This window comes from Pontibacter sp. FD36 (genome assembly GCF_015686655.1).
Classification (GTDB): domain Bacteria; phylum Bacteroidota; class Bacteroidia; order Cytophagales; family Hymenobacteraceae; genus Pontibacter.
The window spans coordinates 57,672-115,342 of the sequence record NZ_JADPMP010000012.1; the positions used below are offsets into that span (position 1 = coordinate 57,672).

A 57,671-nucleotide genomic window follows, 5' to 3' on the forward strand; every position below is an offset into this window, starting at 1 on the left:
GTGTGGCTTTCGTGGTGGCAGCCCTGCAGAAGAATTCCGCTTTCAATGCCATAACAATGCTGGGAGTTTGGCTGCTGCTGACCATTATTATACCTGCGCTGCTAAACGTGTACATCGCCGTGAAGCAGCCAATGCCGCAGGCTTTGGAGCTCACCATCAAACAGCGGGAAGTCGTGCACGGCGGCTGGGACAAACCTAAGCGCGAAACCATGGACAAGTTCTTTGCCCTATACCCGCAGTGGACCGACACAACGGAAATTCAGGGACGCTTCGCCTGGCGCTGGTACTATGCCTTTCACCATCTGGGCGATGTGGCCGTGGCGGACTTGGCACTTGACTACCAGGAAGGATTACAGGCGCGCCATCAGCTGGTGGAACAATTGAATGTGTGGTCGGTACCGGTTAACGTGCAGACCATCTTCAATGCCATGGCTGGGTCTGATTTACCATCCTACGTGAGCTTCTTACAAAGCGCCACCCAGTACCACGATTCGCTCCGGGAGTTTTACTATCCCTTTCTGTTCAACCAGGTCAATTTCACAAATGCCGATTATGTGAACGAGCCACGGCACAGCTTTACCAGTTCACCTGATTTTGCGACGGTGCATGCAGGGCTGTATAAGCTCGCGCTGAGTGTGCTGCTGGTTTTTGCGGTAGGTATGCTGTTGTTTAGAAGGATAAAGGCGAGCGTCAAATAATCAAAGCTTTTTCATTACGCACTACTAGTTAAACATGAAATCCCCGCTGTTTTGCAGTGGGGATTTGTTTTTATGGGTTTGGTAGTTTAATTGAATTAGCGGATTTCAAATGCGTTTAGCAGGCTCTACCTTTTTCTGTCAAACCACTTGATCAAGCTCACATACACCACTGCCTGCGGATAAGTGATCAGGAAACCGTACGTGAAACGAGAGGCCCAATCCGCATAAAAGTTGATGCTGTCCTGGGTGGCGATAAAACTGTTGACCAGGCAAAGTGGCGTAGCGACCAGGGCCACAAATCGCAGCGTAGGTTTTAAGTTCTTTATGAAAAAGTAATTACTTAATCTGGGCTTCAACAAAGGCAGCAAATTCTTCATCTCACTCGGTATTATAAATAAGTTACGTACCGCACTTCTAGAGCTGCAGTAGCAATTCGTAGTCGGATCAGGCATACCTTATTTTGACTTAAACTAAGGCAATGCAATTTACAAAAAAACAAGTTGATCAGGCACGTTTTGACTGATAATGAACACCTAACGCCCCGAAACAAAAAGCCCCGCTAAGGATAGCAGGGCTCAGATTTAAGTTCTTATATAGTAGCTATACCCTGTAGCAAATTGCATTGATGTTCATGCCAGCCCCTACTGAAGCAAACAGAATAATGTCCCCTTTGTTCAGCTGATGCTTCTCGTCCTGACCCCTGCTTACGATGTCGTAAAGCGTGGGCACGGTGGCTACAGAGCTGTTGCCGAGGTAATGGATGCTCATCGGCATAATGTCCTCCGGGATGTCGCGTTTGTCATAGAGTTTATAAAGCGCCTGGATCATGCCTTCGTCCATTTTCTCGTTGGCCTGGTGGATGAACACTTTTTTCAGGTCTTTGATGTCAACACCGCACATATCCAGGCATTCCTTCATGGCTTCTGGTACCAGCTTAATGGCGTACTCGTATACCTTGCGGCCCTTCATTTTGATGTAGCGCACACGCGGATCACCGTCCGGCATGTAGGACTTGTTCATGTTGATATAATAGGCCTCCTCCACACTGTGGCTGCGGGCGCAACTGGCGAGTATGCCACTGCCATCTTCGGGCACTTCCTGGTACTCTATTACTGAGGCACCCGCCCCGTCGCTGAAGATCATGCTATCGCGGTCGTACAGGTCAATCACGCGGGAGAGGGTCTCGGCACCGATCACGAGCGCTTTCTTAGCCATACCTGCCTTAAAAAACGCCTCGGCCTGAATCACGCCCTGCACCCAGCCCGGACAGCCAAACAGGATATCGTAGGCCACACAGTCTGGACTCTTGATCTTCAGGTTATGCTTTACACGACTAGCCAGCGCAGGCACGGCATCAGACTGAATCGTACCCTCGATCACGTTGCCGAAGTTGTGCGCCACAATGATCATGTCCAGGGTTTCCGGGTCGATGCCGCTGTCCCGGATGGCCTCTTCAGCGGCCAGGGTGGCAATATCAGAAGTAGTGAGGTGGGAGGCCACATAGCGGCGCTCTGCTATACCTGTGATCTTCTGAAATTTCTCGACGACCACATGCGGGCAAACACCGATCGGTACGTTTTGGTCTGTGTAAAAATTGTGAGAGGTAAAATCCTGGTTGGTTTTTACTTCTGTCGGGATATAACTGCCCGTGCCAGTGATAACGGATCGCCACATATTGGTAGGTTGAAAGGTGAAGGAATATCATCCGGGTGCAAGACCCTATAGCAACACAATATATTGATCCTCACTATATATGACAAGGAAAATTTTACAAAAGTGTTTGAACATTAATTCTCCTGTATACCCTGCCAGGGATAGCGCAATTTATCCGTTGATTTCTACTACAAATAGCTTTCGATAACCTTTGTTAATTCTTCCATAAACAGGTGCATGTGGTAGCCATCGGCCAGCGCATGGTGCAGGCCAATGCTGATCGGCAGGTATACTTGGTCGCCGCGCATCTCCAGTTTGCCATAGCCGATTTTCGGTACACCCGGGTCTTCCTGACCTATTGAGAAGGCATGCTCCATACCTCTGAAAGTAAACCAGGGCAGGGTAGTCATGTGCAGCAGGTCTATACCTTGGTGGCCGTTGAAAAGCTTTTTGCTCTTTTTTACCTCAGCGATGATGGTAGCCCCGTTGGCACAGAAATCGGCCAGATTTTCAATGAAAGGAAAATGCGTGAAAGCGATCTGTTTGTCGTCTTTGAGAATGGTAGTGGACAGATCGAGTCCGCTAAATTTTACCACCTGCCCGTTTTCGATGCGGAGCAGGAAGTTTTCCGTGGCGCGTGCAGCCTGTGTGGTGGCGTGCATATAGGCCAGCGAAATAGAGAGTCCGTGTTGTTTGCAATAGCGGTGAAGTGGCGTAATGTCCACCTCCGTGTGCACATTGAAAAAAGGCTGGGTGAAGGTGCTGAAAAAGCGGAAACTCTCTTCGCGTTCCCATCCCTCAATAGGTATGATTTCTTTGCTGTAGCGGTTTTGCATGTATAAATAGGACAGACTTTGAGTAGCCTGACGTTGATAAACGAAAACACAAAGATAGGGGCTTACCTGCATTTCTAATTTTTTCCAGGTGTGAAATGCAAAAAGTATATGCTTTGTTATGAATATTCTTTTATATTTATAGCATAATACTTCTGATAACCTACTTTGCCTATGAACGAACTTATACAAGCTACCTTTTCCAGTGTCAATATCATACCGACGGCCTTACTGGTCTTTGTCATGCTGTATTGGCTTGCCGTCATCTTCGGCTTGCTGGACCTCGATTTCTTTGATATTGAAGTAGAGCCCGACGTGAATGCCGATGATGTGTCAGCCGTCAGCTGGCTCAACAGTGTACTTGCCTTCTTTAACCTGGGCAAGGTGCCATTCATGGTGTTCCTCACTTTCTTCGCACTGCCGTTCTGGGTAATCTCCATCTTAGCGAACTACTACTTCAACGACGGCTATAGCTTGTTAGGATGGCTATACCTGATCCCTTCGTTCGTGGCCGCTTTGTTCGTGGCTAAGTTCCTGACCATGCCTTTCGTGCGAGTGTTCGCCGCTATGGAAAAAGAGCATGAATCAGCGGCAGCTATCATCGGGCAGGTCTGTACGGTGATGTTGCCTGCCAATGGCACCGACATGGGACAGGCCGCTGTGAAAACAACGGGCGCACCGCTCTTGCTGAATGTCAGAACGACTATGGGCTCCGCTGTGCAGAAAGGAGAAACTGCACTCGTGCTCGAATACAATGCTGAAAACAAATTTTACCTTATAGAACCTTACCAAACCATTTAATTCGCATGTTAGAATCTTTATCCCTGTCTATCGTCATTATGCTGGCGGTATTCGCTATTGGCTTAATAGTCTTTGTTATCAAAATGTACCAGAAAGCCATACAAGGCGAGGCCCTGGTACGTACCGGTCTGGGCGATACGAAAGTGTCCTTCTCTGGCATTTTTGTGGTGCCTGTTATCCACAAACTGGAAGTGATGGATATCACGCTCAAAACCATCGTCATCTCCAGAACAGCCTCTGAAGGCCTTATCTGCAAGGATAACATGCGTGCCGATATCAAAGTGAACTTCTTTTTGCGCGTAAACAAAACACCGGAAGACGTGATTCAGGTGGCGCAGTCCATCGGTTGTAAGCGTGCTTCAGACCACTCCGCCCTCGAGAGCCTTTTCGATGCCAAGTTCTCCGAAGCATTGAAAACGGTAGGTAAGCACTTCGACTTTGTGGAGCTGTATAACAGCCGCGACGACTTCAAGCGCCAGATCATCCAGACCATTGGCACCGACCTGAACGGGTATGTACTGGATGACTGCGCGATCGACTACCTGGAGCAAACACCGCTGATGCACCTGAATGAAAATAACATCCTCGACGCAGAGGGTATCAAAAAGATCATCGACCTGACGGCTAAGCAGAAAGTGCAGGCCAACCTGATCGAGCGCGAGAAGCAGAAGACCATCAAGAAGCAGGACGTAGAAGCACAGGAGACCATCCTGGAGCTCGAAAAGCAATTGGCTGAGAACGAGGAAAAGCAGAAGCGTGAAATATCGAACATCAAATCGCGTGAGTTTGCCGAGATGGAGAAAGTGCGCCACGAAGAGCGCCTGAAGGCAGAGAAAGCCCGCATCGCCACGGACGAGGAAGTGAAGATCGCAGAGCAGAACAAAGATCGCCAGATCCTTGTAGCTGAGCGCAGCAAGCAGCGTACGGATGCTATCGAGACGGAGCGTGTGGAGCAGGCCCGTTTACTGGAAGAAAACGAAAAACAGCGTATCGTGGCACTGGCGCAGATCGAGAAAGAAAAAGCGATCGAAGAAGAGCGTAAGAATATACAGGGCATCATCCGCGAGCGTGTGACCGTGGAGAAAGCCGTAGTGGAGGAAGAAGAGAAGATCAAGGACACCAAGGCATTTGCAGAGGCTGAGCGTACGAAAGCGGTAGCAATTAAAAATGCCGAGCGTGAAGCAGAAGAGTCATTGGTGAAAGAGATCAAGAGTGCCGAAGCGGCCCGTCAGGCGGCAGAATTCCGTGCCAAGCAAATGCTGATCGATGCGGAGGCAGAGCAGGTGTCTTCTAACAACCGGGCACAGGCCATCAAAACCATGGCAGAAGCCGAAGCAGCACAGGCGGCAGCTATCGGACTGTCAGAAGCACAAGTGATGGAGGCCAAAGCCCATGCCCGTCAGAAAGAGGGTGAAGCAGAGGCGCTGGTAATCAAAGCGAAAGCCAATGCACAGGCCGAAGCCGACGAGAAACTGGGTATGGTAACTGCCAAAGTAACGAAAGAAAAAGGTATAGCCGAGGCCACTGTAGTAGAGAACATGGCATCAGCAGAAGAGAAACGCGGACTGGCAGAGGCCCGTGTGATCGGAGAGAAGTTCACAGTAGATGCCAAAGGTATAGAGGAGAAAGCCGAAGCCATGCGCAAGCTGGATGGCGTGGGCAAAGAGCACGAAGAGTTCAAGCTGCGTCTGGAGAAAGACAAGTCGATTGAACTGGCCCAGATCAACATCCAGAAAGACATTGCCGCATCGCAGGCTGAGGTAATTTCCGAAGCCCTGAAGTCAGCGAAGATCGACATCGTGGGTGGCGAGACCATGTTCTTCGACCAGATCGTGGGCTCCATCACCAAAGGCAAGCAGGTAGACCGCCTGGTAGGCAACAGCGAAGTGCTGAACACAGTGAAGGAAACCTTCTTCCAGCCAAACGGCAACGGCCATATAGACTTCCGCGAGAACCTGCAGCAGTTTATCAACCAGTTCGGTATGACCTCTGACGACGTGCGCAACCTAAGCGTATCGGCTCTTTTGCTGAAGATGATGCAGAGTAGCGCAGACGAAAGCACGCTGAATACCCTGAAGCAGCTGACCACAACGGCTACGGCTATGGGGATTGCGGATAAGCCTTATATTTCATTGAACTAAACCTTATCTTAAACCCCTCTTCTGAAAGCGGAAGAGGGGTTTTTTATACCAGTGGTGGAGTAAATTATAAAAATTGAAAATTGAAAAAAGCAAAAATCTATATTGACGAATTTGGGAATACTCACTTAGACTTGTCAAAAAGTGGGACATTTAGCCATTTCGTTTATGCTTCCGTGATAATCTCAGAGGAGAACGAAGAGAAGGCACGCCTTCTGCGGAAAGAAATTTGCAAAAAATTCAGACTAGGGGATAATATAAAATCGAGCAATCTTGGCGATTCAAAATACTTCGACAAGCGTTTAGAAATTCTTCAATACCTAGTTAATAATTTAGATTTTACTATAGACGTTCTTGTCATTGACAAAAAGCATCTAGACCGTGAAAGTGGAGGCCTTAGGTTTAAACAAGTGTTTTACAAATACTTTCAAAAAATATTTGTAAATAAATACAATGAACTTTATGATTCTTATGATATCACACCTGATAAGGTAGGTGAAGAATTCGCTCGTGAACTAGAGTTGTTTGTTCGAAATAATGCAATCAATCTCGATTTGTTTAATCCTGAAAGGACTTATAGGATTTCTGATGATATAGAAGGTGAAAAATTAATACAACTCGCTGACATTATATCGGGTTCAATTGGGAAAATATACTGTACAAGTCATGCTAGTGAGAGAATGGAAGAAATATTTAATATTCTACATTCAAGATTATCTGTGCAGCATTTTCCCTATAAATCGAACTACGAAATCAAAACCTCGGAAGATGACAGAAAGAAGGATATACTGATTAGGAGACTAAGTCAGGACATACTTGAGAAGTTCGTAAAATCTACTGAAGGTAAAAACGAAACGTTAGGTTTGAATTTAGTGGAGTACTTAGCAATTCAGAATAGAATGGATCCTAAGCGCTTAGTACCAAGTTATGAGATATTGACCTACCTGCGTAATTTCAATTCAAATGTGACAGATGATAAATTAAGGTCGACTATACGAGACTTGAGGTATAAAGGACTTTTCATTATCAGCCATAAAGGTCAACCTGGATATAAATTAGCTAGCAGCTATGATGATATTATAGAACACTTTAATCATTTCATGAGATATGTTCTCCCTATGTTAGAGAAACTTAAAGCCATTAATGAGAAAATGACTAATTCTACATTTAATGAGCTTAATCCTTTGGAAAAGGACGATAGATTTCAATTAGTTAAAAACTTGATAGGGCAAATTAAAAATACCTAGTTCCAATCAATTATAGCTATTATGCTCGGCTACGCCTTACCCATCGGCTGCACGAGTACATTATACAAGCCACTAGTACAAAATAAGCCGTGAAAACAATTGGCTTTAACAAAAGCCAAAAACTTACCAATCTTAAAAATTTAATCCTCCAACCTAATGGAAGATACCAATACCGCCACCGCCTCAACAGCCGACAACGTGCAGTTGGAGGGTGGTACTTACGAAATACTGCGCAACCGTCTGCAGAAAAGCGGGGCCGAACTGCGCACGAAACTCGAGCAGCTGAACCAGGAGCGGAAGAGCGTGTTTGGGGCGATCGAGACGAAACTGATCACGACCGAGCGCATTACTACCGAGAACAACTGCGTGCCCTCGGACATGGTGCCTGTGGGCTATACCTTGCTCTTTGGCTACAACGTATACTTGGGCCTGAAGTCGGAGGTGGAGCTGTCGGATGTGTTTGGCGTCTATACCTATGAGGGCCACAGCTTCCATCAGCAGCCGCTCGACATCCTGCAGGACAAGACCTTTCAGGACGATTTTCAGAAGCTCTACAAATACTATAAGAATACTCAGTTCGTCAAGTTTGCGCACATCGGCAACTACCTGTACATGGTGTTTCGGGTGGGCAAGGGCGTCAACGATATCAAGACCTTTAAGTGGTTGCTCAAAGGTGATACGATTACGTACATCGACAACCGCAGCGACCACGAGTATGTATTCCCGAACCAGCACGATTTCAGCTGGAAACGCACCACCCGCGAGGCGCAGCGCAAAGGCAAATTCCCGCACGTGTCCATCGAGGACAAGGTGTTTGTGGAGACTGTCGGCGGAGACCTCACCATCAAGGTAGAAGACAACACCGACTCGGGCCGCGGCATTTATTCGGAAGAGGTCGATGACAAGGACCAGACGCTCGACGACTCGGAGATCTATTACGCCATTCTGGGCAATATCATTCTCCTGAAGATAAGACCGTACCGCGAGAACAACTACCGTTATATTGTCTTTAACTCCAAGTTGAAAGAGGCACGCCGTATTGATGCGCTCGAACATAGCTGTGTGCTCTTGCCAGATGGGCAGGGCATCATTTATGCCTATGGCTACTACCTGCAGACGGGCGAGTTCAAGCAATTCGACAACAACCTGCAGGACATGCTTTTTGAGAAGCGCATTGCGTCCCCGAACGGCGAGGATTTCCTGTATGTGTTTTACAACAAGGAGACGAGCGTATACCTGTTGCTGTCTTATAACCTGATCACGCAGCAGATCGAAACGCCGATCGTGTGCCACGGCTACGCTATTTATGAAAACGGCGAGTTGTGCTATTTCCGTGCCGACGAAGAAGCGCAGAAGCACCACGCCATCCAGATCTGGCAGACTCCTTACATCGGGCCGAACTTTACCATACCTGTAACGCAGGAGTCGTACTTGTACAAGATCGGCAACAAGGACATTGTGCGGGCCATGGCCGAGAGCAACGAGGTGCTCACGCTCCTGCACAAAGAGGATTCCTACGCCAACCTATACCTCGACCTGATCAAGAAAACCACCGATGTACTGGACTCTTATCACTGGCTGAACAGGGAAGAAACATACAATCTGGCGGCTCCGCTTTCGGCTGTTCGGCAAACGGCGACGGCGGCGGTAGAGGAGTACGAAAAAGTACTCAGCATCAAGAAAAATACGCAGGCGCAGATCAGTCAGGTGCTCGGGCAGGCCGACGCGCTGATCCAGACGCTGAAATTCAAGAAGGCGGAGAGTATTAACGACTACGTGAAGTATCTGGCCGATTTGCGTGGCATACGTGGCGAAGTGATCTCGCTGAAAGAGTTGCGCTATACCGACCTGCCTACTATTGAAAAGTACGAAGCACAGCTGCAGCAATTTGCACAGGATACTGCCAACGGAGCCGTGGAATTCCTGTTGCAGCCGAATGCCCTGGCGCCTTACGAGAAGCAGGTAAAGGAGATTAATACAGCTATCGAAGCGATTGCCAAAGTAGTCGAAGCTGACGCGACCGACAAGGAAATTGCCGCGGTGTCAGCAGAACTGGAAATGCTGATCGATGTGGTGAGCAATCTCAAGATCGAGGACGCCACCCAGACCACACGCATCATTGATACTATCTCGGCTATTTATGCCACGTTCAACCAGACACGTGCCGCCCTGCGCCGCAAGCGCAAGGACTTGCTGAGTCAGGAGGGCAAGGCTGAATTCAATTCCCAGATCAAGCTAATCAGCCAGAGTGTGGTGAACTACCTCGACGTGTCGGACTCGCCGCAGAAATGCGAGGAGTATCTGGCCAAATTGATGGTGCAGCTGGAGGAGCTCGAGGGCCGCTTCCCTGATTTCGACGAATTCATCGAGCAACTCACCGTGAAGCGGGAGGAGATCTACAGCGCCTTTGAATCGAAGAAAGTGCAGCTGCAGGAGGCCCAGAACAAGCGGGCCAACAGTCTGCAACAAGCAGCAGACCGCATCCTGAAAGCCGTGCAGAACCGAGCAGGCAAGCTGACCTCGGTAAGCGAGATCAACGGCTACTTCGCCTCCGATCTGATGATCGAAAAGGTACGCAGCACGGTGGAAGAGCTCTTAGGTATAGGTGATACGGTAAAGGCCGATACCATCCAGAGCCGCCTCAAAACGCTGAAAGAGGACGCCATTCGGCAGCTCAAGGACAAGCAGGAGCTGTTCGTGGACGGTGCCAACATTCTGAAGTTTGGCAAGCACCAGTTCACCGTGAATACCCAGCCGCTGGAGCTGAGCGTGGTACACCGCGACGACGCCATGTACTACCACCTCACGGGCACCAGCTTTTTCGAGAAGATCACCGACGAATCTTTCCTGAGTTACCGCCCCGTGTGGGAGCAGACATTGGTGTCGGAAAACCAGCAGGTATACCGCGCCGAGTACCTCGCCTTTAAAGTGCTCGAAGCGGCGCAGGACACAGGTATAAACAGGCCGCAAAACGAGAACAGCCTGCGCTACCTGAGCATCGACGAACTGCACAAACTCACCGAAACCGAGCTGACGGACTACGTGAACAAATTCATGGCGGTACGTTTTAACGAGGGCTACCTGAAAGGCGTGCACGACCACGACGCGGCCCTTATTCTGGCCGCCCTGATCCGCCTGATCAAAACAGCCGACTTGCTCCGCTATACCTCTACCGACAGGGCCTGTGCGCAGCTGTACTGGCAGGTGTTCGCGCCCGAGTCGAAAAAAAAATCGCTTACCCACCAGCTCCAAGGTATAAGCGCCATCCTGCAGGTTTTCCCCGACACGCACGAGTTTGATGATTTAAAGGCAGGTCTGCAACAGGAAGTCTATACCTTTCAGCAGGAGACGGGACTTTGCAAACAAGCCAATGCGGCCGAAGCAGGCGAGTACTTGTTCTACGAGCTTACCCGCGGCAACCACTTCGTCATCGACAGTCAGGCCGATGTGCTCTTCGACGGCTTCAAACATTTCCTGACGGAGCGACGCGTACTCGACCGTTTCGAGGAATCGGTGAAGGCGCTGCAGGAGAATGTAGCGCATCAGTTTGAGCTGATCCAACACTGGCTGAAAGCTTACATTGCGCAGGCAGGCCAGCACGATAAAGCCGAGTTTGTGGCCGAAGTAGCGACACTGTTGCTCACCGACAGCTACAACACACAGCATGTGGTGCACACTGTGCTGAAGGAGAATCTGCAAGGGATGCAGGGCGCCCACCAGCAGGTGCAGGGACAAAGCTACCAGCTAAACTACCACCAGTTCCTGCACCGCCTCCGCGACTATACCTCCTGCACGGCCACGGCCTTTACAGCTTTCACGGAGCTCAAAAAGAACCTGACGCAGCAGGCCGAACAGGCACTGCGCCTGAACGAATTCAAGCCGCGGGTGCTATCGTCGTTTGTGCGTAACAAACTGATCGACCAGGTATACCTGCCGCTGATCGGCGCCAACCTGGCCAAGCAGATCGGTGCGGCAGGGGAGACCAAGCGCACCGACCTGATGGGCATGCTCTTGCTGATCTCGCCGCCAGGCTATGGCAAAACGACCATCATGGAGTACATCGCCAACCGCCTGGGCATTATCTTCATGAAGATCAACGGTCCCGCTATCGGCCACCAGGTGACGGCGCTGGACCCGAAAGAGGCACCCAATGCCGCTGCCCGCGAAGAGCTGGAGAAGCTGAACCTGTCCTTTGAGATGGGCGACAACGTGATGATCTACCTCGACGACATCCAGCACTGTAATCCCGAGTTTCTGCAGAAGTTTATCTCCCTGTGCGACGCCCAGCGCAAGATCGAGGGCGTGTACAAAGGTCGCAGCAAAACCTATGATTTCCGTGGCAAAAAGGTATGCGTGGTGATGGCGGGTAACCCTTACACCGAAACAGGCGAGAAGTTCCGTATACCTGACATGCTCGCCAACCGCGCCGACATCTACAACCTCGGCGACATCATCGGCGACACGGAAGATGTGTTCAAATTGAGCTACATCGAAAACTCCCTTACTTCCAACACCGTGCTGGCGAAGCTAGCGGCGAAGAGTCAGAAAGACATCTATACCTTGCTGCAACTCGCCGAAACAGGCAACAGCGAGGGGCTGGAGTTCGAGGGCAACCACTCGGCAGCCGAGTTGAATGAGTATGTGTTGGTACTGAAGAAATTACTCAAGATTCAGGATGTCATCCTGAAAGTAAACCTCGAGTATATCCGCTCGGCAGCGCAGGCAGACGAGTACCGCACCGAACCCGCCTTCAAGCTGCAGGGCTCTTACCGCAACATGAACAAACTGGCCGAAAAGGTGATGCCGATCATGAACGATCAGGAACTGCAGACACTGATTCTCTCGCACTACGAAGCCGAGTCACAGACGCTCACCTCAGGTGCCGAAGCCAACATGCTCAAGTTCAAACAGCTGATCGGCATCATGACCGAGGCCGAGGCGCAGCGCTGGGAGGATATCAAAGCCACCTTTGTGCGTAACAACAAACTCAAAGGCTTCGGCGGCAACAATCAGGTAGGGCAGGTGCTCACCGAAATGGAAAATATCTCCGGCGGACTGGCAGGTATAAAAGACGTGCTGAGCCAGTTCAAGCCGAGTAGGTTGGAAGCTGCGGAAGGTTTGTAAGTATAGCTTGTGTAAAAATGGAAATCCCCTGCAGGTATAATGCTGCAGGGGATTTTTTTATTTGGTTAGAGTCGGAATTGACTTAAGTTGATGACCATCGATGACTGGAAGCGGCGAGAAAGTGGAAGCGAGTTCGCTCGTTTCCGTTTGTGTATGGCTTGTAATGGACATTTCGCTTTTTGGGTGTTCTTTGTCTCCAGAGCCAACTTTTGAGAGAATGGCCTCTAGCAGTGGCAGCATTTCATTCAGGTTTTTCGACTTGATCATAAAATTCCAGAGCGGCTCAAACTTTTTCCATCCTCCAGAGTAGAGCAGGTGCTTTAGCTTATGCTTGTGTGAGTCATGCTGAAAACTTGCCTTAAAAATATTGGACCAGCTGTAAAACTCTTTGTAAGCCCAATCATATCCTGCCTTTAATTCATCGGCTGTCAGGTGGGTAGTCTTATACACGACACTTCTGGTATCGTACAGGTCCCAGTTTTGGGTTAGGATACGACCCTGGCTTTCCATGTCTTTGTAGAGTTTGGTACCAGGGTATGGGGTTAAAATATGATAGGTCGAAGTTGTGAGTCCATTGTTAACACCCCAATCAACCGTTCTTTTAAAAACATCCTGGTCGTCATCATCAAGTCCAAAAACAAAACTGCCATTAATCATGATGCCCAGATCATGCAGCCTGTTCACAGCTTTTATGTAGTCTTTCTGTAAGTTTTGCTTTTTGTTGCTTTGTTTGAGATTAGCAGGTGAAAAAGTTTCGAACCCAACGAACAGACTTCTCAAACCGGCCTCAGCCGCTTTTTCAATCAGATTGCCACGGAGTATAGAGTCTATGGTAGCCGCTCCCTGAAATACCCGGTTCATGCCTTTCATTCCTTCAAACAAGCCGCTCGCAAATTTTGCATTGCCCAGTAAATGGTCATCCAGGAAATATAAGTGCTTACCTGGGAGTCTGTCTATTTCAGCCAGGGCATCATCTACGGCTTGTGTATAGAAAGTTTTCCCTCCTTCAAAAAAGGCATCCTTGTAGCAAAAGTCGCAGTGGTGCGGACAGCCTCTAGTCACCACAATCGAGTTGGGCACTAAGTAGCGGTTGCGCTTGATGAGATCTCTTCGGATAGGAGGTATCCCTTCGAGTGTCCGAATCATAGAGGTATATACCTTCTTAGGCACCTTATTTCTGAAGTCTTTCAGGAACTGCGGGAAAGTGTCTTCCCCTGGACCTAGGAAAATGGTATCAGCATGCTGCGCTGCTTCTTCTGGTAAAGAAGTTACATGGAGTCCTCCGAGCAGCACATAAGCCCCGCGCCTTCTGTAATGGTCGGCAATTTTGTAGGCCCTGTAAGCATTGGTAATGTATACCTGAATGATGACCAGGTCAGGGGTATCATCCAGGTATAACTCCTCCACATGCTGATCCTGTAAGTCGATTTCATCGTCAGGTGAGAGGTAGGCCGCCAGCGTTGCCAACCCAAGAGGAGGAAACAGTGAATATTTTATAGGCCTCCAAAATGGGCTTTCAGCCTCTGCCAACGCAGGAAGTATCAGTTTGACTTTCAATTCTAATGTGGTGTTATCTGCCGTAAATAATTTAGTCTATAGGTACTCTAGACCAGTTCCTTCTCTTCAACCACAGTAACCAACTGCTCCTGCAGACTCAGCAGACTGCCCAGGCACTTAGTATAAACACGCTGCATGCGCTCGGCAACAGTTACGGTCTGGTTGATCAGCATATTCAGTTCTTCACCCTGCAGCGAGTCTGCCGACATCCAGATCAGCTCTTCCTGTAGCAGGTACTTGCGCACTGACTGGGCTGTGTCCACGTTCTGCAGTGCCGGGAATTGGAGGGTATCCGCTTCTTTCAATATAGCCTCAAAGGCATCGCGAAGGCGGCGGAACTCAGTTGCAAACCACTTGCCCTCCTTCTCAGACATGTGACTTCCTTTGCTGATGGCCGTATCGATTGTGTTTTGCAGATTTTGCTGCTCCTGCTGCCAGGCGCTAAACTGCTTTACCCAAGCCACCAGGAAGGTATAGCGCTGCAGTAACTCCGCTCTTTGTGCTGGTTGTGTTTGAGTCAGGAGGTAATGCACGGCAAATACTTTGGTGTCGAACCGCTGGTACCAATCTTGGTCAGTCGGAAACTCTTGTAGCCTTTGCTCTAGCAGTGCCTGGGCTTCGTGAGGCTCGTAAGAAAAGCCGTTGTGCAGGGTATAAGTCTTGCGCTTGTCCTGCTTCTGCAGAATAAGCGACAGCGTTTGGATATCCTTATACCGGCCGCTGAGTTCCTCCATCTTCTGCTGCAGGCCAGCTCCGTAAAGCGACTTCAGGGCATCTGGCAAAAGCTCGGATGTTATGCCGGCTGTCGCGACCAAAGCCTCAGGGTCTGACAGATCCAATTCGGTGAGCAGGCGGTTGTCGTATACACCCAGATAGTGCGCTTTAAAAGTGGTTTCCTGCTGCTCTGCTTCAACAAAATCCTGCACCTCTTCAGCAGGCGTGAAGGTGATGTTCGGGTGCAGTTGCAGGTTAACACGAAGCAGGTTCTGGGTAACGGTCTCTGCGAGTTTTTCTGGCTCGTTGAACAGCAACCAAGGAGAGCGCTCGTCTTCTATACCTGCAAAATAAGTGGCTTTGGCATTCTGCTCTCTTTTGTAGTTAGAAGGGTGACTGGAATACATCTCCGCCAGGTGACCGTCTTCATCAGAAAAGATAAACCGAGCACCGGCAGTATGCTTAGGCAGGTTTTCCAGGAGCGACTGCCGGTAACTTTCACGGGTCTGGCTGAGATACGCTGCGGCTTTGCTTTGGTGATAGAACAGGTTAGAGGTATAGATCTTGTTATCGATGGCCGTGGTCAGGTGGCTGTTGGAATGATCGAAAGCCTCACTGGCAGGTCCCAGACGGTAGAGCGCATTCACGATCGCATCGCTGCCGGTCACGCTTACGGCTACACGGTCAGCATTATACTCCATCTGGCGCGAAAGTGATGCGTTTACCAGGTTTATCGCCTGGTAGATTAGGGCCATGAACTTGCGGATAAGCCACACCACCGGCATCAGCAACCAGCCAAAAACAGCAAGTTGTATGTTGGAGTTCTTCCATTTTTCCAGCAGCTCGTCCCACTTGTCACGCTCGTACACAATACTCTGAATAATACTGTTTGCCATATACACGTAGCTGCCCAACTTCATACTGCTCTGCGAAAAGTGACCGAACTCGTGCGCCAGTACCGCTTTAAATTCTGTCAGGTTGATCGAGTTGACCAGCCCTAGGCCAATCAGCAGGTTTTTCTTCACTGGCAGGAAAAGGCTGAGGATGGTACTGTTATAGAACACACAGGCGTTTATTTCGTGGTTCACGAACACCTTGTGGGGCAGGGGGGCATTGGTTTCGGCACAAAGCTGTCGGATGAATGAGAAGAGCTGCGGGTGTTCATCCTCTGTTATTTCCACATTCAGCGGATTGTTGGTGTCGTGTTTCTTGAAGAGAAACTTCAGCATAAAACCGAACAGCATACCCGCCATACCTATTGCACCAAGCTTCAGCAGAATAGTCCACCTGTTGACTGTTTCCATTGGGTATAGAACGGCTAGGTATAGCAGGTAACCGGCCAAAGCCACCATAGCCAGGTATAGCACCAGGAACACCAGCATGGCCAGCAGTACATACACTACCTGGCTTTTGTAGGATGACGGGGGGAGTGTATAGCCAGCAGGTATACACTGAGGACTTTCAGGGTAAACTTGTTTCATGAAAAGGTGGGTATAATTATTTCTTATACCTTAAATATAAGTATTATTCTATACCTGATACTTTACCTGATAAAGATTTTTTGCACCAATTGCGGTTCTTTTTTAGACCGATAGTGTGACTGGCAAAAGTGAATTACAGTATCTAACAACGCTGGAGTGGATGATTTCTGTGAAAGTGGACGGAATATAGTTGAATGAAAATTGGGAGTGCCTGAGTGGCAAGGTATATACTGAAGTACCACCCTGTGCAATAAGCACGCAGTAGTTTGGCGGGCAAGGAAAAGCTGTAAGGAGATGTCTATAAAAAAAGAGTGCCCGGAAACCCAGGCACTCTTAACAAACAAACTAATCACTATTCTATCTATTTATACTTGTTATACTTTCTTGCTCCGACTGTAGGCCAGGTAGTATACCTGGGGCAGCACGATCAGCGAAAGGATCATACAGATCATCAGACCACCCACGATCATAATGGCCAGTGGCTTCTGAATCTCAGAGCCCATACCTGTCGAAAGAGCCGCAGGCAGCAAGCCTGCAGAACCCATGATGGCAATCATAAACACAGGTCTTATACGACTATACACACCTTCCGAAATGGCTTGCTGCAGTGGTAAGCCCTTGCGCAGGTATTCCTTCATCACGGCGATCAGAATGATGCCGTCGATAGTGCCCACCCCGAACAAAATAATAAAGCCTATACCTGCCGAAATGCCGAAAGTAGTGCCCGTAAGCCACAGCGACAGAAAGCCACCGATAAAGGCGAACGGAATCGTGATAAGGGATATAACCGTGTCTTTCAGGTTGCCGAAGTTCACGAACAACAGGAAGAAGATCATCAGGAGTGAGATCGGCACAATGTAGCTCAAACGCTTGGTTGCTCTTTCCTTGTTCTCGAATTCCCCGGCCCAGGTTAGCCTGTAACTCTCCGGTAACACTACCTGCTCTTCTACAAGTTTCTGTGCCTCCTCCACAGTACTGCCCAGGTCACGCCCTCGCACCGAAAAACCTACGGCAATGTAGCGGCTACTTCCCTCGCGGTAGATAAAGGCAGGCCCTGTAAAGAAACCCACATCGGCAATCTCGTAGAGCGGGATCATAGAGCCACTGTTGGCTGGCACCAGAATGTTCCGGATCTCGGCCTCTGATTTACGGAATGGCTCTGCATAACGCACCCGTACATCAAACATGCGTTCATCTTCATAAAACGTAGTAGCTGCCTTACCGCCAATCGCCATTTCAATCACCGCCTGCGCATCGGCCATGCTCACGCCGTAGCGTGCCATCCGGGTTTCCTCCAGCTTGATGCGTAGCTCTGGCAAACCAATGTTGCGGTAAATGTTCAGGTCTTCTATACCTTCCACATCTTTAATGGCTGCAGCCACCTGGTCTGCTGTGTTTTCCAGTTCAAAGAGATCATTGCCGAATATTTTCACTACCAGCGAACTCTTCACCCCCGATACATATTCTTCCACATTGTCCATGATAGGCTGACTGAAACCGAAGGTGACGCCAGGGTATACAGCCAGCGACTGTTCCATCTCCGAGAGCAGTTCCTGTTTAGAAATCTTCCGGCTCCAGTCGCTTTCGTCATGGAGCTGCACGTGGAATTCGATATTGAAGAAGCCTGTCGGGTCAGTGCCGTCGTTCGGACGACCCGTTTGCGTTAGCACAAAAGCTACTTCGTCAAACTCCCGGAACTTGGCTTTCATCTCTTTGGTCAGCTTCACCGACTCGTCCAGGCTTACGCTGTTTGGTAGGGTTGCCCTAACATACAACGCCCCCTCGTTCAGCTGCGGAATAAACTCTGTTCCCAATCGACTGAAGCCAAAACCGCAGACAATCAGCAGTCCTCCGAAGAGCATTACCGTCAGCTTCTTGTTGATGGCACCCAACTGGTAGAGCTTAAACATAGCTCCGCGAATGAAATTGGTAATCGGGTTTTCGCGGTCTACTACGTTTTTGTTGAGCAGCACCTTACACATGGCTGGTACATAAGTTAAGCTGAGCAGCACAGCCCCGATCAGGGCATAGCCCAGCGTAAATGCCAGCGGTGAGAACATCTTGCCTTCCACCTTCTGGAAAGTAAAGATCGGCATCAAAGCTACGATCAGAATGATCTGCGCAAAGAAGATAGACTTAGCCACGGAGCGCGTCTGATTCTTGATGATCCCTAACTTCGAAATCTTGTTAAATCGTGACATACCTAGCTGCTGCGCCCGTTTGTCGAGCCCCACAAACACGTGCTCTACCACCACCATGGTACCCTCAAGCAACAGTCCGAAATCCACGGCACCTATAGAGATCAGGTTGGCAGGCAAGCCCTGAATGCGCAGCATCACAATCGCGAACAGAAAAGCCAGCGGAATGACCGAAGCCACGATAACCGTGGTGCGCCAGTTGAACAGGAAGATGAACACCAGCACCGATACCAGGATGATCCCTTCCAGCAGGTTGTGCGTTACGGTACGTACCGTGTTATCAACGAGCACGGTTCTGTCATGGAATGGCACGATCTTGACATCGGCTGGCAGAATTCTGGTGTTGAGCTCCTCTATCTTGTCTTTCAGCCTTTCAATTACTTCGCTCGGATTTTCACCACGCAGCATAATCACGATGCCCTGTACCAAATCATCGTCGTCGTCCAGTCCGACCTGGCCCAACCGCGGCTTGGCAGAAATCTTGACATCAGCCACATGCTTTACCAGCACCGGGGTGCCGTTTACGTTTTCGATCAGAATATTTTCGATGTCGGCCACACTTTCCAGCAAACCAACGCCGCGTACCACATAAGCCTGGTCACCTTTGTCGATCACGTCGCCGCCTACGTTGATGTTGCTGTTCCCAACGGCCTCAAAAACATCCAGGGGTGAGAGGTTGTAGTTGGCCAGCTCCACAGGGTTCACCTGTATTTCGTAGATCTTTTCTTCACCACCAAAACTCACCACCTCGGCTATACCTGGCACACCTACCAGTTCCCGCTCCACTACCCATTCGTGCAGGGCAGCCAGATCGCTGATTTCACGCGATTTGCTTTTAAGTACATAACGGAAAATCTCGCCGGTGGCTCCTGAAGGGGGCTCCACTTCTGCCTCGGCCCCCTCCGGCAACTCGATGCTTTGCATACGATTGGAGGCGTATTGCTGGGCATAAAAGTCGTCCACGTTCTCGTCAAACAGCACCGTTACCACCGACAGTCCGAAAAGGGAGGTGGAACGCACCTCGGCTTTGCGGGGAATGGTGTTCATCTGGCGTGTGATCGGCAGGGTGATAAACTTCTCCACCTCCTCAGCACTGCGGCCTGGCCATTGGGTAATGATACGGGCCCTGGTATTAGTTACGTCAGGAAAAGCCTCAATAGGGGTGTTGATATAGCTGATGATTCCCGCCGCTACCAACAGCGCCGTCAGGAAAAAGACGATGACGTGGTTTTTAAGCGAGAACGATACTAAACTCTGAACAAATTTATCCATTGTGTGTGTCTGTGCTCCTCCTCTTAGTTCTGAATTTGGTTATAGATAAGCAGGTGGTTTTCGGTCACGACCTTGTCGCCTTCTTTCAGGCCTGCTTTTACCATCACAGTATTTTGGGTCTGGTACACGGGCTCGAGCTGCACAATGTCGAAACTGCAGCTGTCGCGGTACACCACCACCTGGTGTCTTGAGTTCGAGAAGATCATGGCTTTGGCGGGGAAGGACAAAAGGTGCTGTTGCGCATCGTTCTGGCCCGTATTATCCTGTGTTACCGATACATTGACAAACATCTCAGGCTTCAGGAGCAGATCACGGTTCAGGATGCTAATGCGGGCCTTCAATACACGCTCCTCGGTATCAAAAGTATTGGCCAGCCGGTCTATTTTACCTTTGAATACCTGATCGGGATAGGCAGAAGCCTTTACTTCAACCTCCATACCTTGCTTTACACTGCTCAGGTTACCTGCGTATACATTAGCCATTACCCAAACCTCTTCCAGGTCCGCAATGGAGAACAGCGGATCATCACCGGCTTCGATCTGCTGGCCGCCCACGATGTTTTTAGACACAATGTGACCGCTTAAAGGAGCCTTAATGATGAGCACACCCCGTTCCAGGCTACCACCGTAGATGCCCAGGTTTTCCTGTACTTTGGTGATCTCCAGCTGAGCCATCTCTACATCCTGCTGCGCCTCTATAAGTTCGCGTTCTGAAGCTACGCCATCTTCAAACATTTCCTGGGTGGCCGAAAGCTGGCGCTGCGCCAACTTCAGCTGCGCCTGGGCTGTGCGTAGCTCCGCATTCAGGCTGCTAAGCTCCGGACTGCGTACTTCAAGCAGCACAGTGCCTTTCTTTACATAATCCCCTAAAGAGAAATTGACCTTCGACACCACGCCATCCAGCAGGGGCACGAAACGGTAGTACTTCTCCGGGTTGCTCATCACCCTGCCTGTTAGCTGAATGTGGTTATGCTCGGTGGACGGTGCTACATCGGCCAGCTTTATGTTTTTAGCCAGCTGCGCAGGCAGGCAGTAGCCTTCTTGCTGAGCAGCGGTTGCTTGTTCGAGATCATTCGAGCTCTGGCAAGCTGTTAGGAGCACTGCAAAACAAGCTGCAGCTGAAATCTTGTTGAGACGGTTTATATAAGGGTAAATCATAGGTCAGTTCCTGTTAATAGGTTGAGTTCTTCTTTTTTGGATTCCAGGCTTCGGATGGTGTCGAAGTAGAGGAGCTTGTTTTCTTTGAAGGCCTCGAAGAAATCGAGAAACTCCAGCAGGCTGATGTTCTTGCGCTGAAAGTTGCGGCTTACGCCTGCCAGCACTTCGTCGAGCTCGTTGATGAAATTCCCATCAATAGACTGATAGAAAGCTGCCAGCTGTTGATAGTCTTTGAAAGCCTTTACAACCTCGTTCTGAGCTTCATTTACCCGAAGCGAATGCAGGTGCCTGCTTTGCTGTACCCGGGCTTGTGCCGCTTTTATGTTGCCCCGGTTACGGTCGAAAACGCGCAGGTCCATGGCAACCCCAAAGCCGATGAAGTTGAGCAGGATGTTACCGCCGCGGTCGTAGTTGGTGTTAAACCGAAGGTCAGGCACGCGCATGGCCCGCTCCAACGTGTGCTCGGCCTCGCTCACCCGTAAATCAAGCGCAGCTACCCGTACAGTAGGATTCTGGTGTTCGGCCAAGGTGAGTAAACTGTCAAGCGGTTGGTTTAATAGTAAAGTCTTGCTGGGGAGTAAGCCTGCATCGGTCAGGTATAGGGCAGTGTGAGCCGGCAGCATCATCAGCGATTTCAGGTCTTTCTGTGCCTCGTTACTTTCCTGTAACGCCTCGTTCAGCTCGGCTCGCAATGACAGGTCCAACGCTCTGATCCGATAGAAATCAGCTTTAGAGATGTTGCCATTGCGCAGCTGTGCCTCCTGTGCCCGAATGAGTTGCGATAGCACATTCTGCTGCTGCCGAAGGAGGCGCACGTTGTTCTGGTGGTAGAGTAACTCAGAGAGCTGGGTTCTGAATTCGGCCTTCAGTGAGAGTAGCATCTCAGTATAAGCTGTCTGGGCCAGCTCCCGGTTTGCTACCTGCAGGGAGATGTTCTTTTTGCGCTTGCGGGCCGTAAACACTAGTTGCTCCAGCTGCACAGAAATCTGTCTGTTCTCGCCGAAACCGTTTCTAAAAAGTGGTGGATTTCCGTCTCCGTTGGCTACCTGGTGGGGAGTAGCCCAAAAGTTTACCTCGCTAATTTCCAGTTCTGGGTTGGGCCATGCCTTCGCTTGCAGGATCAGCGCTTCTGCCTGGTCAATATTCAGCCTTTCGGCAATCAGAGCCAGGTTCTTTTCAAGGAAAAGTGCCTCAGCCTCGACTCTCGATAGAGAAAGGGTGTCTGGTTGCTGCTCCTTCATCTGTGCCTGGGTAACACCGAAAGAGCAGAGCAGCAAAAGCCAGATAACGTGTTTTAAGAACTTGATTGTCATGCTGTAAACCGTAGCTTGTAAATTGTGCCACAAAGCTACAGCGACAACATTAAAGGCATCTTTGGCCTACATTAGACTTCAATTAGAGGGATATTATTTTAAGATTAGGCTGCAGGAAAAATCAGCTTTACTTCGGTTCCCTCGTGAGGAACAGAGGAAATGGCTATGTCGAAGTTGCAAAACTCAGCAATGTGCTTTGTCAGTGACAAGCCTACGCCATGGCCTGGCTTCAGGTACTGGGTGTTGCTTCCCCGGTAAAAGAGATCAAACACTCTATCCTGTTCCTGCACAGGTATACCGGGGCCGTGATCCTGCACGAGTAAGGTCAGTTGTCGCTGCTCGGTAAGCGCAATTTTCAAAGTCACTTTTTGATCTTCTGAAAATTTAAGCGCATTGTCTATAATGTTGGTAATGGCTGTAGCGACCAGATCCGGGTGAGAACGCAGTTGCAACAGTTCACTTTCCTCTACCTCCATTATGGTCTCTACTTCTGCTTTAGGATACTTGTAATGGATTTTTTCCAGCACCTCCCACAGTAGCTCGTCGAGCCTGAACAGCCGGTAAGTAGAAGGGGAGGTGTTGTTTCTCAAACCGCTGATTAGCAGTAGCCCTTCGATTACCGAATTCAGGTCAGAAGTGCTCTTCACTATTTTCTGCAGCACCTGCTGGTATTCCTGGGGGCTTCTTTCTTTATCCAGACTAAGCTCTGCCTCACCCAAAATAGCTGCAAGCGGCGTTTTCAGCTCGTGCGATACATTTTTCAGGAAGTGTTTCTGATGATTTACGCCCGCCTCCAATCTTTCCAGAAATGTGTTGAGTGTTTGTGTCAGCTCACTGAGTTCGTCACCCGGCTTGTTTACCTGTGGGAGGCGGGAATTAAGATTTTCTGTAGAAATGGTGTTTACCTGGCGAAGTATAGAAGAGAAAGGCTTGAACGTCTTCTGCGCCAGCACTACGTTGAAGATGTAATTTATCAGGATGCCCACCAGGAAAAGACCGCCCAAAATAACACTTAGGTTGTATAGCCGATCTTGCCCGGTTATATCCACTCCGGAGCTTATGATGACAAAGTCACCCTGGTTATCTTCGTAGTAAATGCCGGCATATTGCAGCCCTTCAGCTCGAAAATTGTGCTTACCCCTGCGGCGAATCTGGTTCAGAATAAGCTCATCCACCGGATAGGAACTCAACTCCGGCACAAAGGCCACATTGCCGTTGGCATCATAGATCTGGAGCGTTTCCTTGTCCAGGGTATTCAGGTATCTTCTCTCATACTCCTGGTACTTCTTCTTGTTCAGTTCGTCTTTCTCCAGAAATATAATAGCCGATAGCAGCGCACGGTTCTCCAGTTTGCTATAGAACGCATTGATTGTAAGGTTTCTATACAGGTATAAAATGCTGCCAAAAACAAGCAGAAGGGTAATAGCGCAGACAAGCGTAGACCGTAAAGCAAGTTTCTGTTTAAGATTCATCTGATTTCTGCGCCAACTGGTATCCTCTACCTTTAATGGTATGGATCAGTTTGGTTGAAAAGTTCTTGTCTATTTTATTACGGAGGTAGTTGATGTATACATCTACCACATTGGTGTTGGAGCTGAAATGTATATCCCAGACGGCCTGCGCAATTTCAACCCTGGAAACGACCTTTTCCCTATTTCTTAGCAGGAAGAGGAGCAGGTTATACTCCCTGGGTGTTAGTGTAATTTCCTTCCCTGCTCTTCTAACAGAATTCTGATCGGCAATTATCTCCAGATCCGCATACTTGTCAGCTTCAAACACGCCATGCTCCAGCTGCTTTCTTCTCAGGTGCGCATTGATCCGGGCCAGTAGTTCACGGAAGTGAAAGGGTTTCGACATAAAGTCATCGGCACCGGCTTCCAGTCCCTTAATTCTCTCTTCAGGATTCCCCAGCGCACTCAGAATGATGATGATGGAGGCGATATTCCTTTTACGCGTGATCTTGCATATTTCGAAGCCGTCTATACCTGGTAGCATGACATCAAGTATCACGATGTCATATTCATGCTGACTTATAAGCTCAGCCGCTTTATAGCCATCCGACACAAGCTCTACCTGGTACCCTTTCTCGGTCAGACCCTCTTGTATAAAAGAGGCTACGCTGACATCGTCTTCAACTAAGAGGCATTTAATCATGGGGTGTTCATCTGTATAGAATTTAAAGCTAAAGAAAATTGTGCAGAAACTCTTAGCATGAGAATTGCTCCTGATATACCGATCATATGGTTTTTACTTGGGATATACCTTTGTATGAGCCGGAAGAGTGTGATTGCCAGCTTTATAACACCAGGGGAGTTGACATGAAAGCTTTGACTCTCACTTATACGGATACTTTAAGGAACCACAGTTGCGGCCTTATACAAGACTTTGGCAGTATGCGAAAACATAGTAAGCGAATGTTTCATGCAGCAGGCATGTTATTGTTTTATTACCTGCCTTCTATGCGTACCCGGTATGTATTCTGATGCTCATGTAAACGTTTAAGCAGCACTTGGGCGCAATGGCCATAAAGGTTTGCAAGCAGAGAGCAGCCGGTATCCGGAGATAAGTATAATTTTGAATTATTACAAGTTGATTAATCTACTTAAAAGAGCGAACTTTGTACCTCTATGTCTTTAGCCATTACCTCACTAAACTCCGGCAGCAACGGAAACTGCTATTACATCGGCAACGGCCAGGAAGCTGTGCTGGTGGATGCTGGCATTTCGTGCCGCGAGACGGAGACGCGTATGCGTCGCCTTGGGTTGAGCATGCGACAAGTGAAGGCTATTTTTGTGTCGCACGAGCATTCTGATCACATCAAAGGCATACCTGTGCTGGCTCGCAAGTACAAGCTACCAGTCTATATAACACCTTACACCCTCTATCGCTCCCGCATGGATCTGAGTGGGGTGGAGGTGTTGTCTTTCACAGGCTACGAACCAGTGCAGATCGGTAACTTGTCCGTGACCGGATTCCCAAAGTTTCATGACGCAGCGGATCCACACAGTTTTGTGGTGGAGGGTAATGGCGTGAAGATTGGTGTTTTTACGGATATAGGCGCACCCTGTGATCATGTCATTCGCCACTTCCAGCAGTGTCATGCCGCTTTTCTGGAAGCAAACTATGACGATGGCATGCTCGAGCAAAGCTATTACCCCTATTACCTCAAGCGCCGCATTAGTGGCAGCCACGGACACTTATCTAACCGTCAGGCACTTGAGCTGTTTGTAGCGCATAAGCCCGCTTTCATGAGCCATTTATTCTTGTCGCACCTTTCCAAAGACAACAATTGCCCTAAACATGCCAAAAGCCTGTTTGATGTCTGTGCCGATGGCACTGAGATAGTGGTAGCTTCCAGGTTCGAAGAAACAGCCGTGTACCGTATCAACCATCAAGGTGATATTTTTGAAAGAACCATGTCCGTGAGTGACATACAGCCTGCAGGAGAACAGCTGTCGTTGTTTTAGATGCAAGCTGCATGATGTAGATCCTTGTGCACGATTCAGACAGGTCGCGACCTGTCCCTACAAAATCACACATTGTCAAAAAGCCCGATGACGTGATACCTCAACGTCATCGGGCTTATCGAACTTTCTACCTTTCTAACTTAAATCAGTTCGCCCGCTTCAGATATTTGTACAGTTCCGAATCAGTAGAGAGAATTATACTCGTCTTATCATCAAACGATTTCTCGAGCGTCTCCATGGAGCGGAGGAAGCCGTAGAGCTCGCGGGCCTGGGCGTTGCGGTTGTAGGCAGAGGCGTAAATGGAAGTAGCCTGTGCGTCTGCTTTACCACGGATCATCTCGGCTTCGCGGGTGGCCTGTGATGTGATCTGGGCCAGGTCACGTTCTTTGTTACCTTGTATCTTGCGGGCTTCACCCTGTCCCTCGGAGCGGAACTGGTCAGCGATACGGTTACGCTCACTGATCATGCGGTCGTATACCCGGTTGCGCACCTCGTCTACATAGTTCATGCGCTTGAAGCGGAAGTCCAGGATCTGCACACCCAGGTCAGCGGTGCGCTCGTTGGCACGTTTCAGGATCAGCGCTTCAATCCTGTCGCGGCCGACTGAAATCTTCTCCAAATTCTCCAGGTCTTCCATAATCTCATCTGATACTTCCGGCTCCCGGTTGGTGGAGCGCACAATGTCCAGCAGGTCGTGGCTGGCGATGGCATTGCGTGTTTCGCCGTCAAGTATGTCATCGAGGCGTGATTGGCCGGAGCGCTCGTCGCGCAGACGGATAAAGAACTGCAGCGGGTTGGTGATCTGCCAGCGCGCGTAGGAGTCCACGAAGATGAATTTCTTGTCCTTGGTAGGTACCTGGTTCGCATCGCCGTCCCACTCCAGGTAGCGCTTGTCAAAGAACTGCACCTTCTGAATGATCGGGATCTTGAAGTGCAGACCCGGCTGGGAGCGCGGCTCGCCTACGGGCTTACCAAACTGGGTGACGATGGCTTGCTTGGTTTCGTCGAGTACAAATACGCTTGTGAAAAGCAATGTCAGCAGGAGTACTGCAGCTATGAGCGAGAGTATTTTTGGAGTATTCACAGGCTATTTCGTTGGAGTTTGAGTTTTGTTCTGATTCAGGTTCAACAGCGGCAGCACGTTGTTGCCACGCTCATCCACGATCACTTTATCGCCTATTTTTGGTAGGATGCGTTCCATGGTTTCCAGGTATAGACGCTTCTTGGTTACCTCTGGAGCTTTCACGTATTCCTCGAAAAGGGAGTTGAAACGGGCGGCCTCACCGGTTGCTACGTTCACACGGGTCAGTGCATAGGCCTCGGCCAGCTGAATGGTTTCATCTGCCTCGCCACGTGCACGCGGAATGATGCGGTTATACTCCGATTCGGCCTGGTTGATCAGGGTTTCGCGCTCCTGCTGGGCCTGGTTTACCGCATTAAAAGAAGGCTTCACAGTCTCCGGCGGATTCACATCCTGCAGCACTACCTGGTCAATGCGGATACCGTTTTCATACTCGTCGCACATACGCTGCAAAAGCACCTCCATGCTGGTAGCCACTTCCTGACGACCTACGGTGAGTACTTCGTTTACAGTTCGGTCACCTACAATTTTGCGCATGGCCGACTCAGCCATATCACGCAGGGCTTTTTCCGCGTCGCGTACTTTGAACAGGTAATTGTAAGAGTTTACGATACGATACTGCACCACCCACTCCACGTTAGCCAGATTCAGGTCGCCGGTCAGCATCAGCGACTCGTCATTGAAGCTTTGATCAGAGTATTGTGTGTTCCTGCCTGACTCCAATGTTCTGAAACCGAATTCCTGCTTAAGCTGGCGCTGCACCGGGATCTTACGCATCTCCTCAATACCGAAGGGTAAGATGAAGTTTAGTCCAGGCTGCACAGTACGGTCGTAGTGGCCTACGTACATGACCACGCCTTCTTCTTCAGGACCAACCGTTTTGACGGAAGTAAGCAGGAGTATCAGTAGGAACAAGCCGAGCAGGATCTTGCGAAAGTGCTTGCTCAGCAGGAACATGTAGTATTGCAGCCGGTAGTTGGGTTCAGCCATGGGAGCGGAGAAATTTGTTTGTAGCGTTAAGATAACTAAAATATCTTAATATGTTGATGTCTTGATAAGTACGGGTAGGAGCGTTGTGTCAGAGTAATGCAGGTATAGCGTGCTTTAAAGACAGGGACGAGGCATTATTGAAAGCTTTTTACTGAATTCTTCGTACAGGTTAGAGGCTGAGATTCAGCCCTCGAATGATCATACACACTAAGCTCTAAAACCGATATGAAACACTTCTTCGCCTTCGTTTTCATGCTGCTGGTTGGGTATAGCAGCCAAGCCCAGAACACCACCATTCCAACTGCGGAAGCGCAGATTAAAACCGCCGTACTGGCCGCCCCGGCCGAGATGCGTGAAGGTGCCACTGTGCTGGGTTATAATCAGAAAGGGGAGGTAGTTACTTTGAGAAAGGGTACTAATGAACTGATTTGCCTGGCCGACGACCCGAATCAGCCCGGATTTTCAGTTTCATGCTACCACCGCGATTTAGAACCTTTTATGGCACGTGGCCGTGAGTTGCGCCGACAGGGTGTGAGCGCCAACGAGATTTTTGATATGCGCGAAAAAGAAGCCAAGAGCGGTAAACTGAACATGCCCAAGCAGCCCACCACACTTTTTGTGTACAGTGCGCCAGATGAGCAGGTAAACATGCGTGCCGGCGAGGTAGCCGACGGCTATCTGCGCTACGTAGTCTACATCCCGTGGGCCACATCCGAGAGCACCGGCTTGCCGCTTAAGCCTGATCAAGGTTCCGTGGCCATGCCCTGGATCATGCATCCCGGCACGCATGGCGCCCACATCATGATCAATCCACCACGCAATAAGGCAGGTCAATAATTAGCAGATGCTGTTTTATGCCTTTATAAACTGGTTAACCGCTACTTGATTTTCGTTAGCGTTTGTTAACCAGTTTATCAACGCTTTTCATCAAAATGAAAGCCATAATACCGCTAACGCCAATGATCTTGATCACCCGTTCCGGGTCAGGTATAGATTTGAATTTGGTGTTGCCGTCTTTGATCTCAATGTAGCCTACCGGCTTGATGGCCACACCACCACCGCCGCCGGTTCCTTCTTCACCCGCTTTGGCACCGCTACCACCCCCAAAACCATACATGGCTTTGGCTGCAGGTATAACGGTCACGCCATCGCGTTCCACCGGCTCACCGTAAATTGTGCTGGCGCTGGCTGAAATACCCAGCCGCTGTGCCAGTCGTTCTATGAAATTGTTTTGGTCTTTCTTTGATGTCTCTTCCATGCGCTATCAGGTTATTAATGATAAGTTGCCGATCAGTAACTAGGGTGTACGTGCAGGATTTAATTCGTTGCAACATAGGAAGTGGAGCGTTTAGGATTTAAGGTAAGCGGCGTCGAAAAGAAGGTATAGGTATAAAAAAACAGACCCGAAGCCATGCCCGAGTCTGTCTCTATGTATTAGAATTGGCTGGGCAATGCCAGTCCAATATTTATTTCTCCTGTAGTGCAGTGATTTCAGAAAGCAGGGAATAGGAGTGAAGTCGCTTCTCCGGGGCAAAAATGCCGGTGGAGATCATCAATTCGTCTACCTGCGTTTCGTCCACGAAAGCCTCTAGCTCTTCCTGTACTGACTTTTTGCTGCCCACAAAGCTGTAGCGCAGCATCTGTTTTACGGCATACTCCTCCTGCAGACTCCAGCGGTCTTTCATGCTCTCCACCGGCGGCTGCATCGGCAAAGCCTTGCCCTGAATCACGTTCAGGAACGATTGGTATAGAGAAGTAGCCAGGTGCTCCGCCTCCCCATCAGTGTCAGCGGCCACCACGTTCACACAGGCCATCGCATAAGGCTCCTGCAGTTGCTCCGATGGTCGGAAACTGTCGCGGTATACCTTGAGTGCGGCGTGCAGGGCAGCAGGGGCAAAGTGACTGGCGAAGGCATATGGCAGTCCCATGATGCCGGCCAACTGTGCGCCGAAGGTGCTTGAACCTAGTATCCAGACAGGTATGTCAAGGCCTTCACCAGGTATAGCGCGTACCTTGGCCGTGCTGTTATCGGCATTCAGGTACTGACGCAGTTCTGCCACGTTGTTCGGGAAGTCTTCCACGTTGCCTTGCAGGTCGCGGCGCAGGGCATAGGCTGTTACCTGATCGGTGCCGGGGGCCCTTCCCAGCCCTAAGTCGATGCGGCCCGGGTATAGGCTCTCGAGCGTGCCGAACTGCTCTGCCACTACCAGCGGCGCATGATTGGGCAGCATAATACCGCCCGAGCCCACACGTAGGGTAGAGGTACCGCCGGCAATGTAGCCGATCAGCACGACAGTGGCCGAACTGGCGATGCCGGGCATGTTGTGATGCTCAGCCAGCCAATAGCGGGTATAGCCCAACTTCTCCACGTGGCGGGCCAACTCCAGACTGTGCTGAAAAGAATCATGGATGCTCTTGCCTGTGCGGATCGGCACCAGGTCGAGTACGGATAATTTGATATCGCTTAGCTTCTTGTTCTCCATAGTTATGTTTTTTAGCACACCCCGCCCACATCGCAGCTATTGCCTTCGATGTCGAGCTTCTGAATAGTAGGCGCTACTTGCTTGAATACGTTCAGGAAAGTTTCGGCAGGCTGGGCACCGCTCACCAAGTACTGGTCATTGATCACAAAAGCGGGCACGCCGGTTATACCTGCCGACTGCGCAAAAGCCTCCATCTGGCGGACTTCCTGCTTGCCTTCTTCGGTTTGAAAGAAATTCTCAAGTCGCTCAGCCGGTATACCTTGTGCTATCCCTATTTCTTTGAGCACTGCTGTGTCGTTCATCTGGCGGTTTTCAGTGAAATAAGCTTTGAAGAGCGCATTGGCTACCTCATGCTGCACACCATACTGGCCTGCCAGCCAGATCAAACGGTGACCATTGAAGGTGTTGTTCACCGTCATACTGTCCGAGAAGTTAAACTTGATCCCTTCCTCGGCACCAGCCTCGGTCATGCGTTGGTCCATGGCCGGTACCTGCGACACGATCTGCTCGCCATAGTTACCCTTGAAATAGTCGAGGCGGCCCATGCCATCCTGCGGAATGTTCGGGTTCAGCTCAAAGGCCTTAAAACTAATCTCGGCTTCGTATTGATCTCCAACTTGCTGCAGCGCTTTGTCGAGTCTGCGCTCGCCCACATAGCACCAAGGGCAGTTGATATCGGAGAAGATGTCTATTTTGATTTTCTGCTTTGTCATAGTAATTTCTTTAAATGCGTAAGCCGACAGCTGCCTGATGAAGGCAGCTGTCGGCTGTACTTATTAGGTCGAAGCTTATGCTTCCAGTACGAATTTTTCTTTCTGTCGTCTTACTTTCGGCAATTTGGACAGCCAATCGTTATCCGCATCGCGGTAGCCAAGTGGCATCAGTGTCACGCTGCGCAAGCCTTCTTCAGGCAAGTTCAGCAGTTTATCTAAAGCAGCTGCATCAAATCCCTCCATTGGAGTAGCATCCACTTGCTCAGCGGCAGCGGCTACCAACCCCACACCGAAGGCGATGTAAGCCTGGCGGGCGGCCCAGTTAAAGTTCTGCTCCTGCGTATTGCGCTCGGCTATACCTAACAGCGTGTTTTTGAAATCGTCTAGCTGCTCGGCTGGCATGTTGCGCACCTCGGCTGTGTGCTGGATGTACTCCTCAATATGGGCCGGGTTGATGTCGTCCCAGGCGGCAAACACCAGCAGGTGCGAGCTCTCCTCGATCTGCGGCTGATTCATGGCAACCGGTCTGATTTGCTTTTTCAGCTCCTCGTCCTCGATCACCAGCACCGTGTAAGGCTGCAGACCCATGGAAGAAGGAGCCAGGCGGATAGCTTCCAAAATACGTTCTACTTTATCAGACGGCACACGCTGGCCGTTCATACGCTTGGCGGCATAGCGCCATTTCAAAGATTCTAAGATATTCATGTCTATACAACAGTTAAAATGCCAGTAACGTTTCATTACTTAGTTACTTTTGGTAACTCAAAGGTATTTCTTAAATTTGTGCTGGTCAAGCAGGCACTTCAGCCTCACCTAGTAACATGGAAGTAACTAAAGTTGAGAATCAGCGACTTGCGATTCAGAAAAAGATCGATAAAGTTTTATGCAGTAAGGAAGAAATTGAATCCTGCTGCCCGATCAAGGATATTCTGGCCCGCTTCGGAGACAAGTGGTCCATCTATACCATCCTTACCCTGGGGAAGGAGGAAAAACTGCGCTTTAATGAGCTTAAAAACCAGATTAACGGCGTATCGCAGCGCATGCTCACGGTCACGCTGCGCTCGCTGGAAGAAGACGGTCTGGTGAGCCGGCAGGTATACCCCGAAATTCCACCCCGGGTGGAGTACAGCCTGACGCCGCTGGGGCAGGGCTTGCTGCTGCAACTCCTGCAACTTGCCGACTGGGCAAAGCTCAACATCGATCAGATTTTAGAGGCGCGGGAACGATACGCCAAAAAGGAAAAACAGGCACAACTCACGTAGAAGATTGCCAGCCTAAACCGGCTGATTCTAATATTGTTAGATGCTATACCTGTTAACATATATTTTCAGGTATATTTAAACCTCGGTGACTCTTTTTCATCTAAGTTTAAATGGCATCTGCATGAAAACTTTAGCACGCGAACAAAAGCTGCAGCACCTCTATTGGCGGGCTGGCTTTGGCCTACCTTTCAAGCCTGATCAGGCTAGTCCTGCAATCAAAAATGCCGTGCGCGGACTGCTTCGCCAGTCGGGCCATGCTGAGTCCCTTCAGGTAGCGCTTCCGCGCACAGAAACGACACTGCAGGCTGATGCGCAGAATGCCGAAATGCGTCTGCTGCGGCAGCGGGAAAGGCAACAGGGCTTTGTGCTGCTCAATAATTCCTGGCTACAGCAAATGACTACTTCCGAAGCCCAGCTGCGGGAGAAGATGACGCTTTTCTGGCACGGGCACTTTGCCTGTCGCCTTCGGGAGCCCCGTATTGCTTTGCTGCAGCATAACACGCTACGCGATCATGCCTTGGGTAAATTCCCTAACCTGCTGCTGGCCATCTCCAAAGACCCCGGCATGCTGCAGTTTCTCAACAATCAACAAAACCGCAAACAGCGCCCTAACGAGAACTTCGCCCGTGAACTACTCGAGCTTTTCACGCTGGGCCGCGGACACTATACCGAACAGGACATTAAAGAAGCCGCCCGCGCCTTTACCGGATGGTCCTACAATCCGCAGGGCGAGTTTGTGTTCCGTGCGCGTCAACACGACCGGGGTAAGAAAACCTTTATGGGGAAGCGGGGGAGTTTTGGCGGAGAGGAGATCCTGCAAATAGTCGTTGAAAACCCACGCACAGCTGAATTCCTGACGGAGAAGCTCTACGCCTTCTTTGTAAGCGATACACCACATCCGGAGCGAATCCGAACGTTAAGCACTTATTTCTACAATACAGGCTACGACATCCCTAAGCTGCTGGAGAAGATCTTTACAGCGAAGTGGTTTTATGGACCAGATGTGGTGGGAAGCAAGATAAAATCACCGATCGAGCTGCTGGCTGGTTTGCAGCGGCAGTTTGACGTGACTTATACCGATGGCCGCAGTCCGCTGGTACTACAGCGGGCGCTGGGGCAGGAGCTGTTCAGGCCCCCGAATGTGAGCGGCTGGTCCGGTGGCCGCAACTGGATCGACAGCTCTACACTCGCTTTCCGATTGCGCATCGGGCCTTCTTTGCTGCAGGATGCGGCACTGGAGGTGAACCTGAAACCGGACGACGATTCCGAACCAACCGCACCCCGCAGGCGCCGACAGGATGGGATACGGATTGTGCGTGCCAAAGCCAACCTGAACGGTCTGCAGCAGCAGTTGCAGCAAGTGAAGGACCGGGAGCTGATCGACAAACTAAGCCAGAAGCTGCTACAGGTGCCCCTGCGACCGGAAACGGCAGCGCTGCTCACGCAACACATACCTTCGGGAGCAGCACACGCCGATAAAGTGACGCTACTGACGCTGCGGCTGCTTTCTTTACCTGAGTACCAGTTATGCTAGTTTTCCACCGCTCACTAATGCACTATGGCAACTAATTCCAGAAGAGAATTTATCAAAATGTCGGCACTGGCCTCAGGTATGCTGCTGGTACCAAATTTTTTGCACGGCCTGGACCGTAGCGGACTGCCGCTGCTGGGCAACTCCAACGGCAAAAGGCTGGTCGTAGTACAGCTCAGCGGCGGTAACGATGGCCTGAATACGGTGGTGCCATACCAGAATGACCTGTATTACAAAGCACGGCCTACCCTGGCTATACCTTCCCGTGAAGTGCTCACCCTGGAAAAAGGACTCGGGCTGAATCCGGCGATGGAAAAGATGCGCCTCCTTTACGACCAGGGCTACGTGTCAGTTCTCAACAGTGTGGGCTATCCCAACCCGGACCGTTCGCACTTCCGCTCCATGGACATCTGGCACTCAGCCAGCGCCTCTGATGAGTACCTGAGCACCGGCTGGCTGGGCCGTTACCTCGACAGCTTGTCTGGCCCCTCTGCCAACTATGCGGCTATTGAAGTGGACGATACACTCAGTCTGGCGCTGAAAGGGGAGCGGTACACAGGTATAGCGGTGCAGGATGTGAAGCGCTTCTTTCAGGCTACCAACGATCAGTTCCTGAAGCAGGCGGCTCAGTTGCATGCGGAAGAGCACTCGCACCACCAAGTGGACTATCTTTACAAAACACTTATCGATACGCAGCAATCGGCTGGATACCTGCAGGAGAAGACCAAGGTATACCGCAGCAAAAAAGAGTACCCGAACGGCGAGTTTGCCCGCCACCTGAAGACCATTGCCGAGCTGATCGCCTCGGGTGTGGAGTCACGGGTATACTATGCCTCGCTCACCGGTTTCGATACGCATGTGCGGCAGGCTGGGCAGCAGGCTAACCTGTTACGGGAGCTCTCAGAGGGGCTGTACAGCTTTGTGAAAGACCTGAAGCAGCAGCAGGAGTTTGACAATACCCTGATCATGGTGTTTTCGGAGTTTGGAAGAAGAGTGGCTCAGAATGCCAGCAACGGCACAGACCACGGCACGGCCAACAACCTTTTCCTGATCGGAGGGAAACTAAAGCAGGCGGGCATTTATAACGAAGGACCCAATCTGCAGGACCTCGACCAGGGCGACCTCCGCTATAGCATCGATTTCCGGAATATCTATGCGACTCTGCTGAACAACTGGCTGAACGGAAACGCAGCAGGAATACTGGGTGATAAAACCCAACTGCTACCGGGACTCGTGTAAGATACAGACACAAAAAAGCCCGCTGCTTCAACAACAGCGGGCTTTTTGCAGGTATAAACTCTGTTACGGATTTGCTTTTCCCAAACTTACGTTGAAGGTGCTTACACCCCGACCAGGCTTACCGGCATCGGATATACCTTCGGCAATGGCTCGGTAGGTCGTGTTGCGGTCAGCGGCGTAGAACGTAACTGTCGCTTTGCCTGCTGCATCCGTCTGCACGCTTGGGTTCCAGTACAGCGTGGTGCGCAGGTCGGGCTCGCGGCTGGCCGGTGTCTTGCCATCATAAACAGGACTATAGAACTCCCGTGTCTTGCTGTAGCCCTGTGCGCGGTGTATGATGATGTACTTTCCAGGCTCCACTTCCTGCATCGCCTCACCACCCTGACGGGTATACAGTGCAATCACACCACCCGAAGCACGACCGCCATACAGACTGGCGCTGGCCGGATCTTTCAGGATCTCGATGCGGCTGATGTCAAACTGGTTCAGTTGGGACGTGATGCCCTCTTCGACAGGCATGCCATCGATCAGGTATAGCGGAGCGGTTCTGCTGCCACGGATGCGCGCCCTGAAATCGTTCGGACCGGCACGGTATACCTGCACACCAGCCACTCGCCCTTGCAAGGATTCGATAATGTTACCGGATGGGGCAGCCGGAAGATCCTTCACATCAATCACCGCATCTGCCCTTCGGTGCAGCTTAAAGGGCTGTATCATGTCCGCTTCACCCTGAATCTCCACATCCTTCAGCAAAATGCCTTTCAGCGTCAGGTCAGCGTTTACCTCGTCAGCAGCCGCCATTTCTACTTTTCCGGCGGTTAGCAGATCCGGGCTGGCACTGGCCACCAGTTCCTCACCTTGCGGGGCAAATATAGCCGGCAGTTTTGGCTGGTATTCCTGCTCGTCGATCTTAACTTGCAAATGCTTGCGACGGCCGCGGGCATCGGTACCCTGCACCACCATATCAGCAGCGCCGGTATAGTCAAATCCTTCGAAGGCAAACCGGCCGTCTTTATCAGTTTCGGTAGTGATAAAGGCCAGGTGCTGTCCTTTCAGGTATAGCAGCGCTTCGCCTCCTTTCACCGGCTTGCCTCTGTCAGTAAGCAAGGTGCCGCGTACAGCGAGTTCCGTCTCCGGGCTATGCTTCAGCTCAGGAAACTCACCCTTGGCCGCTTGCTGCCAGGCAAAGCGGCGCCAGCCCTGCGTCATCAGCAGGTAAGAGAGAGCCTCCTGTCGGACTGCGTCACCATCTTCAAAGTAATAGCCCGGATTCTGCACGTAGCCGCGCAGGTCGGAGGTTAGCAGCAGGTAGGCATTGATGTTGAGTCCCTGCAGTTCCGGTGTCACAAGTTCATCGTCGGTAATGGCCAGCGAAAAATCAGTAGAAACCGGCTTGCCCTGCTTATCGCGGGCCAGTACCTGCATCGTCACGCGCTCACGTCCCGCATAGGTTTTCTTGTCCGTCGTCAGGCTAATATCCAGGTTGTCGTTGTTGTCAATAAATACCAGACGCTCTGCCAGTGGCTCCCCGTTGGCGGTGGCCAGGTTGAAGCGGGCTATACCTGTCGGGAAGTCCGCTTTGGGAATTTGTTTGCTGAACGTCTGGCCTGGCTGCAGACTGATCTGCTCGGCGTACTGCACCGCATCGCGGCTTATACCTGTCAGCACCAGCGACTGACGGCTGGAGGCATTTCCTGTAATTTGCACCTGTACCTGATCAGGGTTGGCCGTCTCGTTCACGCGCAGCACATAGCCTGTAGCTTTTGGCTCCGGTAAGGTATACTCAGTTTTGCTGCCGTCTTCAAAAGTCACCCGGGCCTTGTAACGCTGTCCCTGCTGCGGTTGCAGCGCAAAGGCACCCATACCCAGGTGCGAGTCTTTGAAGTCAAACAGCTTCTGGTTCTGCGCGTCGTGCACTGCGCCTGACACCGCTATACCTGTTCCGTCGGGTTTGGTGGCTTTAAAGGCTACACGGCTTTGCACACCCTGCACTAAATCACCACCCTCCGGGAAAAACTGCAGATCGATTTTCTGCGCGGTCTTATCCTGCTTTTCTGTCGGTGCTTTTTCGCCTATGATGCTGATCTCTTTCCGGAAGAAGCTCTCTTCACCGAAATTGCGCATCCACTGGGTATAGGCAGTTAGGGTATACTGTCCGACTGGCAAGTTTGCCGGCAGAATAATGTCGCCATTGGCTTTGCCGTTCTCAGCCTTCAGTTTCAGGCGCTGCACGGCTTCGTTATTGGCGTTGAGCAAGTCCACGTAAAGCACATTACTTTTTGCAGTTGGCTGCAGACTGGCTGCGTCTACTACATAGCCTTTGAGCCAGATCTGCTGGCCCGGTGTGTAACGTGGCTTGTCTAAGTGCAGGTATACCTTCTCAGGGGCATATTGCGTGCGCCAGCTCGCGAGGTGCGTCTCCAACTTCTGGAGCAGGTCCGTTTGCGGACTGACGAAGGCCATCGACACCAATGCCAGCAACAGTGCCGGCACCAGATAGGCCCATTTTTTAGTTATTTTATCTCTGATCATATCGTCCTCTCTTTCTAAAACATCTCTTCTTTATCAACAAAAACAAGTGCAATAATCATTCCTCAAAATTATATGCCATTGACTCTTTTCGGGAGGGTGAAACATCATGATTTATGCCGCTAGAGCAGCAGGGAATCAATGCGATTGGCCTGAACCATGTTCTCGCAATCAGACCAGCTGAAGATGGTAAACCTGCCATCCTGTGAGGCAACCAGTGCAATGGCGTCGCGCTGGTCGTGCACGAATTGGGCGGCTGACAAATGCCTGGTGCCACCGCTCAAAGTGGGCTGGTCGATCATGGCTTCGCCCCCGATCACTGGTTCTGTCAGGATCAGCTTATCTACTGGCGTGCTGCCTTGTTTGCGGGTTATTTTGGCGCCGAAAGCATACAGCTCATATTTATCGCTGATAATGGTGGCACCGTCTACGGCTGTGAGGCCGGCCATAGCTTCTATGGCTCTCCCGAGCTCGTCCTGCCAGTTGGAGTTTTCGCCGTCCTTTTCTTCTTTCTGTTTCATCAGATCCGTCAGTTCAGAATAGACGGGGCCCACGGCATACCGCATAGGGTGCCGGATGGAGGTGCGCCAGGTGTCAGAGCCAGCAGGTACCACCAGCAGGATGCCGCCTCGCTTGTGGGAGCGCATCGACACAGCCAGCTGCACCAGTACGTTGAGCGATTTGTTCCAGACGCTCAGGGAGCTGAAGCCCAGCAGTGAGGTCAGCACATCAGGACAGTTCGGCAAATGGGAGCTTGGTTCGTTCACGATCTTCACCTGATCGCCCATCAGCACGGCCACGTTCACAAACTTGCCAAAGCCATCCTGCCTGCGGTGCTTGATTACCAGCAAACCGGGCTCTGACACATCCAGCACAAAGCAAAAGTTAGGGATACTGCGGGTAGTCCCCCAGATATGAAGGTAGTCTCCCTCGTACCATACGCCCAGGTGTATGCCCTGCCGCTCCACACCCGGACCAAGCTTGGTCAGCACGGCAGGGGACAGGGTTAGGTGATGCTCGAACAACAAGGGCTGTTCGGTCTGTTCGGGCGGTAGAAAGGCAAGGGATATTTTAGGGGATTGGCCTTCTTCCCGGCGCAGGCTCGCCCAGAAAGCGGCATCGATCATGGTTTCGATGATGCGGGCAGGCGGTACGGTGGCCAGGTTGTTACTGTTTAGTTTTTTTGCTGCTTCTATCTGGGTTGTGAAATGGTCTTCTGCTATCTGAGCCACCTCACGTGCGGCCTTGTATGTCGATTTGCCAATCATGTCTGTTCTCGCTTTACAGGTATAGCCGGTAGGGTTCTGGTTTTTTATACGGTGCACAGCACAAAAACCGATAGATTCCTTCAAATGCAAGAGTTGACGTAGTCAGGTATAGCCATAAAAAAGCACAGCCGCTGCAGAATATCTGCAACGGCTGTGCTAAATAAACCAGGTATATTACCTGCTTTTGGATGTCTTAGTCAAGACCACCTTTGCGGGTAGCAGGTCTTGCCTGTGGCCAGCTCATCTGCTCACCAGTGCGCGGGTTCACTGGCATCACACTGCGCTCACGCGGTACCAGCTCCGGCTCTTCGCTGGCCATGTAAGCCAGGATAGCGGTCAGGATCACGTTGCTGCGCACATCATCGAACACGATCTTGTCGTACGTGTCGCGGTTGGTGTGCCAGGTATAGTTGCCATAAGACCAGCTCAGAGAGCTCAGCATGAAGGCAGGTACATCATGCGGAATGAAAGAAGCGTGGTCAGAACCGCCGCCACCCGGGAAGCCAGGGTAAGAGGTCTGGATGTCTTTGGTGATCTCACGCGGAACAGCGTTCAGCCAACGACCCATGTAGTCGTAAGCATGCAGGAAGCCCTGGCCAGAGATGTTGGCCACGCGACCAGTACCGTTGTCCTGATTAAGCACCGCCTGTGTGTTCTTTACAATCTCCGGATGATCTTCCACGAAAGCACGCGAACCGTTCAGGCCCTGCTCTTCGCTACCCCAGTGACCTACCAGGATCGTACGCTTCGGGTTCGGGTATACCTGCTTCAGAATGCGCATTACTTCCATCATCAGGATCGTGCCCGTGCCGTTGTCTGTAGCACCGGTAGCGCCATCCCAGGAGTCAAAGTGAGCTGACAGGATCACATACTCGTCAGGCTTCTCAGAGCCTTTGATCTCAGCGATCGTGTTGAATGTAGGCACCGGCTTCTTAGCGTGCTTCGACTCAGCTACCACTTTGATACGTGGCTTGCTGCCGTTTTCGGCCAGGCGGTATAGCATACCATAATCTTCCAGAGAAAGATCTACAGTAGGAATCTTCTTGGTATAGGCACTGAAGATTTTGTTCACGCCAAAACCCTGTGACCAGTTCGACATCGCGATACCGGCAGCACCAGCGTTCTCCAACGCAACAGGAAGCGTACGGGCGGTTTTGCCAGTAGCGGCAATGCGCTTGCGGTAAGCCTCGTTCTGCTCGTCACGCACTTTTTTCATTTTCTCGAAAGACTCCTCCGTCGCAAACTCTTTCCAGTTGTACTCCGGACGGCCGCTTGGCTGGTTCATCGAGATCATAACTATTTTGCCTTTCACACTTGGCAACCAGCGCTGGAAAGCAAGGGAGTCAGCGAAATCAGGCATCGTAATCACCTCAGCTGTTATACCTTTAGAAGACGTAGACGGGCTCCAGGCCAGCTGCATCCCTTCCAGAGACTGTACACGCGGGTGCACCATATCGATGTGTGTAATGCCGCGTTCCCAGCCGCGCCACTCACCGTAGTTTTCAATACGGGCGTCGATGCCCCAGCCTTTGTACTTGTTCACGGCCCAGTCGGCTGCCTCTTTCATCTGCGGCGTACCTACCAGACGTGGTCCTACGCCATCCATCAGCTCGTGGCCCAGCTGCTCGAGCTGTGAGTTCTCGGTAGCCATTTTGATGATGTTCTGGATAACAGGATCCTGCTTTTGTTGTGACTGTGCCTGCTGCTGTTGCGGTCGCTGCGCGAATGTTGCGCTGCTCACACCGCCTGAAAGCATCAGGGCCAGGGCCAAAATGCGAATAGGGTGTTTCTTCATGGTTAATGTAAGGTATGGATTGTTTGTATGATATGTTAAGCTATGTCCGTTAAATATAGTAAATAAGTGCTATAGATGCCGACACCGCTCAATAGACTCCCCGTGACGGCTTTGGTTTAAAGTCCCCCACAAATTTTGCAGGTATAGCACAGGTTTTTATTCTAAATCAAAGCTTTCGACTTCTGATACACTTCCCGGCACAAACTCCTCCAGCCTTATATTTCCAATCCGGACACGCACCAGTCGCAGCGTCGGGAAGCCTACGGCGGCAGTCATTTTGCGGACCTGCCTGTTCTTACCCTCCGAGATCGTGATCGCCACCCAACTGGTCGGGCCGTGGCGGTCGTCGCGGATGCGGCGACTGCGCTCCGGGAAATCCGGGGCGGCCTCGAGTCGGAAAGCGGTGCAGGGGCGGGTGCCGTACTGTTCGCCGTATAGCCCGATGGATACGCCTTCCTGCATTTGGGCGATGGCTTCGTCGGTGATCAGGCCGTCTACCTGCGCATAGTATTCCTTTTCGACGTGCTTGCTGCGTACCTGTTCGCTCATCTTGCCGTCGGTGGTGAGCAACAGCAGACCCTCGCTGGCCTCATCCAGGCGACCGATAGCCATAGTGCCGGCCGGAAACTCGTACAATTCACCAAGCAGTTTCTGCTTTTTCTTATCTGTCACGAATTGACTGATGTAGCCGTAGGGTTTGTGCAAAATGAAATGCCGGTGCTGCATGTAAGCGAAAGTATAAAATCAGGGATAGATCGTCCCGCAAATTAGACAAAATGCCTGATTTTATCGGCGAGCGCTGTAAAGTATAGCGCCCTGCCACCGTAATAGGACAATGAAAAGATGCGTTCGGGTACAATTGGTACAGGAGGCTATACCTGGCCCTTATTCAGCCTGGACTCTCGTTAGCCCCAGGTATTGGTTCCGCGTATAGAAGAAAGAAAAAGGCTGGGAGCGAGGCGCAAAACAGGTGATCAGGAGAACCATCCAGTTGTTTCAGGCCCCATCCACTTCACTAATACTTGATTACATCAATTTATTTTGCTTCATTACATAGTTAATTAAGCGTCAAACTTTATAAACGCAATGCTTATTTTTTGGACATTCCTGATAGCGGCTCTTTTGGGGTACATCGTGGGACATTATATTATCCCGAACCGACAACTGCGCAAAGCGCTGCAGGATGTACGGCAGCAATGTGCCCTGGCACTCGATGAAGGCAACAAGGGCGTGTACAAAACCATCGTGACAGAAGATGGTAAGTCCTCGGAACTGGTAGTGGAGGTACGCGAGCTGGCTATAACGAAAACAGGACAGGTGAAGGTGGAGTATCTGAGCGCTCAGTACCGCAACCCGGAGTTTAGAACACGCAAGGGCGATGCGCTGCTCAAAGAGGTGCGAGATCTTCTGGGCGAGTACCTGCCGCTGAACGAAATAGAGTGGTACGAGCAGACGGATCGGCACGAGCGCATCAAAAAGTATTTAGACTCTTTAGACCTAATCAATCACAACCTTTTTAGGTAATAAAACAAGATGGAAAAAACAGAGAAAACAGAGATTACGATCGCAGAGAATCAAGAGAAAATAAAAGAGAAAGCCTTGGCTATCTCTAAATCCATAGATCCGGGTAATCCGGAAAGTCTGAGCAATTTTGGTGTGGAAACCCAGCGCAAACTGGGCCACTATTCCAACGAACTGCTCACCAAAGTAAAAGCCAAAGACTCCGGCGAGGCTGGCGATGCCATCAACGAACTGCTCAACCAGATCAACATGATCAAGATCGATGAGCAGGAGAAGGGTGGATTCTTTTCGCGCCTGCCTTTCGTGAAAAAGTTTTCGGACAAGTCGAAGCAGATCGCCTCGCAGTACAACTCCGTGTCGGCTAACGTAGACGATGTGGTGGTGAAACTGGAGCGCACCCGCCAGAGCATCATGAAAGACTCAACCAGTCTGGAGGTCATGTTCAACCAGGCAGTGGAATACATCCACGAGATACGCTCTGTGATTGCAGCCGGAAAGATGAAGATCGAGGAGATCGAAACCGACATCATACCGAAACTGCAGGACGAAGTAGAAAACAGTGGACAGGACGAACTGGCCGTGCAGCGCCTGAGCGATATGATCGCCTTCAAAGAGCGTCTGGAGAAAAAGGTACACGATTTCACCTTGTCCCATACCATCGCTACGCAGTCGATGCCGCAGATCCGTATGATCCAAACCACGAACGATGTGCTGGCTCAGAAGATCCAGAATTCTATTGTGACGGTTATACCTGTATGGCGTCAGCAGGTGGCTATTGCGCTTGGCTTAGAGAAGCAACGCAAGGCACTTGAGATTCAGAAAAAGGTAACCGACACCACCAACGAAATGCTACGCAAGAACTCCGAACTACTGAAGAAAAATGTGGTGATTGCGGCGCAGGAAAACGAGCGCGGCATCGTGGACGTAGAGACGCTGAAGAAAGTGAACAAGGACATGGTGGAAACGCTCGATCAGGTGATCAAGATATCAGAAGAGGGCAGCAAGAAACGGGCAGAAGCCGTAAAAGAACTTGCACAGGTGCAGGAAGAACTTAACAGCAAAATCATCGGCACTTTCGGCAAGTCCAAACAGATTGAAATTGAATAATGATTTATAAAGGGGATAAGAAAGAAGAAGAATTAGCCGTCCGGCACCGTATCCTGAGCGATGAGCAGGAGGCGGTGCTGGACCTCTATATCCAGCACATCGACAACATCTTTGAAGAGATGAAGCTTTCTGAGAAGCTGCAGGTCGAAATTGAAACCCAGCACCTGAAACGCATCCTGTCCTAATGATCAGATTTTTTCGTTCTTTTTTCGGGCTGGAACAGGAGTCAACCCGCACGGTAATGGACCATCCCGGTGCTGCCGATGCACGCGCCATGCAGTACATCCGCGCCTCTAATGCTCGTCTGAATGCGCTGCACAAACTCTACGACAGGTATAAGCACACGCCACACGCCGAAAAAATATTGGCCGTTTTCGAGAAGACAAAGCTGATTCATAACTACCTGGTCACGCGCAAACGCATCCAGGAGTTGGAACTGTTTCATGTGCAGAACACGGAGCATTTTATTAATACCTTCACGACGGTGATCAATGTGCACGAGCGGCACATTAAAGACAGTTACGTACCGGAGCGTGAGAAACCTAAACCACTGCCGCAGGTACAGAAGCCACGTCCGCAGGGACAGGCACCAGCACAACCTGTTTCGCCGCGCCCAGTTCCACCCAGACCGGATAATCCAGGCCAGCCTTTTGAGTCGAAGGTAGAGCAGGTGCTCAAGCGCATCGAATCCGAAACGATCAAGGGCATCTATACGGCGCAGAAAGTTACGGAGATGGTGAAGCGTGTCGCTAACCAAGCACCGATGTGCCAGCCGGATGTGCTGCAGGCTAAAGTCCCAACTTTGGGTGTTCCGGTTATTGCCATCGATACCTACTCCCGCGTGTTTTATGCACCGGAGCTGGAAGGCGGAGCCACCATGTCGCGTGAAATCTCCTTCACGTCTTCGGATGGTGATAAGGATGTGTTTTTGCAGCATGTCGCTTCGAAGCTTGCAGTGCCGAAGGAAGAGATTAGCTACATCGGTAACACGATGTTGGCTATACCGGATACCAAGGGTCCGAGTCCGGCGCGGCATGTCCCGATTGTGCACTGGCGTGGGTTTCCGTACGCCGTGAGTTTAATGGATTACCGCTTGTTTCCTGTGAGGATGCATCGGAAGAGTTTTTAATTTAGTTTTTGAATTGTTTAGTGAAGAGCCTCTGTGTGATCAGGGGCTTTTTTGTTGATTTTATCACTGGTTTTCAGGGTGTGATGTTGTCGTAATATGGCGCGAGCGTCCTCGCTCGTGACTGCTATGGTGGGGCCTCTGGCCCGAGCATAGGTATAGTTGCGGCTTTTCAGGTATAGCAATGTGTGTTGTTTCATAGCTTCGCCTGTGCGGCGGGCACCTACTTTTTTTCTTGACAAAAAAAGTAGGCAAAAAAGTCAAGACTCCCCAAACTCGCTGAACGCTCGAACAGTGGGTAGTCATTTAAGTGCACTTGGCACTGCTGCTTGTTCCATAGCTGGCGTGCGAGTTAGTCTTGCTATACCTGTCAGCGGTTCTAACTGTTCATGACAACGCTTATACCTGAGAATTGGTAGTGGCAGCAAAGTCCCCCTTCAAAAGGGTAGGGCTGTTAAATTCTGCCCGTAATTATCCCCTTGAGGGGATTATAGAGGTGTAAATCCAGTGCTAAATTCCCATTAACGGACTTATTTACGAATCATCCGTAGCCTCAACACCCCTCTGAGGGCTTCGCTCGCAAGTTTCGACTCGCGTCTCACTTGTCCTCAAGGGGAGAATTTGCTAGAACTTAACAGCCCTACACCTCTCGAGAAGGGCAGGGCTGTGTTAATCGTTCATAAGAATCCTGTCAATCCGTGGGGGTAGGGGCCCTCTTTAATCCTGAAAATCCTTGGGGAAGGGGCCCTATATAAAGATTCAGACAATTATGGGCAGGTAAATCTGTAACTGCAAGGCTTATACCTACAATCTTCATCACCCACACTTACACTGCTCGCACTCCTGCTTCGTCTCAAATCCTTTCAAGGTACAGCCGCTATACCTGATTTCCTCGCATTTGTTTTTGTCTTCGTTGTAAAACCATCTGTTGAATGCTGCGAGGCAGAGTTCATCGGTTGGTGGTTTTTCAGTGCAGGCAGCGATAGTAGTTTCACATTCTTTTTCACAGGAAGCCAATCCGAGCACAGCTGCGAAAAGGATAGTGATGCTGAGCGTCTTGGATTTCATGTTGCAGTTCTGTTAAAAGCTATACCTGCTTTAAGATACGACATGGTTGATCGACTTTGCAAACCTGCGGCAGAAATTCTATGATTCTGAATTTCTGCCGCCGTTACTTAAGAACTACACGAAAGCATTGAGCATCCTGCTTTCTGGGAAGCCCATTCAGGACGGGTCTGGAAGAACTCGTCAAACTTATCGGAATACGGTTCTCTGATAGCCTCCTGTAACTTGTCAAATAGTGTGTCGTCACCCTTCTCCAATCCTTCAATCGCCTGGTGCAATAGGTAGTTTCGCAACACAAACCTTGGGTTGGCTTTTCGCATCATTTCCTGCGAATCCGACCGCTTGATTTTGTTCGTGTTCAGGCGCTCCAGGTAGTTACCGATCAAGGTATAGAGCGCTGTTTTTTGATCTGCCGTCAGGTCATCGTACAGTGCCTGTTTGAAGTGATCTGCAACAGCTTCTTCACCTTCTACCGAAAGCGGCAGGTCAATCAGCAACTGATAGAAAATGGTCATGTCAGGCTGTATCTCTGCCAGGGTTTTCTCGAACTGACTGATCAGATCGCGGTCTATCTGGGACACCTGGTCTAACCCGAGCTTGCGGCCCATCATGGCGTAGTATTCCGTCCAATACACATCCTTGAATGACTCCAGTGTGGCTACCAGTTTGTCCTTATCAGCTAAGGGTAGCAAAGCACCCGCCAGAGCACCCAGGTTCCAGTAACCGATCGAGGGCTGTTTTCCGAATGCATACCTTCTGCCTGGCAGGTCAGTTGTGTTCGGGGTGAAGTTCGGGTCGTAATTGTCCACGAAGGAGTAAGGGCCGTAGTCAATCGTCAGGCCGAGGATGGACATGTTGTCTGTGTTCATCACGCCGTGTACAAAGCCTACCCGCATCCATTCCACCATCAGTTTTGCCGTACGGTCCACCACTTCTTTAAACCAGTCTATTACGTTGTCCTCTCCTGTGATGTGTGGGTAATAGCGACTGATGGTCCAGTCGACGAGCTGGCGCAGGTTGTCAACTTCTTTGCGGGCGTTCAGTATTTCGAAGTTGCCGAAGCGCAGAAAGCTTGGAGCGACACGCATTACGATCGCACCGGGTTCATAGGCCGCATTACCGTTGTAGAACATATCACGAAGCACAGGCTCACCGGTACTTACCAGGCTCAGGGCACGGGTAGTAGGCACGCCTAAATAGTGCATAGCTTCGCTCATCAGATACTCGCGCACCGAAGAACGCAACACCGCACGGCCATCAGCACGACGGGAGTAAGGGGTGAGTCCTGCGCCTTTCAACTGCAGCTCCCAGGTTTTTCCATCAGGTGCTTCCCATTCACCCAGCGTAATGGCACGGCCATCGCCCAACTGACCTGCCCAATTACCAAACTGGTGTCCGGCATAGCAGGCAGCGTAAGGGTACATGCTGTCTGTGACCTGATTGCCACCCAGTATGTCGATATCTTGCTGCTCGGTGGGCCTGGCTATACCTAGCTCTTTGGCAAGCGCATCGGACCAGGCCAGGAGTGTCACTTTTTCTACCGGCGTAGGTTTAGCTTTGCTGTAGAGTACGCCCGGTGTCTGGCGTGGGGTTAACGTGCCGCTGTCATCACCGGTAAAAGCGTCTACAAATTCTTTTTTATAATTCTTCGAGCTCAGTTGCTCCATCTTATTCAGTTTTAGGTATAAAGTAGCTGACCAAGGCGTTTCTATAAACCTTTTGTCAGCCTTTTGATTTCTCTTTAACAAGATTTGTGCAAGATTAGTTAAATTTAGCAGACTTATCCCGTTTAGCACGTAATCAGGGACAGGCTTTACATCGCCAACCATTACTGAACAGACTTACAGCTTTTATGTCAATCACTATATTTAGCCAGGGCAGAAACACAAGCCGCTGGGAAAGTGCCCTGAAGGAACGTCGCCCGGGCTTGGAAGTACATGTTTATCCGGATACAGGACCTGCAGAGGAAGTTGAGTTTGCCTTGGCCTGGAACCACCCGCCCGGTGCCTTTACAGCATTCCCAAACCTCAAATGCATCGCCTCCACGGGTGCCGGAGTAGACCATATTTTGCGGGATCCGGAATTGCCGCAAGGGGTTCAGATTACCCGTATTGTAGACGAAGACCTGACGCAGGACATGGCTGCTTTTGTGACCGCCCAGGTACTGAATCATGTGCGCGGCCTGGACAAGTATAAGGAATTACAGCAAAGCCATACCTGGAAGCAACACAGTTACAAGCGAACCGCCGATGTGGTGATCGGGATGATGGGCATGGGCGTGCTTGGTACGCACACGGCACAGCAGTTGAGCAGACTCGGTTTCAAAGTGCACGGCTGGTCCCGCTCTCCTAAACTGATGGAAGGCGTTGGAACTTATGCCGGTTCAGAGGAACTGCCTGCTTTTCTGGAGAGTGCCAACATCCTGATTTGTCTGTTGCCATTAACTAGGCAGACGGCTGATATCTTAAACAAAGACACATTCAGCAAGCTTCCCAAAGGGGCTTATATCATTAATGTGGCCCGTGGCGAACACGTGGTAGATGACGACCTGATCGAGATGCTTGACAAGGGCCATCTTTCCGGTGCCAGTCTCGATGTGTTCCGGGAAGAGCCATTACCGGAGGAGCATCCGTTTTGGTCGCATCCGGCCATAACAGTGACGCCGCATGTTGCCAGTATTACAAATCCGGCCTCGGCTGTGTCGCAGATTCTGGAGAACTACGACCGGATGCGCCACGGCGAACCATTAATCAATGTTGTATCAAAAGCTAAAGGATATTAAATGAACCCATTCCACTACGCCTTCAAAGTGAAGGACATAGAATCGACACGCCAGTTTTACGTCGGCATTTTAGGATGCAAAGAAGGGCGCAGCACCGAGCATTGGATCGACTTCGACTTTTTCGGACACCAGTTGTCGGCCCACGTGAGTGCTAACATACCTGAGCCCGATTACTGCGGACAAGTTGCCGGTATTAGTGTGCCGGTACCGCACTTTGGCTGTCTGCTCAGCTATGAGCAGTTCGATCAGGTGCGCGAGCGACTGGAGCAGCACGCTATACCTTTTGTGGTCGAGCCTTATACCCGTTACGAAGGCCAGGTAGGAGAGCAGCGCACCATGTTCATCCTCGACCACAGTAAAAACCCGCTTGAGTTTAAGGCTTTTAAAAATCCGGAGGAGGTATTTGCTTCTTAAAAATTGTGAGGGTATAGCATACCTGGATCAAGGTGGCCATTCCTATATGACAGAAGCACAAGGGCCGCTTAGTTGAAACTAAGTGGCCCTTGTGCTTCTTATAGTTTACTATAGTATTGTCAGCTTCCTGATGATCAAACCGCGCTCCGTCTGAATCTGCAGGAAGTAAAGCCCGGCTTTGGCAGTCGGCAAACTGATCTCCACCGCTTCTGGCCTTGGTCCGGTGATGCGGGTCTGGTGCAGGCGCTTGCCCAGGGCGTCATGCAGCTCGATCAGCTGCACGTCGAAGTCGGCGTGGCGCAGGCTGACCGTGAACTGGCCCGAGTTCGGGTTGGGATACACCTGGATGGCCTCGGCCGGCGTGAGCTCCACCACCACGAAATCCGCGCTGCTCTGGGCCTGCCCGCCGTAGCCGGTTATCTGCACCCTGCCGGTGGTGGCCCCGCGCGGCACCCTGACCCGGTAGCTGTCGCCTAAGGCCTCCAGCACCAGCGCCTCCTGCCCGTTGAAAGTGATCACGTCCTGCTGGCCCATGATGCCGAAGTGCGCGCCGGTGATCTCCACCACCGCGCCCACCGCGCCCGAGGAGGGCTGCATGGCCCTGAACCTCGGTCCCGGGATGACCTCGAAGGCGGTGCCTGCCGTGGCCCTTCCGCCGGGCGTCTCCAGGGTCACAAATCCAGACTCGGCCTGCTCGGGCACGCGCACCGTCAGCTGCCGCGGGCTGGCCTCCAGCACCTGGGCCTGCACCTGCCCGAATCTTACGATATTCCTGGTTTTGTCCGCGGCGAAGTTTTCGCCCGTGATGGTGATGCTTGCTCCCACGATGCCAGCCTCTTTGCTCAGGGCCGTGATCCCCGGCGCGTACCACACCGTGTAGGCCGCCCCGCTCACCGCCTCACCGCCCTTGGTGCTGATCGTGAAAGCGCCTGTCGCAGCGTTTTCAGGCACCCGCACCGTTACCGCGTTGCCTGCTTGCTCGATGATCTCGCAGCGCAGCTCGCCGAGCGTGATGGATTCGATCAGCGCTTCCTGCAGGTGCTCGCCAGAGAGCGTGACCCTCTGGCCCACCATGCCCTCGGCAGGGCTGAAGGAGGCGAGCACCGGGGGCTGGTAGACCTGGAACTTAGCCGTGGAGGTAACCCCTCCGTCCGGGGTGATGACTTTCAGGGCGCCTGTCGTAGCGCCCGTCGGCACCACCACTTTCAGCTCAGTGGCCGTGGCGCTGACCACGGTGGCGGCCCTGCCGTTCAGGTACACCTTGTTATCTCCTGGTTTCATTGCAAAGCGCTGTCCGGTGATGGTAACCTCCGAGCCGAGCTTTCCTGCGGCCGGCTCAAAGCCTTCGATGCCCGGCGTGGCCAGCACGTCCTCCAGCCTCACCCGCACCGACTCGTTGATCACCGGCGGCATGTCGAAGATGCGGTTCTGGGTGATGTTGGTGCGGATGGGGGAGTTGAAGTCAAAGAAGATGTCAGCCAGGTTCTCCACCAGGGTCTTCTCCGGCAGATCGCCTTTCGGTTTGATGCTGAACTGAATGTAGCCGTGGCTGCCGGGCTCGTCTGCCGTCGAGTCGGGCAGCAGGATGTTGTCGAAGGTCCAGGTGAGCACTGCTCGCCCCTTGCCTGACACCTCCACGCGGGCCGGGTGGGAGGTGGCCCCCAGCTGCAGGGTGGAGAGGTCCAGGTGCTCGGAGAGCGTGTCGACCACCACGACGCGGTAGGCCACGTCGGTGCCCGTGTTCTGGAAGCGGATCTTGTACTTGAGCGCCGTATTGGTCGGCGTGTAGAACTCTGCCGTGCGGCCCGCGGGCGTGACCAGCTTGTCGTTGGGGTCGTAGGAGTCGGTGATGGGCATGCACTCGGCGGACTGCTCGGCCTCCTCGTCATCGGTGGGCAGCAGGTTCACTTTGCCCGTACTGACAGAACTAACTTCTCCGCCAGAACAGCCCTCCACGGTGACGCTCACCGAGGTGTTGTCACCGTTACCGGTAGGCTGGTCAGCCTCTATTCTCCAGGTGTAGCCCATGGCGGGCACCCACAGCACCAGGCTGTCGCCGGCGGCCAGGCGGAACTGCTCCACCGAGGCCAGCTGGCCGTCGGCGTACTTGCGGAAGAGGCCCGGGTCGGCCATGTCGGCCGTACCGGTGTTGCGCACCACAAAGCGGATCATGCCCGTCTCGGCGCTGCAGCGGCCGGTGATGGCGACGGTCGGGGTGGGCTCGGTGGGCTGGTTGTTGGAGGGGGTGATCCAGGCGCGGGTGCACACGGTCAGGCCCCGTACCGACTCGTCGCCGCAGGTGACGATGTCCGCGACGGTGATGGTGCCCGACTGGCCCGCCGAAAGGTCACCCACGGAGAACTCGTAGGTGCCGTCAGGTAGCAGGGTATAGGATTTGTCAGCTGAGAGCAGCCCGACCTCTTGGGGCAGCTGCAGGTACACCTTGGCGTCTGCGGCGGTGGCGAAGCCGGAGTTTGCGTAGCGCACGGTGGTGGTGCTCTCAAAGCAGCGGCGACGCCGGGTGGAGGAGACGCTTACAGTGAGATAGGGGGAGAGGGTGACTTGTACCCCCATATTATTATTCGCCGAATAGTTACCGTAATTGTTGAAAGTTATAACGGGTGCGTCCTCATCCGATACACAGGTTGGTGTTAAAACCTTTCCGCCTATATTTTCAGTGAGAGGAGCTAAGGTATAGGTGCCCTTTCCTACCAGCAAGCTATAGTTGCCTGCTGCATCTGTGGCACCATAATAGGGGCCTGGTTCTGCTTTAACTAATATATCAGCCAGGCTGGTCTCTGTTTCATCCAGTTCGCAATTAGCGTTCACGTCATGGTATATATTACCTTCTATCCGGTTATATTCACGATCTGTTGTTGCTTCATAAACTGTAACAATATCATAGTTTCGATCAGCCATTGTTGCCAAGCTGCCTCTCCTGTTCATGGCTACACTTGGGAAGTTGGTTGGCGCTGAGTAAACCAGATTACCGGTGACATCATAATATTTAACATCCGGGCTGTTATCACCAGAATGGGTACCAGTTTGAGTGGAAACTAAAACATTCCCAAACGCGTCTGAAGCGATACTAGCACGTATGGAAAAACTAGCCTCATTCTTGTCATAAGTTCCATACTCCTGTATGAACTTACCATTTGATGAAAATTTTTGTACCCTTTTCCCATTCATGTCCAAAACATAAACATTCCCTGCAGCATCTACAGTAACATCCAGGGGCCCGGACAGCTGGCCGGGCTCTTTCCCTCTGGGACCATATTTAGCTATTATTGCCCCTTCTGGGTTAAGTTTTGTCAGGGCGTGTGGATCATTATTGTTAAAGTTAGTGACGTAGATAGCACCTGTATGATCGACTGCCAAACCCGCTGAAATAAAGCCTTGGTAAGCATTGTAGTAGCCAGGCAATGAGGGGCTAAACATCGTAATGTAATTTCCGTCAGAATCAAATTTCTTGATCCTTGATTGGGGGGTATTGGATGGCCCGGAATATTCTAAGATATAAATAAATCCGTTGTCGTCGATGGCAAATGTCAATGGGTTAATAAGCCGGGAGTCAGCTAAAGCAAATTTCTTATCTTCTTCACCTGCAGCATTATATCTAATGAGTTGGAATTTTATATGGTCCAGAATGTACAGGTTATCTAACAGGTCAAACCCAACTTCATAAGGTCGCCTCAGGTTACCTATTCTTTCCAGAAGCTGCTGCTCTTGATCATATTTTAGGATGTGATCTCCACTAGTATTGATCCTTCTTACATACATATTATTCTGGTTGTCAAACAGAACAAGACTCCCCCTGAATGCATTGACTGAGAGTGATTTTTTGTATGTACCCTCTGCTGAAAAGACCTGAATGGGCCAGTCGATGGTATTTATATAGACCGAGCCATTATTGTAAGCGTAAACGTCACCGTTTTTATCGACGGCTAAGGCTAGGGCATAAGACTTATTAAAGCCGCTTTCCTTCATCACAGCCTCGCTGAAGCGCTTTATGATCTTGCCCTCACGATCTATATGAGTAATATGTGCGGTGGGAGACCAGGAGCTTTTCTTAATATCGGCTATATAAATGTTATTCTGGTTGTCAAACGTAAAAAACGTGTGATCCGATCTCCATATCGGGTCTGGGTCAGCCAGCGTGATGGTTTCGATGAGTGTGCCGTTCGTATGATACACATACAGCTTTCTGTCGAAAGAGTCAAAAATATGCAGACGATCAAGGTGGTCGATATGCAGAGACAAATTGTAAACCCGATTTGAGTCAGGAACCGGTACGGTGGGGAATATTTTTACAAGCTTGCCCTGTGGGTCGTGCTTCTCGATGCGCATTCTCTTTTGATTCAGGATGTAGATGTTCTGATTTTGATCTACAGCTACCTGCAGCACGACACCTTCTTCATTATCATATCCCAGGTTATAATCAGCTGCATTCACCTTAAAGTCAAGTAGTATTTTACCGTCCTTGACTTTCACAACTCTTGACATTTCTGTTAGATAGAGATGGTTTTCCCGATCTAAAGCAATGCTGTAAATACTCATCGCTGGTTTACTGCCAATTACATACTTTTCTCGATATAAAGGCTTCTGGGCAAATGAAAGGATAGTTGAAAGGCTGAATAAAAGAATAAGTAAAGTTGTCCTCATAGGCTGAAAGATAAGGTGGCTATTGTCCTGTAAATGTAGTTATTAAAGTATAAACATAAAGCTATTGAAGCGCATGTGTGCTCAGCTTTTTTCTAAACGCCTTATGTTATACCTGAGCCATCAGGCAGGCCGCCTGACAGCATAGATCAGCTCATCCTGGTACTCGCCATTTTTATAAAAAGTCTTCTCGAGTTTTGCTTCCAGCACGAAACCGGCTTTCTCAAGTGCCCGCTGCGAGGCGATGTTATACCCGAAGGGTCGGGCGAAAATGCGGTTGATGTCCCAATTGGCAAAGCCATAGTCCACCATCTGGCGGATAGCCTCCGTTACGATGCCTTTTCCCCAAAAGGGCTCCGCAAGCCAGTAGCCCATCTCTGCATTTTTCCGGTAGATGTCTGCCTGAAGGTGTATTCCTATACCGCCTGCGGCTTCGCCTTCCACCTCGATTGTAAGGATATGGGGCGGATTGCCCTGTGTTACCATCTCCAAAAAAGCCTTGCCTTTCTCGTAGGTATAGGGATGCGGAAACACATCCGCCATGTTCCGGGCAATGTTGAAATTGTCAGCATATTTCACCAGACTGTCCAGGTCAGCCATTGTCCAGGGACGCAGTTTGAAGTTCATCATCTACCTGCTTTAAAAATCACTTTCTGCGTGATGTTACTTTAAATGCTGCTTGAAAAAATCAACCGTACGCTGCCAGGCCAGTTCGGCTGCGGCCTTGTCGTAACGGGGCGTGGTGTCGTTATGGAAACCGTGGTTGGTGTTCGGGTAGAAGTAGGCGGTGTACTGCTTATCATGCGCTTTTAAAGCCGCTTCATAAGCCGGCCAGCCTTCGTTTACGCGTGTGTCGTGTTCGGCGTAATGCAGTAGGAGGGGAGCTTTGATTTGGGGCACCTCCTCAACCGGCGCCTGCCCTCCGTAAAACGGAACAGCTGCTGCCAGATCAGGTATACGCACGGCCATCATGTTCGAGATCCAGCCGCCGAAGCAGAAGCCTACCACGCCGGCTTTGCCATTGCAGTTTTTATGATGCTTCAGGTAATCATGCGCTGCTATAAAGTCCTCGAGCATTTCGTTACGGTCACGCTGGCTCTGAAGAGAGCGGCCTTCATCATCAGTGCCGGGGTAGCCTCCAAGAGGCGTGAGAGCATCGGGTGCGAGGGAGATGAACCCGGCCAGTGCGGCTCTTCGGGCCACATCCTCTATATGCGGATTCAAACCCCGGTTTTCGTGCACGACCGCTACACCGCCCAGCCTGTTCTTCGCATCAGCCGGCATCGACAAAAGCGCCTTAATCGGACCTCCACCTTTAGGAGACTGGTAGGTGATGTATTCGGATATAATGCGCGGATCGTCCGCAGCGAGCTGGACTTTGTTCTTGTAATCCGGCATCAGAAAACTTGCGAGCGAAGCCACTGTAAGGCCACCTACGGCATAGATCGAGAGCTTCTGCATAAAATCACGCCGGTTGATGCGGTCGTGGGCATAGTCGTCGTACAGGTCAAACACTTCCTGTTTAATATCTTCCTTATTGATCTCGTCCATATAAGTTTTCTGTTTTGCTTCAGATTAAGGTGCGTGTCAGAGGCTAAATGCTATACCTGTCAGTTTTGGCAAAGCACTAAAACATTCTTTAAGGTAGTGAAAGTGAGTGGAATAACAGGCTACTAAGAACAAGAATATTTTGATTATGATAAGGAGGAACGGACTTGTGCAATCCATGTACAAGTATAAAGGCTGAAATGTGCTGGGTAGAGTTTTATTTATTAGTACAGTTTCTGACTAGGGCTTCTGCCCTTTCACTCATCTGATTATTATAGCCAAAGTCATTAAAGTTTTCTAAACTATCCTTTGAGCTTACAATCAGGCTCATCCATTCATATTTAACTGACTCTGGATCGTTTGAAACAGTACTACCCATACCACCCAAGAAAACACCAACTTTATTAGTTGGTGGTGGATTTTCTTGGTCATCCCAGAACATATAGTTCTCAAGGCTTTTGATTGCATTCAGTTGCCCTGCATTATTTTTCCTAAAGTACCTATGGTCAATATATCCTGCTTCTATTGTACCCTGATATAAAAGAATGCCATCCTCTGGTATATTCAGCACTTCACGACGACTTACTTTTTTCACAGGTGCACCACAAGGCATATTGCTGATTACTACTGCTGTTCCTTTGAAATCTTTTGGGAAAATGAAATCTAAATTCTGTGCATTTGCTTGCCCTATAGTCATTGAGAGGTACATGAAGAGCATGAACCCTGGATACCAAAGTACAATTGGAACAAACGTCCAACCGAGTTTAGCACTAAGCTTCTTCTTGCTAAGCCAGAGAGTTACAACACCTATAAGAAAAGCTGGCACAGCAAAAATTAACCAGTAAGGATTCCATGACACAGCAAATGCCAATACAATAATGGTTATCCCTATTTTAGATTTCATGTGTCACTGACATACAAGGTGCTTGTGAATGAGGTGAGCGAGGCTTTCAGCCGCAGCCTCGCTCATGTGCTGGGTTAAGCGCAGTATCTCTTATTATTAGCTTATAGATTCCGTAGTCTACAAAATTGCTTGAGCAAATGGTTTTCAGTGGTTTCAAGCAATAGGTTCTTAAGCAAATTGCTGGACTGTTCTCTCAATGACTTCTATCTTCCCCTTTTATACCAATGCTGGGTGGCTTGACACTTAAACAACTCCATTTTCCAAACGCACATGCACGCTTTGCTCAATGCCTGCCCTGCATACTTGGTCTGAATGAGGGTTATGCAACCCGGCAGTAATTTGACGGTTTTTCCTAATGCAGCCCTTCTTGAATAAGTAGCAATCTGGAAATGTTTATTTTACAACAGACTGTTAATCATTCCTTTCACTTCGTATTTTCCAGGAAAGGTTGTAAATTTATTGATGAGTACACCTTCTTTGTTGTATAGCAGATATGCCGGAATATTCTCGAATCCAAACTGGTTCATGGTGTATTTCCACTGAGTGTCAGTCAGATAATAATGCTCACTGCCTATTCCCTTGATTTTTTCTTCCCATCGCTCCCGAGGTGAGGATGTATCTGTTAAATACACAAATACAACATCCTTATCATGAAATTCACCTTTTGTACTTTTGAATTCATTCATCGCTTTCAGGCAGGGACCACACCATGTTGCCCAAAGGTCAATTAAAACAACCTTGTTTGGATGTTTGGCGACAATTGTTTCAATTACTTTATCGCCCGCAACGGATGAGATGTCAATGACAACAGCAGGTGATTTGAATTTGTCTAATTCTACAACCTGCTGGTTTTTCCGAAACAGTATCTTTGCAATCTCGCCGTTTTTCCAGTAATCTCTTATATGTTCTTTTTGCTTTTCGGTCAGCGGTCTTACTTCTTCAGTCAGCTGCCTGGCATAAGCATTGGCTGCTAAAACATCGTAGTATGGGCCATTGTCAAATCCTACTAAATCCGATAAAACAGCTTTCACACTTGCCAACCAAGCAGGAACATCGCTTTCTCCTATCTCAGGAAGCCCCAATACTTCATTCTGGAGTATCTCTTTTTGAAAATACGAAAATTGAGAAGTAAGCAGATACTGTGGGTCATTGAGCTTAAAATCCCTTAGAAAGCGAAAATAGGACCTGTCAAGCTTTTGCAGATCAGGCTTATTGCTTTTGTCGCCAGTTGTTTTTACATAATTATGAATCATCTCTTTTTCATAATCAAAGACATGTTCTACATACATGTTTAAAAGAAAATCTTTAGACAGCACTTCTTTTAATTCCTTCGACAGTAATGTATCCTTATTTAATATCTGTAATCTTTCTGATAGAACAGTCTTAGCATTATTCAGAAAATAATCTGGGCTTTTGTCATACATAGGTTCCTGTGTCTTATTGCCGCCAGAAAACATTTTAGGTATGAACGCTAAGCCTTGGATCATGTCATATTGAGTCATATTAGCAGGCGTAACGTCAACATTTTCGGTATCAAAGTCTGAATTATAAGCAATGTCGAGATTCGTAACACCACCACTTGTCAGTTTAACATAAAGGGACTTGTATGGATTTAAGCTTGTGTTTAAGGCAGTCAGAGAAACAGCCGTTTCAACATCAACATCAAGAGAGAATTTCCCTGATTGATCAGCAAGCGCTTTATATGGAACAATCTCTCCCGTAATTGGATGTGGAACATAAACATTTACAAAAATGCTATCCTTGTCTGTGTCGTTCGGACTTGTTATGCTGCCTGTTACTTTAGCTGTACCAGCTATTATTTCAGTTGCATCTGCTTCTGTAGCAGTTGTGTCTGTTACCTTACTAACAGACTGGTTACATGCTAGCAAGAACAAAAGGCTGAGTATGCCAAGGAGATTTAATTTCATAATTTTAGTTATCGTTAACTTGATTAGGAACTGGCAGACCTTTCTCTAAAATCCGCTGGAATGAAATGATTAT

General features: G+C 50.3%; 44 protein-coding genes (1 of these 44 only partly in view). 16 read left to right on the forward strand and 28 right to left on the reverse strand.

From position 1 onward, the window contains the following. On the forward strand, positions 1–698 hold the 3' portion of the coding sequence (locus tag I0P70_RS17070; RefSeq protein WP_196120329.1) for a DUF3526 domain-containing protein. It extends 685 nt beyond the left edge of the window; the window shows 698 of its 1,383 coding nt (coding positions 686–1,383); its start codon lies off the left edge, out of view; the stop codon is at positions 696–698. A 125-nt stretch (positions 699–823) separates the two neighbouring features. On the opposite strand, the gene I0P70_RS17075 is transcribed toward I0P70_RS17070, so the two are convergent. From I0P70_RS17075 to I0P70_RS17085, 3 genes are all read right to left on the reverse strand, one after another. Then, positions 824–1,075: a hypothetical protein gene (locus I0P70_RS17075; RefSeq protein WP_196120331.1), complete on the reverse strand. Its 252-nt coding sequence runs from the start codon at positions 1,073–1,075 to the stop codon at positions 824–826. Between the two features lie 223 nt (positions 1,076–1,298). Next, positions 1,299–2,372 (reverse strand): 3-oxoacyl-ACP synthase III family protein, encoded by a 1,074-nt coding sequence (locus tag I0P70_RS17080; RefSeq protein WP_196120333.1) that lies wholly within the window; start codon positions 2,370–2,372, stop codon positions 1,299–1,301. A gap of 167 nt (positions 2,373–2,539) precedes the next feature. Continuing rightward, positions 2,540–3,187 carry a CatA-like O-acetyltransferase gene (locus I0P70_RS17085; protein ID WP_196120335.1) on the reverse strand — a complete coding sequence of 216 codons (648 nt, stop codon included), beginning with the start codon at positions 3,185–3,187 and terminating at the stop codon, positions 2,540–2,542. A 171-nt stretch (positions 3,188–3,358) separates the two neighbouring features. Here I0P70_RS17085 and I0P70_RS17090 point away from each other — a divergent pair, with 171 nt between their 5' ends. From I0P70_RS17090 to I0P70_RS17105, 4 genes are all read left to right on the forward strand, one after another. After that, positions 3,359–3,985 carry an OB-fold-containig protein gene (locus tag I0P70_RS17090; RefSeq protein WP_196120338.1) on the forward strand — a complete coding sequence of 209 codons (627 nt, stop codon included), beginning with the start codon at positions 3,359–3,361 and terminating at the stop codon, positions 3,983–3,985. Between the two features lie 5 nt (positions 3,986–3,990). Then, positions 3,991–6,126 carry a flotillin family protein gene (locus I0P70_RS17095; RefSeq protein WP_196120347.1) on the forward strand — a complete coding sequence of 712 codons (2,136 nt, stop codon included), beginning with the start codon at positions 3,991–3,993 and terminating at the stop codon, positions 6,124–6,126. An 80-nt stretch (positions 6,127–6,206) separates the two neighbouring features. Further along, a complete protein-coding gene (locus I0P70_RS17100) occupies positions 6,207–7,370 on the forward strand; it encodes a DUF3800 domain-containing protein (protein ID WP_196120349.1) in 1,164 nt (387 codons plus the stop codon). A 156-nt stretch (positions 7,371–7,526) separates the two neighbouring features. After that, on the forward strand, positions 7,527–12,494 hold the full coding sequence (locus I0P70_RS17105; protein ID WP_196120351.1) for a DNA repair ATPase: 4,968 nt from the start codon (positions 7,527–7,529) through the stop codon (positions 12,492–12,494). A 57-nt stretch (positions 12,495–12,551) separates the two neighbouring features. Here I0P70_RS17105 and I0P70_RS17110 read toward each other — a convergent pair whose 3' ends face one another. The 7 genes from I0P70_RS17110 to I0P70_RS17140 form a co-directional block, all read right to left on the reverse strand. Then, positions 12,552–14,051 carry a B12-binding domain-containing radical SAM protein gene (locus I0P70_RS17110; protein ID WP_196120353.1) on the reverse strand — a complete coding sequence of 500 codons (1,500 nt, stop codon included), beginning with the start codon at positions 14,049–14,051 and terminating at the stop codon, positions 12,552–12,554. 47 nt (positions 14,052–14,098) lie between these two features. Beyond that, positions 14,099–16,246, reverse strand: a complete 2,148-nt coding sequence (locus I0P70_RS17115) for a M48 family metallopeptidase (RefSeq protein WP_196120355.1) — start codon at positions 16,244–16,246, stop codon at positions 14,099–14,101. 374 nt (positions 16,247–16,620) lie between these two features. Further along, positions 16,621–19,716 carry an efflux RND transporter permease subunit gene (locus tag I0P70_RS17120; RefSeq protein ID WP_196120357.1) on the reverse strand — a complete coding sequence of 1,032 codons (3,096 nt, stop codon included), beginning with the start codon at positions 19,714–19,716 and terminating at the stop codon, positions 16,621–16,623. A 23-nt stretch (positions 19,717–19,739) separates the two neighbouring features. Beyond that, positions 19,740–20,873, reverse strand: coding sequence for an efflux RND transporter periplasmic adaptor subunit (locus I0P70_RS17125; RefSeq protein WP_196120359.1), 1,134 nt, complete (start codon positions 20,871–20,873; stop codon positions 19,740–19,742). Then, a complete protein-coding gene (locus I0P70_RS17130) occupies positions 20,870–22,186 on the reverse strand; it encodes a TolC family protein (protein WP_196120361.1) in 1,317 nt (438 codons plus the stop codon). Before I0P70_RS17130 ends, I0P70_RS17125 begins: the two co-directional genes overlap by 4 nt. A gap of 104 nt (positions 22,187–22,290) precedes the next feature. Further along, entirely contained in the window at positions 22,291–23,658 is a 1,368-nt protein-coding gene (locus tag I0P70_RS17135; protein WP_196120363.1) for a HAMP domain-containing sensor histidine kinase, read from the reverse strand. After that, on the reverse strand, positions 23,648–24,340 hold the full coding sequence (locus I0P70_RS17140; protein WP_196120365.1) for a response regulator transcription factor: 693 nt from the start codon (positions 24,338–24,340) through the stop codon (positions 23,648–23,650). The genes I0P70_RS17135 and I0P70_RS17140 overlap by 11 nt, the downstream gene beginning before the upstream one ends. Positions 24,341–24,813: 473 nt before the next feature. Here I0P70_RS17140 and I0P70_RS17145 point away from each other — a divergent pair, with 473 nt between their 5' ends. Then, a complete protein-coding gene (locus tag I0P70_RS17145; protein WP_196120367.1) occupies positions 24,814–25,653 on the forward strand; it encodes an MBL fold metallo-hydrolase in 840 nt (279 codons plus the stop codon). Between the two features lie 145 nt (positions 25,654–25,798). Here the strand turns inward: I0P70_RS17145 and hflC are convergent, their stop codons facing one another. Together hflC and hflK are read right to left on the reverse strand one after the other, a co-directional pair. Beyond that, positions 25,799–26,737: a protease modulator HflC gene (gene hflC / locus I0P70_RS17150; protein ID WP_196120369.1), complete on the reverse strand. Its 939-nt coding sequence runs from the start codon at positions 26,735–26,737 to the stop codon at positions 25,799–25,801. A gap of 3 nt (positions 26,738–26,740) precedes the next feature. After that, positions 26,741–27,724: an FtsH protease activity modulator HflK gene (hflK, locus tag I0P70_RS17155; protein ID WP_196120371.1), complete on the reverse strand. Its 984-nt coding sequence runs from the start codon at positions 27,722–27,724 to the stop codon at positions 26,741–26,743. 225 nt (positions 27,725–27,949) lie between these two features. On the opposite strand from hflK, the gene I0P70_RS17160 reads away from it, so the two are divergent. Further along, complete coding sequence (locus tag I0P70_RS17160; protein WP_196120373.1) at positions 27,950–28,561, forward strand: hypothetical protein; 612 nt, start codon at positions 27,950–27,952, stop codon at positions 28,559–28,561. Between the two features lie 55 nt (positions 28,562–28,616). On the opposite strand, the gene I0P70_RS17165 is transcribed toward I0P70_RS17160, so the two are convergent. From I0P70_RS17165 to I0P70_RS17180, 4 genes are all read right to left on the reverse strand, one after another. Continuing rightward, positions 28,617–28,982, reverse strand: a complete 366-nt coding sequence (locus I0P70_RS17165) for a spore germination protein GerW family protein (RefSeq protein WP_196120375.1) — start codon at positions 28,980–28,982, stop codon at positions 28,617–28,619. Between the two features lie 208 nt (positions 28,983–29,190). Then, complete coding sequence (locus I0P70_RS17170; protein ID WP_196120377.1) at positions 29,191–30,207, reverse strand: LLM class flavin-dependent oxidoreductase; 1,017 nt, start codon at positions 30,205–30,207, stop codon at positions 29,191–29,193. A gap of 11 nt (positions 30,208–30,218) precedes the next feature. Continuing rightward, on the reverse strand, positions 30,219–30,920 hold the full coding sequence (locus tag I0P70_RS17175) for a DsbA family protein (protein WP_196120379.1): 702 nt from the start codon (positions 30,918–30,920) through the stop codon (positions 30,219–30,221). Positions 30,921–30,995: 75 nt separating this feature from the next. After that, positions 30,996–31,625 (reverse strand): NAD(P)H-dependent oxidoreductase, encoded by a 630-nt coding sequence (locus tag I0P70_RS17180; protein WP_196120380.1) that lies wholly within the window; start codon positions 31,623–31,625, stop codon positions 30,996–30,998. Between the two features lie 116 nt (positions 31,626–31,741). Here I0P70_RS17180 and I0P70_RS17185 point away from each other — a divergent pair, with 116 nt between their 5' ends. The 3 genes from I0P70_RS17185 to I0P70_RS17195 all read left to right on the forward strand — a co-directional run bounded on the left by I0P70_RS17185 (position 31,742) and on the right by I0P70_RS17195 (position 34,952). Beyond that, entirely contained in the window at positions 31,742–32,182 is a 441-nt protein-coding gene (locus I0P70_RS17185) for a helix-turn-helix domain-containing protein (protein ID WP_196120382.1), read from the forward strand. 121 nt (positions 32,183–32,303) lie between these two features. Then, positions 32,304–33,716 carry a DUF1800 family protein gene (locus I0P70_RS17190; RefSeq protein WP_196120384.1) on the forward strand — a complete coding sequence of 471 codons (1,413 nt, stop codon included), beginning with the start codon at positions 32,304–32,306 and terminating at the stop codon, positions 33,714–33,716. Positions 33,717–33,740: 24 nt separating this feature from the next. Further along, on the forward strand, positions 33,741–34,952 hold the full coding sequence (locus I0P70_RS17195) for a DUF1501 domain-containing protein (RefSeq protein WP_230392269.1): 1,212 nt from the start codon (positions 33,741–33,743) through the stop codon (positions 34,950–34,952). Positions 34,953–35,015: 63 nt separating this feature from the next. Here I0P70_RS17195 and I0P70_RS17200 read toward each other — a convergent pair whose 3' ends face one another. The 4 genes from I0P70_RS17200 to I0P70_RS17215 form a co-directional block, all read right to left on the reverse strand. Further along, positions 35,016–37,484: a TonB-dependent receptor plug domain-containing protein gene (locus I0P70_RS17200; protein ID WP_196120386.1), complete on the reverse strand. Its 2,469-nt coding sequence runs from the start codon at positions 37,482–37,484 to the stop codon at positions 35,016–35,018. 119 nt (positions 37,485–37,603) lie between these two features. Then, positions 37,604–38,806 carry a putative sensor domain DACNV-containing protein gene (locus tag I0P70_RS17205; protein WP_370583248.1) on the reverse strand — a complete coding sequence of 401 codons (1,203 nt, stop codon included), beginning with the start codon at positions 38,804–38,806 and terminating at the stop codon, positions 37,604–37,606. A gap of 136 nt (positions 38,807–38,942) precedes the next feature. Next, complete coding sequence (locus tag I0P70_RS17210; protein ID WP_196120388.1) at positions 38,943–40,544, reverse strand: M20/M25/M40 family metallo-hydrolase; 1,602 nt, start codon at positions 40,542–40,544, stop codon at positions 38,943–38,945. Between the two features lie 156 nt (positions 40,545–40,700). Further along, positions 40,701–41,270 (reverse strand): pseudouridine synthase, encoded by a 570-nt coding sequence (locus tag I0P70_RS17215; protein ID WP_196120390.1) that lies wholly within the window; start codon positions 41,268–41,270, stop codon positions 40,701–40,703. Between the two features lie 360 nt (positions 41,271–41,630). Between I0P70_RS17215 and I0P70_RS17220 the strand changes: the two genes are divergently transcribed. The 4 genes from I0P70_RS17220 to I0P70_RS17235 are packed head-to-tail and all read left to right on the forward strand — an operon-like array spanning position 41,631 to position 44,301. Further along, complete coding sequence (locus I0P70_RS17220; protein ID WP_196120392.1) at positions 41,631–42,068, forward strand: hypothetical protein; 438 nt, start codon at positions 41,631–41,633, stop codon at positions 42,066–42,068. Between the two features lie 9 nt (positions 42,069–42,077). Beyond that, positions 42,078–43,172: a toxic anion resistance protein gene (locus I0P70_RS17225; RefSeq protein WP_076422700.1), complete on the forward strand. Its 1,095-nt coding sequence runs from the start codon at positions 42,078–42,080 to the stop codon at positions 43,170–43,172. Next, entirely contained in the window at positions 43,172–43,357 is a 186-nt protein-coding gene (locus I0P70_RS17230; RefSeq protein ID WP_196120394.1) for a hypothetical protein, read from the forward strand. The genes I0P70_RS17225 and I0P70_RS17230 overlap by 1 nt, the downstream gene beginning before the upstream one ends. Continuing rightward, positions 43,357–44,301: a hypothetical protein gene (locus tag I0P70_RS17235; RefSeq protein ID WP_196120396.1), complete on the forward strand. Its 945-nt coding sequence runs from the start codon at positions 43,357–43,359 to the stop codon at positions 44,299–44,301. Before I0P70_RS17230 ends, I0P70_RS17235 begins: the two co-directional genes overlap by 1 nt. A gap of 17 nt (positions 44,302–44,318) precedes the next feature. Here I0P70_RS17235 and I0P70_RS17240 read toward each other — a convergent pair whose 3' ends face one another. From I0P70_RS17240 to I0P70_RS17250, 3 genes are all read right to left on the reverse strand, one after another. Further along, entirely contained in the window at positions 44,319–44,498 is a 180-nt protein-coding gene (locus I0P70_RS17240; RefSeq protein ID WP_196120398.1) for a hypothetical protein, read from the reverse strand. Between the two features lie 616 nt (positions 44,499–45,114). Further along, positions 45,115–45,366 (reverse strand): BPTI/Kunitz domain-containing protein, encoded by a 252-nt coding sequence (locus I0P70_RS17245; protein ID WP_196120400.1) that lies wholly within the window; start codon positions 45,364–45,366, stop codon positions 45,115–45,117. A gap of 107 nt (positions 45,367–45,473) precedes the next feature. Further along, the gene (locus tag I0P70_RS17250) at positions 45,474–47,030 is read right to left on the reverse strand and encodes a YdiU family protein (protein WP_196120402.1); all 1,557 of its coding nucleotides are present in this window, start codon (positions 47,028–47,030) and stop codon (positions 45,474–45,476) included. A 185-nt stretch (positions 47,031–47,215) separates the two neighbouring features. Between I0P70_RS17250 and I0P70_RS17255 the strand changes: the two genes are divergently transcribed. Further along, positions 47,216–48,145, forward strand: coding sequence for a glyoxylate/hydroxypyruvate reductase A (locus I0P70_RS17255; RefSeq protein ID WP_196120404.1), 930 nt, complete (start codon positions 47,216–47,218; stop codon positions 48,143–48,145). Beyond that, complete coding sequence (locus I0P70_RS17260) at positions 48,146–48,559, forward strand: VOC family protein (protein WP_076422704.1); 414 nt, start codon at positions 48,146–48,148, stop codon at positions 48,557–48,559. A 108-nt stretch (positions 48,560–48,667) separates the two neighbouring features. Here the strand turns inward: I0P70_RS17260 and I0P70_RS17265 are convergent, their stop codons facing one another. The 5 genes from I0P70_RS17265 to I0P70_RS17285 all read right to left on the reverse strand — a co-directional run bounded on the left by I0P70_RS17265 (position 48,668) and on the right by I0P70_RS17285 (position 57,598). Continuing rightward, the gene (locus tag I0P70_RS17265) at positions 48,668–53,062 is read right to left on the reverse strand and encodes an IPT/TIG domain-containing protein (protein WP_196120406.1); all 4,395 of its coding nucleotides are present in this window, start codon (positions 53,060–53,062) and stop codon (positions 48,668–48,670) included. Between the two features lie 279 nt (positions 53,063–53,341). Beyond that, positions 53,342–53,848 (reverse strand): GNAT family N-acetyltransferase, encoded by a 507-nt coding sequence (locus tag I0P70_RS17270; protein ID WP_230392270.1) that lies wholly within the window; start codon positions 53,846–53,848, stop codon positions 53,342–53,344. A gap of 33 nt (positions 53,849–53,881) precedes the next feature. Next, entirely contained in the window at positions 53,882–54,769 is an 888-nt protein-coding gene (locus I0P70_RS17275; protein WP_196120409.1) for a dienelactone hydrolase family protein, read from the reverse strand. A gap of 214 nt (positions 54,770–54,983) precedes the next feature. Further along, complete coding sequence (locus I0P70_RS17280) at positions 54,984–55,670, reverse strand: hypothetical protein (protein ID WP_196120410.1); 687 nt, start codon at positions 55,668–55,670, stop codon at positions 54,984–54,986. A 398-nt stretch (positions 55,671–56,068) separates the two neighbouring features. Then, positions 56,069–57,598, reverse strand: coding sequence for a TlpA disulfide reductase family protein (locus I0P70_RS17285; RefSeq protein WP_196120411.1), 1,530 nt, complete (start codon positions 57,596–57,598; stop codon positions 56,069–56,071). Positions 57,599–57,671: the final 73 nt, after the last annotated feature.

What these genes read in the sequence shown, in the direction of transcription:
- I0P70_RS17075 (WP_196120331.1), bottom strand. Translation starts at nt 1,075, where the DNA reads ATGAAGAATTTGCTGCCTTTGTTGAAGCCCAGATTAAGTAATTACTTT.
- I0P70_RS17080 (WP_196120333.1), bottom strand. Translation starts at nt 2,372, where the DNA reads ATGTGGCGATCCGTTATCACTGGCACGGGCAGTTATATCCCGACAGAA.
- I0P70_RS17085 (WP_196120335.1), bottom strand. Translation starts at nt 3,187, where the DNA reads ATGCAAAACCGCTACAGCAAAGAAATCATACCTATTGAGGGATGGGAA.
- I0P70_RS17090 (WP_196120338.1), top strand. Translation starts at nt 3,359, where the DNA reads ATGAACGAACTTATACAAGCTACCTTTTCCAGTGTCAATATCATACCG.
- I0P70_RS17095 (WP_196120347.1), top strand. Translation starts at nt 3,991, where the DNA reads ATGTTAGAATCTTTATCCCTGTCTATCGTCATTATGCTGGCGGTATTC.
- I0P70_RS17105 (WP_196120351.1), top strand. Translation starts at nt 7,527, where the DNA reads ATGGAAGATACCAATACCGCCACCGCCTCAACAGCCGACAACGTGCAG.
- I0P70_RS17115 (WP_196120355.1), bottom strand. Translation starts at nt 16,246, where the DNA reads ATGAAACAAGTTTACCCTGAAAGTCCTCAGTGTATACCTGCTGGCTAT.
- I0P70_RS17120 (WP_196120357.1), bottom strand. Translation starts at nt 19,716, where the DNA reads ATGGATAAATTTGTTCAGAGTTTAGTATCGTTCTCGCTTAAAAACCAC.
- I0P70_RS17125 (WP_196120359.1), bottom strand. Translation starts at nt 20,873, where the DNA reads ATGATTTACCCTTATATAAACCGTCTCAACAAGATTTCAGCTGCAGCT.
- I0P70_RS17130 (WP_196120361.1), bottom strand. Translation starts at nt 22,186, where the DNA reads ATGACAATCAAGTTCTTAAAACACGTTATCTGGCTTTTGCTGCTCTGC.
- I0P70_RS17135 (WP_196120363.1), bottom strand. Translation starts at nt 23,658, where the DNA reads ATGAATCTTAAACAGAAACTTGCTTTACGGTCTACGCTTGTCTGCGCT.
- I0P70_RS17140 (WP_196120365.1), bottom strand. Translation starts at nt 24,340, where the DNA reads ATGATTAAATGCCTCTTAGTTGAAGACGATGTCAGCGTAGCCTCTTTT.
- I0P70_RS17145 (WP_196120367.1), top strand. Translation starts at nt 24,814, where the DNA reads ATGTCTTTAGCCATTACCTCACTAAACTCCGGCAGCAACGGAAACTGC.
- hflK (WP_196120371.1), bottom strand. Translation starts at nt 27,724, where the DNA reads ATGGCTGAACCCAACTACCGGCTGCAATACTACATGTTCCTGCTGAGC.
- I0P70_RS17160 (WP_196120373.1), top strand. Translation starts at nt 27,950, where the DNA reads ATGAAACACTTCTTCGCCTTCGTTTTCATGCTGCTGGTTGGGTATAGC.
- I0P70_RS17165 (WP_196120375.1), bottom strand. Translation starts at nt 28,982, where the DNA reads ATGGAAGAGACATCAAAGAAAGACCAAAACAATTTCATAGAACGACTG.
- I0P70_RS17170 (WP_196120377.1), bottom strand. Translation starts at nt 30,207, where the DNA reads ATGGAGAACAAGAAGCTAAGCGATATCAAATTATCCGTACTCGACCTG.
- I0P70_RS17175 (WP_196120379.1), bottom strand. Translation starts at nt 30,920, where the DNA reads ATGACAAAGCAGAAAATCAAAATAGACATCTTCTCCGATATCAACTGC.
- I0P70_RS17180 (WP_196120380.1), bottom strand. Translation starts at nt 31,625, where the DNA reads ATGAATATCTTAGAATCTTTGAAATGGCGCTATGCCGCCAAGCGTATG.
- I0P70_RS17185 (WP_196120382.1), top strand. Translation starts at nt 31,742, where the DNA reads ATGGAAGTAACTAAAGTTGAGAATCAGCGACTTGCGATTCAGAAAAAG.
- I0P70_RS17190 (WP_196120384.1), top strand. Translation starts at nt 32,304, where the DNA reads ATGAAAACTTTAGCACGCGAACAAAAGCTGCAGCACCTCTATTGGCGG.
- I0P70_RS17195 (WP_230392269.1), top strand. Translation starts at nt 33,741, where the DNA reads ATGGCAACTAATTCCAGAAGAGAATTTATCAAAATGTCGGCACTGGCC.
- I0P70_RS17200 (WP_196120386.1), bottom strand. Translation starts at nt 37,484, where the DNA reads ATGATCAGAGATAAAATAACTAAAAAATGGGCCTATCTGGTGCCGGCA.
- I0P70_RS17210 (WP_196120388.1), bottom strand. Translation starts at nt 40,544, where the DNA reads ATGAAGAAACACCCTATTCGCATTTTGGCCCTGGCCCTGATGCTTTCA.
- I0P70_RS17215 (WP_196120390.1), bottom strand. Translation starts at nt 41,270, where the DNA reads ATGCAGCACCGGCATTTCATTTTGCACAAACCCTACGGCTACATCAGT.
- I0P70_RS17220 (WP_196120392.1), top strand. Translation starts at nt 41,631, where the DNA reads ATGCTTATTTTTTGGACATTCCTGATAGCGGCTCTTTTGGGGTACATC.
- I0P70_RS17225 (WP_076422700.1), top strand. Translation starts at nt 42,078, where the DNA reads ATGGAAAAAACAGAGAAAACAGAGATTACGATCGCAGAGAATCAAGAG.
- I0P70_RS17230 (WP_196120394.1), top strand. Translation starts at nt 43,172, where the DNA reads ATGATTTATAAAGGGGATAAGAAAGAAGAAGAATTAGCCGTCCGGCAC.
- I0P70_RS17235 (WP_196120396.1), top strand. Translation starts at nt 43,357, where the DNA reads ATGATCAGATTTTTTCGTTCTTTTTTCGGGCTGGAACAGGAGTCAACC.
- I0P70_RS17240 (WP_196120398.1), bottom strand. Translation starts at nt 44,498, where the DNA reads ATGAAACAACACACATTGCTATACCTGAAAAGCCGCAACTATACCTAT.
- I0P70_RS17245 (WP_196120400.1), bottom strand. Translation starts at nt 45,366, where the DNA reads ATGAAATCCAAGACGCTCAGCATCACTATCCTTTTCGCAGCTGTGCTC.
- I0P70_RS17250 (WP_196120402.1), bottom strand. Translation starts at nt 47,030, where the DNA reads ATGGAGCAACTGAGCTCGAAGAATTATAAAAAAGAATTTGTAGACGCT.
- I0P70_RS17255 (WP_196120404.1), top strand. Translation starts at nt 47,216, where the DNA reads ATGTCAATCACTATATTTAGCCAGGGCAGAAACACAAGCCGCTGGGAA.
- I0P70_RS17260 (WP_076422704.1), top strand. Translation starts at nt 48,146, where the DNA reads ATGAACCCATTCCACTACGCCTTCAAAGTGAAGGACATAGAATCGACA.
- I0P70_RS17265 (WP_196120406.1), bottom strand. Translation starts at nt 53,062, where the DNA reads ATGTCAAGAGTTGTGAAAGTCAAGGACGGTAAAATACTACTTGACTTT.
- I0P70_RS17270 (WP_230392270.1), bottom strand. Translation starts at nt 53,848, where the DNA reads ATGATGAACTTCAAACTGCGTCCCTGGACAATGGCTGACCTGGACAGT.
- I0P70_RS17275 (WP_196120409.1), bottom strand. Translation starts at nt 54,769, where the DNA reads ATGGACGAGATCAATAAGGAAGATATTAAACAGGAAGTGTTTGACCTG.
- I0P70_RS17280 (WP_196120410.1), bottom strand. Translation starts at nt 55,670, where the DNA reads ATGAAATCTAAAATAGGGATAACCATTATTGTATTGGCATTTGCTGTG.
- I0P70_RS17285 (WP_196120411.1), bottom strand. Translation starts at nt 57,598, where the DNA reads ATGAAATTAAATCTCCTTGGCATACTCAGCCTTTTGTTCTTGCTAGCA.